We start from the raw sequence: 55959 nt of genomic DNA, 5'->3' as shown, positions 1-55959 counted from the left end.
GGATGTGATGCCGATCACCATGCCGAAGATCACCGCCCACACCATGCTGGTGATCGTCAGGTTGAGCGTCGGCCAGAAGCGTTCGCCAATCTCTTCGCTCACCGGGCGCTTGGTGCGGATGGAGTTGCCGAATTCACCGCGTGCGGCGTTGGCGAAGAAACGCACGAACTGCTCGTGCATCGGCTTGTCCAGGCCCAGGTCCTTGCGTACGAGATCGACCGTCGTCTCGTCCGCTTCGGGGCCGGCGGCCAAACGCGCCGGGTCGCCGGGCAACAGATGCACGAACAGGAACACCAGCACTGCCACGATCAGCAGCGTCGGGATCACGCCCAGCACACGTTTTACGAAGTAATTCAGCATGGCAAATCCACCGCAGGCGGAAATTCAGTGGCCCGCACAACGCCTGCGCGGGCCGGCACAACGTTGAGGCTTACTGCTTGATGTCGATGTCATCAAAGCTGAACGAGCCGTCCGGCGCCACGTAGGCCCCCGACAGACGCTTCGAACGTGCGTAGACGATCTTCTCCGTCACCAGGAAGGCCCACGGTGCGTCTTCCCAGATGCGCTTCTGCGCGTCGGTGTAGAGCTTCGACTTCTCTGCGCGATCGGTCGTGCGCAGCGCGCCCGCGATGTCGGCATCGACCTGCTCGTTCTTGTAGTACGCCGTGTTGAACGACTTGGGCGGCATGGCTTCCGATGCCAGCAGCGGACGCAGCGCCCAATCCGATTCACCCGTCGACGACGACCAGCCTGCGTAGTACATGCGCACGCCGGCGTCTTCCGGCTTCGGCACGCTTTCGACGCGCTCGACGCGCTGGCCGGCTTCCAGCGCCAGCACCGACGCCTTGATGCCGACCTGCGCCAGTTGCTGCTGCACGAACTGGATGATCTTCTGCGCCGTCGTGTGGTTGTAGGCCGACCACAGTTGCGTCTCGAAGCCGTTCGGGTAGCCCGCTTCCTTCAGGAGCTCTTTCGCCTTGGCCGGGTTGTACGGCCACGGACCCAGCTTGACGGCGTAGTCCACGCCCGGCGGCACCACACCTTCAGACGGCACGGCGTAGCCCGCAAACGCCACCTTGGTCAGCGCATCCTTGTTGATGGCGTAGTTGATTGCCTGACGCACCTTGGGGTTGTCGAACGGCTTCACGTTGGTGTTGAAGCTGACATAGCGCTGAATGATCGACGGCGCTGCAATCAGGTCAACCTTCGGGCTGCTCTTGAGCACCGCGGCCTGCTCGAACGGAATCGTGAACGCAAAGTCGGCTTCGCCCGTCTGCATGACGGTGGCGCGCGTGTTGTTGTCGACCACCGGCTTCCAGGTGATGGTGTCGATCTTCGGCAGGCCATGCTTCCAGTAGCCCTCGAATTTCTTGCCCTTCAGGTAGTCGGTCTGCTTCCATTCGACAAACTCGAACGGGCCGGTGCCGACCGGGTGGAAGGCGATGTCCTTGCCGTACTTCTTGAGCGCCGTGGGCGAAATCATGGCCGCCGACGGGTGCGCCAGCACGTTGATGAACGGCGAGAACGGCTCCTTGAGCGTCACGCGGGCGGTGTACGGATCCACCACTTCGGTCTTCGCCACGCGGTTGAACAGCACGAAACGCTTGAGCTTGTTGGCCGGGTCCGTCACGCGGTCCAGGTTGGCCTTGACGGCGGTGGCGTCAAACGTGGTGCCGTCGTGGAACTTCACGCCCTTGTGCAGCTTGAACGTGTAGACCAGGCCGTCCTTGCTGACGTCGTAGCTGTCGCACAGGACGTTGACCAGCTTCATGTCCTTGTCGAAGCCGAACAGGCCTTGATAGAACGACTTGGCGGCGCTGAACGACAGCGTGTCGTTGGCGTCGTACGGGTCCATCGTGGTGAAGGTCGAGTAGACCGCCATCACGGCGTCCTTGGCGGCAAAGGCCGGCATGGTGAATGCCGCCAGGGCCAGGCCGCTGGCAACCATGGCTGCGCGCGGGCCGAATGCGACTCGGTGGGCAAAGCGATTGAACATTTCCTTCCTCCTCATCAAAGATGACGTCTCACTGCGTTCTGTATTGCGATTAATACGCGCCGCCAATCGAATGGCGGGCAACAAAGTGGTCTGGCGCCACTTGCACCAACGGCTGCACCACCGGCAGGTCGCCAACGGCACGGATCGGGCTGGGAATTTCGTGCGTGGAAAGTTCACGCTTCAGGTGACGGCGCGCCGGGTCCGCAATCGGCACGGCCGACATCAGCTTCTTCGTATAGGGGTGCTGCGGGTTTTCGAAGATCGCGCGGCGCGGGCCGATCTCGACGATCTGGCCGAGATACATCACAGCCACGCGATGGCTGATGCGCTCCACCACCGCCATGTCATGCGAGATGAACAGGAACGCAACGCCAAACTCCTTCTGCAGGTCGAGCATCAGGTTGACGATCTGCGCCTGGATCGACACGTCCAGCGCGGACACCGACTCGTCGGCAATCACCACTTTCGGGTTCAATGCCAGCGCGCGCGCAATGCAGATGCGCTGGCGCTGCCCGCCCGAGAACTCGTGCGGATAGCGCGACGCATGCGCGGCCTGCAGGCCCACCTTGTCGAGCAGCCATTCCACGCGTTGCTGCGCCTCTTTGCCGGAAGCCACCTTGTGCACCAGCAGCGGCTCCATGATGGAGTAGCCGACCGGCACGCGCGGGTCCAGCGAGGCGAATGGGTCCTGGAAGATGAACTGGATGTTTCGGCAAAGCGTCTGGAGCGCGGGCCCCTTCAACTCGCCGATGTTCTGGCCGGCAAATTCGATGCTGCCGCTCTGGCAGTCCACCAGACGCAAGAGCGACCGTCCCGTCGTCGACTTGCCGCAGCCCGATTCGCCGACCAGCGCCAGCGTCTCACCAGGGTAGAGATCAAAACTGACCTGCTCCACCGCATGCACCCGGCGCGTGACGCGGCCGAAGATGCCCGTGGGCACGTCAAAGCGCGTGACGAGATCACGCACACGCAAAATGGGTTGCACATCGTGCGACGCCGCCGGTTGCGGTGTCGTATCGACCGCGGCGGCCGTGCCATCCACACGCAACAGCGGAAAGCGCGCCGGGCCATCGGTGCCCTGCATCGAGCCGAGGCGCGGCACCGCCGACAGCAGCGCACGCGTATACGGATGCGCCGGCTGTGCGAAGACCGTGGCCGACGGGCCCTCTTCCACGCGATCGCCCTTGTACATCACGAGCACGCGGTCGGCCACTTCCGCCACCACGCCCATGTCGTGCGTGATGAACACCACGGCCATGTGCAGCTCCTGCTGCAGCGCGCGGATCAGTTGCAGGATTTCGGCCTGGATGGTGACGTCCAGCGCGGTGGTCGGCTCATCCGCAATCAGCAGCGACGGTTTGCATGACAGCGCCATCGCAATCATCACGCGCTGGCGCATGCCGCCCGACAGCTGGTGCGGATAGCGCCCCAGCACATTGCGGGCTTCCGGAATGCGCACCAGCTCCAGCATGCGCAGCGCCTCGGCCTTGGCTTCACTGGCGGACTTCCCCTGGTGCAGGCGGATCGATTCGGCAATCTGCTCGCCCACGGTGAACACCGGGTTGAGCGAGGTCATGGGCTCCTGGAAGATCATCGCGATATCGGCGCCGCGCACGCCACGCATGGCCGCGGGGCTGGCGTTGGCCAGGTCCAGCACCTCGCCGTTGCGGCGGCGCAGATGCATCTGCCCGCCGACGATCTTGCCGCCGCCGTGCTCCACCAGCCGCATCAGCGCCAGCGACGTCACCGACTTGCCCGACCCCGATTCGCCCACCACGGCCAGCGTCTCGCCGCGGTCGACATGGAACGACAGGTTGCGCACCGCGTCGACCACACGTTCGGACGTGGCAAAGCGCACGCTCAGGTCCTGCACCTGCACGACGCGCTGATCGGGCATGGCAATGACGCTGCTGGCACTGGGCTGTTTGTTTGCTGTCACGACAAATCTCCTGCTGTCCTGCTCGCTTCTCTGCTGGGCTCGTGCTTACCGGTAGATCGACACGACGGGCGCTTCGGCCCCGCGCGCAAACCCGCGGTACATCCCTTCGGTGTTGAACGGCAACGCAACGTTGCCCTGCGCGTCGACGGCGATCATCCCGCCGCGGCCCTCGATGGCGACGAGCTTGCGCATCACCACATCGTCCGCCGCGTCGGCCAGCGACTTGCCGGCGTACTGCATCTGCGCGGCCACGTCGTAGGCCGCGACGGCGCGGATGAACATCTCGCCCGTGCCCGTGCACGACACCGCCGCCACGTTGTTGGCGAAACACCCTGCCCCGACGATCGGCGTATCGCCCACGCGGCCGACCTTCTTGTTGGTGACGCCGCCCGTGGACGTGGCCGCCGCCAGCCGGCCTTGCGCATCGCACGCCACGGCACCCACGGTGCCGAACTTGCTGTCCGGGTCGATGGGTTCGGCCGGCTTGGCCATGAGTGATGCGGCGTCGTGGTCGAGGAACATCGCCATGCCGTCTTTCTGGCGGGCACGCTGCCACTGGGCGTAGCGGGCCTCGGTGTAGTAATAGCCGGGCTCGACGAACTCCAGGCCCTGTGCCTTGGCGAATGCCTCGGCGCCCTCCGAGGTGAACAGCACGTGTTCGCTGTGCTCCATCACGGCACGGGCCGCCAGGATGGGGTTGCGCAGCCGTTTGACGCACGTCACCGCGCCGGCGGCCAGCGTGGTGCCATCCATGATCGACGCATCGAGTTCGTACGTGCCGGCGCTCGTGAGCACCGCACCCTTGCCGGCATTGAACAGCGGGCATTCTTCGAGCAGGCGCACGGCCTCGGTCACTGCATCGAGGGCGCTGCCGCCGTCCATCAGGATGCGCTGGCCGGCAGCCAGGATGTCGTTGAGCGCCTGCTGGTAGGCGGCTTCCTTGTCGGCGCTCATGTCCGAACGGGTGATGGTGCCGGCGCCGCCATGGATGGCGAGAATGGGCGTGGTCATGCGTGGCTCTATGAAAATCAGTTTTCAGCGGCGCGCTTGCGGCCGCGGCGAGAGGTGGTGGACGCGCCGGAAGCGTCGGCGCCCGATGTGCCTGGGCGCGATGCCTGGCCGGTATGCAGCCAGGGCAGCACGAAGGCAGTCAGGCGCTCGGCAGACTCGAGCGAATGCGCAGAGCGATGCGCCACCGCGCCGCACAGCGCCTCGAACAGCGCCACGGCGGCCGTGTCCGACGTCGCGGAGAACTGCCGCTCGGTGCGCGCATACAGCGCGATGCCGGCCAGCGGCGCGAGCGGCGAAGTCGGGCCATCGGTCAAGGCCAGCACCTGGCAGCCCTGCTCGCCGGCTTGCCTGGCCAGGGTGATGGTGTCGGCGGCATAGCGCGGAAACGCGATGGCGATCAGCAGGTCCTTCGGGCCGATCTTGCGCAGCTGGCGGGCCGCGTCCGATGCGCCGCCCGCCTGCGAGACGGAAATCACCGTGTTGCAGTACAGATCCAGCCCGTGGCGCAGCAGCCCGGCGAGGTAGCCGCTGGCGCCAAAGCCCATCACGTAGATGCGCTGCGCACCGAGGATGGCATCCACCGCGCGCTCGCAGGCGGCGGCATCGACCATGCGGCGGGTGGCATCGAGGTTGGCAATGTCTTCGTTGAGCGAGGCGGCGAAAATCTCGGCGCTGGTGGCCGGCCGGGCCAGCTCGTGACGCAGCTTCTCGACCGGGGCGAGCGTCGCCTCGAAGCCGCGCAGCAGCTCCGCGCGAAACTGCGGATAGCCGTCAAAGCCCAGCGCCAGCGCAAAACGGTTGGCCGTGGCAATCGACATGTCCACCGCGGCGGCAAACTCGTCGATGCGCATGGTGGCGGCGCGAAACGGGTTCGCCAGCACGTATTCGGCCATGCGCTGGTGCGCCGGCGTGAGCGTGGCAAGCGCCGCTCCGATGCGCTCGGAGACCGAGGCATCGGCCGCGAATGCGCCCTTGGACACATCCGTACGCTTGCTGGTGGGTTTCGCCATGTTCTTGGGCTGTGAAAATTTTGTGTAAATGTATTTTCACGAATGGCGCATGTAAAGAAAAAAACTTTCATGCAGACCTATGGTTTTCCCTAGGTCAAAAGCGTCCGCACAGATGCCGGGCGCGCGGCGCGCTTCAACGGTGCAATGCACCACATCGGCCGCTCCCGGCGCGCCAGGATCGTGCGCGGCGGCAGGCTACAATCGCACCCTTCTCCGATTGTCCAAAAGCGCAGTTCTTCGTGATCCGATTCGACGACCTCGTCCTCCAGCGCGGCACCAAGGTGCTGTTCGACCACGCCACCGCCACCCTCAACCCTGGTGAGCGCGTGGGCCTCGTCGGCGTGAACGGCAGCGGCAAATCCACGCTGTTTGCGCTGCTGCGCGGCGACTTGCATGCCGACGGCGGCGAGGTCGCCATCCCGCCCACCTGGCGGATTGCCCACGTGGCGCAGGAAACGCCCGCGGTTGACCGCAGCGCGCTGGACTACACGCTCGACGGCGACACCCGCCTGCGCGACATCGAACGCCGCCTGGCCGCCGCCGAAGCTGCGCACGACGGCCACGCCCAGGCCGAAGCCCACGCCGCCTTCGCCGATGCCGACGGCTACACCGCACCGGCGCGTGCGCAGGCGCTGCTGCTCGGTCTCGGTTTCACGATGGCGCAGACCACACAGCCGGTGGCGAGCTTCTCCGGCGGCTGGCGCATGCGGCTGAACCTCGCGCAGGCGCTGATGTGTCCGTCCGACCTGCTTCTGCTCGACGAACCGACGAACCACCTGGATCTGGACGCCGTGGTCTGGCTGGAAGACTGGCTTTCGCGGTATCCCGGCACGCTGGTGACGATCTCGCACGACCGGGAATTCCTCGACGCCGTGTGCAACGTCACGCTGCACATCGAGCAGCAGAAACTCAAGCGCTACGGCGGCAACTACACGCAGTTCGAGACGCAGCGCCTGCAGCAGATGGCGCAGCAGGAAGCCGCCTACGCACGGCAGCAGAAGCAGATCGCGCATCTCGAATCGTTCATCACCCGCTTCAAGGCCAAGGCCACCAAGGCCAAGCAGGCGCAGAGCCGCGTCAAGGCGCTCGAGCGCATGGAGCGCCTCGCGCCCGTGCATGCGGCGGCGGGCTTCTCGTTCGAATTCCGCGAACCCGATGCCGCGCCCAACCCGATGCTGACGTTCGAGGCGGTCGATTGCGGCTATCCCGGCCCGAGCGTTGATGAGCCCATCACCATCCTCAAACACCTGACGTTCTCGATCCAGACCGGCCAGCGCATCGGCCTGCTGGGCGCCAACGGCCAGGGCAAGTCGACGCTCGTGAAAACGCTGGCCGATACGCTCGCGCCGCTGTCGGGCACGATCCGTCGCGGCAAGGGCCTGCAGATTGGCTACTTTGCCCAGCACCAGCTTGAGACGCTGGACGACAACGCCTCGCCGCTGCTGCACCTGGCGCGCCTGGCCCCCGACGTGCGCGAGCAGGAGCTGCGCGACTTTCTCGGCAGCTTCAACTTCCGCGGCGACATGGCGACTGCGCCCATCGCCCCATTCTCCGGCGGCGAAAAGGCGCGCCTGGCGCTCGCGCTCATCGTCTGGCAGCGCCCCAACCTGCTGCTGCTCGACGAGCCGACAAACCACCTGGACCTCGACACGCGTGAAGCGCTGACGATGGCGCTCGCCCAGTTCGATGGCACGCTGATCCTCGTCTCGCACGACCGGCACCTGCTGCGCGCCACGACCGACCAGTTCCTGCTGGTCGGCCAGGGCACCGTCGCACCGTTCGACGGCGACCTGGACGACTACCGCGACTGGCTGCTCAAGCAGGCGGCCGCCAAACGCGCCGCGGCAAGCGCGCCGGCCACCGAGGCCGGCGCCGCGCCCGCAGCCAATCGCCGCGACCAGAAGCGCGAAGAAGCCGAGCAGCGCCAGCGCCTGGCCGCCCTGCGCAAGCCGCTGCAAAAGGACGTGGACGCCATCGAAAAGCGCATGGCCCCGCTGCAGAAGGAAAAGGCCGAGCTGGAGGCGTTCCTGGCCGACAGCGCCGCCTATGAGGAAGCCAACAAGGCACGCATGATGGAAAGCCTGCGCCGCCAGGCCGAGATCAACACCGAACTCGGCGCGCTGGAAGAACGCTGGCTCGAACTGCACGAACAACTCGAACAGATCGGATAACGCCGGCACGTCCGGCCAGGGAGACTTGCAGATGACCGTTTCCGCTTCGTCGCCGGACGCCCCCACCGCCACGCAGCACCCACTGGCCGGCGTGCGCGTGCTCGACCTCACGCGGCTCTTGCCGGGCCCGGCCGCCAGTCGCCATCTGGCCGACCTTGGCGCGGACGTCATCAAGATCGAAGACCCTGGTCCGGGCGATTACGCGCGCGACATGCTGCGCTCGTCCGCCGATCGCGAAACCGGCCGCCCCAGCCTGTTCTTCCGCTCGCTCAATCGCGGCAAGACCGAGGTGCGGCTCGACCTCAAGCCCCCCGAAGGCCGTGAAGCACTCATCGAGCACGTGCGCCATGCCGACGTGCTGATCGAGAGCTTCCGCCCCGGCGTGATGGCGCGCCTCGGCCTCGGCTGGGATACGCTGCGCGCCGCCAACCCGGCCCTCGTGATGTGCTCCATCACCGGTTACGGCCAGGACGGCCCGCTCGCGCACGCGGCCGGCCACGACATCAACTACGTGGGCTATGCGGGCATGCTCGATCAGCTCGCCGGCGCCGACGGCGCGCCCATCGTCCCCAACGTGCAGATCGGCGACTTGCTCGGCGGTGCCCTCACGGCGGTGGTCGGCATCCTGGCCGCGTTGGTGGATGCGCGCGCCACCGGCCGCGGCCGCTACATCGACGTATCGATGACCGACTCGGTCTTCGCGCACAACCTGATGGCGTTCTTTGCGGTGGGCACCCGTGGCAAGGCGAGCCCGGCCGGCACCGACCTGCTCAACGGCGGGGTTCCGTGCTACGGCGTGTACCGCACGGCAGACGATCGCTTCATGGCGGTGGGCGCGCTCGAATTGAAGTTCTGGCAGACGATGTGCGACGTCATCGGCAGGCCGGAGTGGAAAGACCGGCATTGGTCGCTCGGCCAGCCGATTGGCGGTGAAGACGCCCGCGGCATCCATGATGAACTGGCCACGCTGTTCCGCACCGCCACGCAAGCCGAGTGGACAGCGCGCTTTGCCCATGCCGACTGCTGCGTTACGCCCGTGCTGCGCATGGAAGAGGCCATGCGGCATCCGCTCTTTACCGAGCGCAACAGCGTGGTCAACGAGAACGGCGCGCCGGTACAGCTCGCCCTGCCGTTACGGTTTGCCGACTGAACCGTCGCGATCGAGTATGGCCAGCAGATGCGCCGCGTCTTCCAGCTGATGCTGGCTGAAGACGCGAATCCCGTGCTGGCGCAGTAGCGCCGCCGTCACGCCCTGGCCCGGCTGCAGCTGACCGGAGAATGTTCCGTCGTAAAGAAACGCCGAACCACAGGAGGGGCTGCGCTCGGTGAGCACGGCCACCTGCGCGCCGGCCTCCTGCGCTGCAGCCAGGGCGCGTTGCGCGCCCCGAACAAATGCGCCGGTGACATCGCGACCGTGGTGCTCGAACACGCGGGCGGCGCCGCGCAACACAGCGGCGCCGCCGCCTTCGCCATGGATTTCCGCCGGCGGGCGCGGCACCGGCAAGCCGCCTGCCATCTCCGGGCAGACCGGGATCACCCGGCCTTCCATCTGCCAGCGCGCGAGGATGCCGCCCTCCGTGACGACCGTTCCGCCGTCGTAGCGCACAGGCTGGCCCAGCAGGCAGGCGCTGACCAGTACGCGCTGCATGGCCCGCTTGGCTCTCTCAGCGGCGCTCGCGGCGGATCATCGCCACCACCAGTGTCAGCGCAAGGATGACCATCCAGATCAGCGACCATGCCGGGATTGACACGCCCAGAATGGGCGGCGTCGGCGCCGTGCACAGTCCATCGGACTCGAATACCTGCGGCAGCCATTTGGCTGTCGGCAGCGCGTTGACCCAGTTCTCGATCGGGTCGATACCGCACGTGGACTTCGGGTTCAGCAGCAGCGACACGTGATACCCCGCCACGCAAATGCCGGCCAGGCCCGACAGCATGCCAAGACCGTGCCACAACAGCCGCGTGGCGGACGACAGCGCCGCCAGCAGCGAAAACACCCCGATCCCGAGCAGCGCAAACCGCTGCAGAATGCACAGCGGACACGGCTGCAGCCCCTCGGCGTGCTGCAGATACAGCGCATAGCCGACGAGCCCGAAGGCGATCACGGCAATCAGCAGGAAAAAGGCGCGCGAATTGGCTTGCATGGCGGCGTCTGGACAGAAAGATTCAGCGGGAAAAGTTGGCGGATTATCGCATTGCAACGGCATCGGCATTTTCAGATCGCCCGCCGAGACCGTTGCAAGTTGTTGAACGATCAGGCCTCGAGCGCACGCACGCGGTCGATGGCCTGCTCGATGCGCTCGACCGCAATCACGTCCAGCCCGTCGATGGGCTGCTTCGGTGCGTTCGATTTGGGGATCACGGCGATCGAGAAACCCAGCTTGGCCGCTTCCTTCAGGCGCTCCTGCCCGCGCGGCGTCGGGCGGATTTCCCCGGCCAGGCCGATCTCGCCGAAGACCACGAGCCCGCGCGGCAGCGGCTTGTTGCGCATCGACGAATGAATGGCCAGCAGCACCGCCAGGTCCGCCGCCGGCTCGGTGATCTTCACCCCGCCCACGGCGTTGAGGAAGACGTCCTGGTCAAAGCAGGCGATGCCGGCATGGCGATGCAGCACCGCCAGCAGCATCGCCAGCCGGTTCTGCTCCAGGCCTACCGCCAGGCGGCGCGGGTTGGGCACATTGGCCGTGTCCACCAGCGCCTGGATCTCCACCAGCAGCGGCCGCGTCCCTTCCTGCGTGACCAGCACGCACGAGCCCGGCACCACCTGTTCATGCTGCGACAGGAACAGCGCCGACGGATTGGCCACGCCGCGCAGGCCGCGCTCCGTCATCGCGAACACGCCGAGCTCGTTCACGGCGCCGAAGCGGTTCTTGAAGGCGCGCACCAGCCGATAGGCTGAATGCGTATCGCCCTCGAAATACAGCACCGTGTCGACGATGTGCTCGAGCACGCGCGGCCCGGCCAGCGCGCCCTCCTTGGTGACATGGCCGACGAGGATCGTCGTCACATCCAGCCGCTTGGCGATGCGCGTCAGTTGCGCCGCACATTCGCGCACCTGCGCCACGGAGCCCGGCGCCGAGGTCAGCGCCTCCGAATACAGCGTCTGGATGGAATCGATGACGACGACCTCGGGTTTCTCCGCCTCGATGGTGGCCTGGATGCGCTCGAGCTGGATTTCCGCCAGCAGCGCGAGGTTCGGGCTTTCGATGCCCAGGCGCCGCGCCCGCAATGCGATCTGCGCGCCGGACTCTTCGCCGCTCACATACAGCACACGGCGGTCGGCCGACAGGTTCGACAGCGCCTGCAGCAGCAGCGTCGATTTGCCGATGCCCGGATCGCCGCCGATCAGCACCACGCCGCCGCTCACCAAGCCGCCGCCCAGCACGCGGTCGAACTCGTCGATACCGCTGGAGAAGCGCGGCACGTCCACCGCGTCGATGTCCGACAGCTTGCGTACCGTGGCACTGGACGCCAGCGACTGGAAACGCGCGCCGGCGCCGGTCGCCGGCTGCGCCACTGTCTCGACCAGCGTGTTCCACTGCTGGCAATTGGGGCACTGCCCCGCCCATTTCGGCGACGTGCCCCCGCACTCGGTGCACGTATAGACCGTCTTGCTCTTGGCCAAACAACCCCCCGCTGACGGCCGCTGCGCTCGGGCGGCGGCCGCTTGATCTTGATGTGATGTCGATGCCGACGATGACACCGGCGGGCAACCGCCCTCAGGCCGCCTTGCCGAGCGTGTCGCCCGTGTCCGCTGTGCCAACCGGCTCGACGAGCACCGGCACGCGGGGCGCCAGCGCGCACATCAGCTCATAGCCGACGGTGCCCGCGGCGTGCGCGACATCGTCGATCGGCAAGCCTTCGCCCCAAAGCGTCACCGGCGTGCCGACGCGCGCGTCCGGAACGCCGGTCAGGTCCACGGTGATCATGTCCATCGACACGCGGCCCACGAGCCGCGTGCGCACGCCGTCAACGAGCACCGGCGTGTGGTTGCCACCCCAGCCCGGCGCATGGCGCGGGTAGCCGTCGGCATAACCGCACGCCACGATGCCGATGCGCATCGGCTGCTCGGCGGTAAAGCGCGACCCGTAACCGACGGTCGCGCCGGGCTGCAGATCCTGGATGGCAATCAGCTCGCTCTTGAGCGACATGGCGGGCAGCAGGCCCGTACCCTCGATGTCGGCTGCCACGCCGGTGGGCGATGCGCCGTACATGATCACGCCGGGGCGCACCCAGTCGCGATGCGCCTTCGGGTGCCACAGCGTGGCGGCGGAGTTGGAGAGCGATGCCTCCCCAGGCAAGCCCTGCGTGGCCTGCTCGAACGCCGCGAGCTGGTGCTCGATCCCGCGCGGGCCGTCGGCATCGGAAAAATGCGTCATGTGCACGATGGTGCCGACACCCGAGATGGCGCGGGCGCGCTCCCATGCCGCCCGATACGCGGCCGGGGCAAAGCCGAGGCGGCTCATGCCCGTGTTGATCTTGAGCTGCACGCTGATCGGCCCCTTGGGGCGGGCCAGTTCCAGCATACGCAACTGCTCTTCGTTGTGGACGGTCGTCGTCAGGCGGTACTGCTCGACGATCGCCAGATCCTCCGGTTTGAAGAAGCCCTCGAGCAGCAGCACGGGTCCCTGCCAGCCCAGCTCCCGCAGGCGGATCGCCTCGTTCAGGTCGAGCAGGCCAAAGCCGTCGGTCTGTCGCAACCCCTCGTACACGCGCTCGATACCGTGCCCGTAGGCGTTGGCCTTGACGACGGCCCACACGCGCGAGTTGGGCGCGTGTCGACGGGCAACCTGGAGATTATTGGCGAGTGCGGGACCGTGAATGACGGCGTGGATGGGTCTAGGCATGACGGCAAACCTGCAAAACGTTGGGACGATGGGCGCTCGTGGCGCGGCGTCGGTGTTGCACTGCAATATGTCTGTATAGCAGACCGGACCGATGTACCCGGCCCTGCATGATGAGCGTTCTATTTGACCACAGGACGCCCACTGGTTCGCCCCCACCGGCCGAGCGGGAGAAAAGAAAGTGCCCGATCGTCACCGGAAGCCCGCAAGTTTCGTGATATAAAGCCGTTCAATTTAGGCATGGGAAAACAGTCGTGATGCGCTCGCTGCATACGGAAAGTTGGGCAATAGCCACTTCTTTTTGCGCGATGGCGCCACATTCGGTTTGACCATGCACGCAGGCGAGAAGAAAACCCGCACCGGGCGGAACACACGCCCCGGACGCCTGTCTGTGAAGATTCCCGCGGCAACCCGGCGATGCGTGCCGGCCATGCCCAAGGGAGCCACGATCTGGGGAGCCCGCGCGCGTGACGACACCCGTGCCGCAAGCGCGCAGCTGCACGTTGCTCTGGCCGGTCAGCCGGAGCACCGCCTGGCCGGTCACCCCCGGGAACACTTCGGCCTGCCGGCACGCTGCCGGCAAGTCGTGAAGACCGGAATGCCACCGCGCTCTACGGGGACGAATTCGAAGGTATGAAGAAGGGTTTTTACACCATCATGGCGGCGCAGTTCTTCTCGTCGCTGGCTGACAATGCGCTGCTCATCGCGGCCATCGCCCTTCTGACGGAGATGCATGCACCGCAGTGGATGACCCCGCTGCTCAAGCTGTTCTTCGTGCTCTCTTACGTTCTGCTTGCCGCCTTCGTGGGTGCGTTCGCAGACTCCATGCCCAAGGGCAAGGTGATGCTCATCACCAATGCGATCAAACTCGTGGGCTGCGGCGTCATGCTCACCGGCATCCATCCTTTGCTCGCGTACGGCGTGGTCGGCTTTGGGGCGGCGGCCTACTCGCCTGCCAAGTACGGCATCCTCACCGAGCTGCTCCCCGCCGAGAAGCTCGTCGCCGCCAACGGCTGGATCGAAGGGCTGACGGTGGGTTCCATCATCCTGGGGACGGTGCTTGGCGGGGCGTTGATCTCCAAGCATGTGTCGTCGTGGCTGCTGTCGTTCGATATTCCCGGGCTGGAAGCCATCGACACCCCCGCTGAGGCGGCCATGCTGGTGATCATGGTGATCTACCTCGTTGCGGCCCTGTTCAATACGCGCATTCCCGACACCGGGGCACGGTATCCGCAGCAGGAAAAGAACCCGGTCCGCCTGATCTCCGAATTTGCCGACTGCTTCAACGCCCTGTGGCGCGACAAGCTCGGGCAGATCTCGCTGGCCGTGACGACGCTGTTCTGGGGCGCGGGCGCCACGCTGCAGTTCATCGTGCTCAAGTGGGCGGAGCAATCGCTGGAACTGAACCTCTCGCAGGGCGCCATCCTGCAGGCCGTGGTGGCCGTGGGCGTGGCCGCTGGCGCGATGGCCGCCGCCGTGAAGATCCCGCTGCGCCGCTCGCTCGACGTGCTGCCGGTGGGTGTGGCGATGGGCGTGGTCGTCATGCTCATGGCCTTCTACACCAAGCACACGATTCCGGAAGTCACCTTCCAGATCGGCACGATGAAGCTGCCGCTGTACATGCTGATCGCCTACCTGTTCCTGATGCTGGTGGGCGCCATGTCGGGCTTCTTCGTGGTGCCGATGAATGCGCTGCTGCAGCATCGGGGGCACGTGCTGCTCTCGGCCGGCCACTCCATCGCGGTGCAGAACTTCAACGAGAACGTTTCGGTACTGCTGATGCTGTGCCTCTACGCCCTGCTCATCAAGCTGAACGTCTCGGTGGGCGTGGTGATCGTCTCGTTTGGCCTGTTTGTCTGCGCGACGATGGCCCTGGTCATGCGCCGGCATCGCCTCAACGAAAAGCTGTACCACTCCGCCGCCCTCATCGGCGAGGACAAGCACCACTGAAGCCACACGCCGCGGCGGTCCATCAGTGGCCGCCGTGCTCCGCGTAGACCTTGCGCGCCAGGCACAGGTCTTCCCACGCGCGGGCCTTGTCGCCCAGGGTGCGCAACAGATACGCCGGGTGGTAGGTCACGACCACCGGCACGCCTTCCACCTCGTGCACCTTGCCCCGCAGCTTGCTTACAGGCGTCTGCGTCTGCAGCAGGTTCTGTGCGGCCACGCGCCCCAACACGACGATGATGCGTGGCTTGACCAAGGCAATCTGGCGCTTGAGATACGGGTCGCACATCGCGACCTCGTCCGGCTCCGGGTCGCGGTTGCCCGGCGGGCGACACTTGAGAACGTTGGCGATGAACACGCCTTTGCCCTCACCCGGCTGACGCGACAGGCCGACGGCGCGCAGCATGCTGTCCAGCAGCTTGCCGGCCTGGCCGACGAACGGTTCGCCCTGCTTGTCTTCGTTTTCGCCGGGCGCCTCGCCGATCAGCATCCAGTCGGCCTGACGGTCGCCCACGCCGAATACCGTATTCGTGCGCCGTTCGCACAGCTTGCAGGACGTGCAATTCGAGACAGCGGCCTCAAGCTCGGCCCAGCCGAATGCCGCGATGCGCTGCGCGCGCGGAATCGCCGCCTCTGCCCCGCCCCCGCCCACCGGAATCCCGATCTCGGCCGGCGGCATTTCGACTCGCCCGGGTGCGGGCTCGGCAGCCACCGCAGCGGCAAAGGCTTCGGCCTCGAGCGGCGGCTCGACGACGGCAATGTCCTCGACCTGCTCGGCGGGCGGCTGCGCACCGCGCAAGGTCCATTCCGTGGAAACGCCCAGCGCTTCCAGCATCCGGGATCGACGATTCATGCTGCCTCCACGCCGCTTGCCTCGCAGCTGATGCGCATGACGAGGGCATCCTCCCGCGTGTTGTTCTCTGCCGGGTAATAGCGCTTGCGACGACCAATCTCGGCAAACCCGGCGCGGCGATACAGCGCAATGGCCCCCGTGTTGGACGGACGCACCTCCAGCAGCAGGCTGCCGAAACCGTGCGCGAGTGTGAGCGCCACCGCCAGCCGAAGCAGCCAGCGGCCCAGGCCCTGGCGCTGCCACACCGGCGCCACTGTCACGTTGAGCAGGTGCATCTCGTCGACCACCGGCATGAGGATCAGGTAGCCCGCGACCTCGTTGCCCCCGTCGCGCAGCACGATGCCAAGGTGGCCAGACTTGAGCGAATCCTCGAAATTGCCGCGCGACCAGGGGAACGCAAACGCGGTCTGTTCGACGGCGGCAACGCCTGCCACATCGAGCGCAGTCATGCGCTCGGCGCGCCACCCGGCGGGCAGCGGCGTCTGTGCGGCAACGCCTGCGAGCGCGGTGTCGATGAGGCTCATGCGCCGGCACCTGCTGCCGCAGCCTTGGCCAACTGCACAGCCTGGCGTTCTTCAATGGTGAGCGCGACCTTGTCACGCACATAGAGCGGCGCCGCCTCTTCGGGCCGGACCGTATGCCCAGCCGCCAGGAGGCGCAAGCCGACCGCAACAACCTCACGCGCGTGTGGCGCAACCTCAGGCAGCACCGCAGCAGCCCCTGAGGCCACGGCCAACCGGTCGCCGAACACCGTCACGGCGTTGCCGGCCAGCCAGTACGGCTGCGATGGCGCCACCACGCTGTCCGGGCTGCTCACCTGGATGGCGGAAAGCGCGTGCCACCCGGAGGCCTCCTGCGCCGTGTCGGCGGGCATGAAGCTGGCCCAGTAGCACTCGTCCATGCGGGCATCCAGCGCCACCGTCACAGCGGTGCCAGCGGGCAGGGACGCCCGCGTCTGTTCTGCGCAGGCCACCAGCGAGTTGACCGGCACGACCGGCAGGTCCGCGCCGAAGGCCAGGCCCTGCGCGACCCCGCACGAAGTACGCAGGCCGGTAAAGGAACCCGGCCCCGCGCCGAACGCGATGGCCGCACAATCGGCCAGGGCGATACCGGCCTCGGCCAGCAACTCGGCGGCGGCGGGCAGCACGCGACTGCTCGATCGCGCCCCCGTGTGTTCGTGGCGGAACAGTGTGCGCGTGCCGTCACCGAGGGCGACGGAACAGAACTCGGTGGAAGTGTCGAAAGCGAGAATCCAGGGCATCCCGGCATTGTAACGGCTGGTGTGTCGCATGAACGCGCGAACCGGCGGCGGCGCACGCCGGAAACCGAAGCCATCCTCGAATTCAAACGGCATGGGAGCGCCCCCCCGGACGCTATCATCGCCAGACCATTGTCTTTCAGCCGGGAATCATCATGAGCGACCTGCAAGCCCGTTTCGAGCAAGCCCAGATCGACGTCAAGGGCCTCTCCGAGCGCCCCAGCAACATGACGCTGCTGCGCCTGTATGTCCTCTACAAGCAAGGCGCCGAAGGCGACGCGCACGGCGACAAGCCTGGCTTCACCGACATCGTCGGCCGCTACAAGTTTGAGGCGTGGGAAGGCCTGAAAGGCACGTCGCAGGATGAGGCCAAGCAGAAGTACATCGACCTCGTCGAAGAACTGAAGAGCGGCGCGACGACGTGATCGGCACTGCGCCATGCACGGACCGGGCCCCGCGCCCGGTTTTTCATTGCGCAGACGACATGGCGACCGCCGGCCCGCTGCGGCGCATGCGCCACGCCGCCGCCACCGCAAGTGCGCACAGCGCACCGAGGAGGACGAAGGTCTCGTCGAAAGCGACGAGCCGCGCCTGTGGGTCGACTGCGGCGCCGTGCACGGTCTCGATGCCGCGCGTGGCGAGCCGCCATTGCAGGAAGATGCCCGTGGCCGACACGCCGATTGCCCCGCCGAGTTGACGCAGAAAGTTGACCGCACTCGAACCTTGGGCGATCAATGTGAAATCGACGCCGCGCATCGCGCCCAGGCTCAGCGACGGCAGCACGAAACCGAGCCCGACGCGCCCGACGACGGCAATGGCGATCAGCAGCAGATAACTGGTGTCGCGCGTGTTCGTCGCCATGAGAAAGAACGACAGCGCCAGCGCTGCCAGCCCGAACGACACCAGCCGGAACGGCTCGATGCGGTTGGTCAGCCGCCCCGCCAGCATGATCGTCACGGCCAGCACCAGCCCGGCGGGCAGCAGCACGAGGCCCGCGCGCGACGGCGCATACGCGAGCGCCACCTGCATGTACACGGGCACCAGGTATGTCGATCCATACAGCCCGGCGCCGTAGATGAACGCCACCACCGCGCCCATCGCAAACTGCCGGTAGCTGAAGAGGCGCAGGTCCAGCAACGGCGACTCCACCCGCCGCTGCCAGGACACGAAGCCCGCCACGCACACGCCCGACACGAGCATCAGCACCGCGCCGTGCACCACATCGCCGTGCAGTGCCACCAGCCCGTTCAGCAGCGAGACCGTCGCCGCGCCAATCAGCAGCAGGCCGCGCCAGTCCAGCGGCTTCGGGTCGCCCGCCATGGATGAATTGACGGCCATGAAGCGACGCGCCATCGCCCAGCCGAGCAGCGTGAACGGCACCACCACGAAGAAGATCGAGCGCCAGCCAAACAGCTCCACCAGAAAGCCGCCCACGCTGGGGCCGACCGCAGGCGCCAGCACCACGCCAAAACCGAACAGGCCGAACGCCTTGCCCTGCTCCCGCTCCGGAAACACGCGCAGGATCAGGATGTTGGGCAGCGGCTGCATGATGCCGGCGGCAACCCCCTCGACGACACGCATGGCGATCATCACGCCGTAGTTCGGCGACAGCCCGCCAGCCAGCCCGCCCACACCGAGCAGCACCAGCGCGCCGATGAACGTGCGCCGCAACCCGAAGCGCAGCAGCAGCCAGGGCGTCAGCAGCATCGACAAGGTCATCGCAACCATGAAGCTCGCCGACACCCACTGCGCCCGCTCCTGCCCGAGCACGAAATGACGGCTCAGGTCGGGAATGGCCACGTTGACGATGGTGGCCGAGATGACCGACGACACCGCACCCACCATCAGCGTGAACAGCACGAGCCACTTGAAGCGCTCCCCGTGGCGCGCGCGCAGGGCCTCGAGCGTGGGCGTGAATGTCGTCATGGTCTCGTTCTGATGCTGTATGAGACGACCAGGAAGGGATCAGCCCGACCTGCACATCCTCCATGCAGGGCCGGGGTGGCAGGTCAGCCGAGGCGGCCGGTGGCGGCGATCTCGCGGATGCGGCGTACGGTGTCGATATCGGATTCGCGGTAGGCCGACTTGACGATCTCGGCATAGCGCGTATCGCCGCTCTCGTCCGCGTTGGGCAGCGTGGTGTCGTAGACGAACCGGATGAACGCCGCGTTGTTGTCGCCGGTTTCGATGGTCATGGTCAGGGAGCCGCCGGCGTGCTCGCCCGTGGCAGCCGTGGTGTACGTCACGCGGGTATGCGGCTCCAGGGTCACACGATCCTGGATGCGCGCGCGGCCGTACACCAGTTCGCGCTCGACCCAGCCGTCGCCTTCGGCCGTGATGATGCATTCGTCCAGGCTTTCGACGAATTCCTTTTGCTCGCGCACCCGCAGCACCAGGCCTTGCCAGATCTGGTTGGGGGTCAGCGCGTCGATGAGGGGGTTCAGTGGATCGTTGACTTCCACCAGGTGTTCAAAGCGCAAAGCAGCCTCCGCAAGATTTCGTGACATTATCGCGCGGCTTGGCCCGCGCTGCGCCAAATGAAAAACGCCGGCGGGTTGCCCCGGCCGGCGTTTTTCATCGCGATGCCTGAAGCGTCGCCTGGCTTCAGATTTCTTCGTAGAGCGGCAGCGTCAGGAATTCTGCAAAGTCTTCCGAGGTCGACATCTGTTCGAAGATTTCTGCCGCGCGGTCAAAATGCCCCACCGCGCCCGTCTCCTTCACCTTGGCCAACTCTTCGGGGATCAGCTTGCGGACGAGTTCGGCCGTGACCTTCGTGCCGTCTTCGAGCTTGCCCTTGGGCGAGCGGATCCACTGCCACACCTGCGAGCGCGAAATCTCGGCCGTGGCGGCGTCTTCCATCAGGTTGTGGATCGGCACGCAACCGTTGCCGGCCAGCCAGGCACCCAGGTAGTGGATGCCGACGTTGATGTTCATGCGCAGGCCGGCTTCGGTGATCGGCGTTTCGGGCTGGAAGTTCAGCAGGTCGGCGGCCTTCACGTCCACGTCCGGACGCTGCTTGTCGAACTGGTTCGGCTTGTCGCCCAGCACCGCCACGAACTCCTTCATGGCCGGCTCGACCAGGCCTGGGTGAGCCACCCAGCCGCCGTCGTAGCCGTCGGTCGCGTCGCGCTTCTTGTCGTTGATGATGCCCTGCATGGCGATGGCGTTCTTCTCCGGATCGTTCTTGATCGGGATCAGCGCGCTCATGCCGCCGATGGCCGGTGCACCGCGCTTGTGACAGGTCTTGAGCAGCAGCAGCGCGTAGGCACGCATGAACGGCGAGGTCATCGTCACCTTGGCGCGGTCGGCCAGGCAGAAGTTCTTGTCGACCTTGAACTTCTTGATGCACGAGAAGATGTAGTCCCAGCGGCCGGCGTTCAGGCCAGCGCTGTGCTCGCGCAGTTCGTACAGGATTTCCTCCATCTCGAAGGCGGCGAGGATCGTCTCGATCAGCACGGTGGCCTTGATTGTGCCTTGCGGCAGGCCGATCTCGTTCTGCGCCATCACGAAGATGTCGTTCCACAGGCGCGCTTCCAGATGGCTCTCCATCTTCGGCAGGTAGAAGAACGGACCGGCGCCGCGGGCGATCTGCTCCTTGGCGTTGTGGAAGAAGAACAGCGCAAAGTCGAAGATGCCGCCGGAGACGCGCTCGCCGTCGACGGTCACGTGCTTCTCGTCGAGGTGCCAGCCGCGCGGACGCACCTGCAGCGTGGCGATCTTGTCGTTCAGTTTGTACGTCTTGCCGTTCGATTCCAGCGTAAGCGTGCGACGCACGGCAGCCTTCAGGTTGACCTGGCCTTGCAGCTGGTTGTGCCAGTTCGGGGTGTTGGAATCCTCGAAGTCGGTCATGTAGCTGTCCGCGCCCGAGTTGAACGCGTTGATGACCATCTTGGCATCGACCGGGCCGGTGATCTCCACCCGGCGGCAGTGCAGCGCGGGCGGGATCGGCGCAACCTTCCAGTCGCCCTCGCGGATGGCCTTCGTCTCGGGCAGGAAGTCCGGGCGCTCGCCGGCGTCCAGGCGCTTGGCGCGCTCGACACGCGCAGCCAGCAGCTCTTTGCGGCGCGGCTGGAAGGCACGGTGCAGCTTGGCGACCAGCGCCAGTGCTTCAGGGGTCAGAATGTCTTCGTAGGCCGGAAGGATCTCGGCCTTGATCTCCATGCCTTGGGGCAGCGTGAGCGCCATGGTTCTTCTCCAGAGGATGATGTGAGGGTTGAACGGGTTCGGTCCTATGGCTGGACCGATGAAATGCAATGCCTTACGTCGCTTGTGTTGCCTGCACGAACTGCAGCAGATCGCGCATGTCGTGGCCCGCCGCAGTGGGCGCCACGTCGAGCGCCTCGGGCGGATGCCCCAGGCGATTGATCCAGAACGTCTTGAAGCCGTACCACGTCGCGCCGCAGGCATCCCAGCCATTGGACGAGACAAACAGAATCTGTTCCGCCGGCACACCAAACGCTTGTGGCGCCAGCGCGTAGGCTTGCGGCGCGGTCTTGTAGAGCTTGACCGCATCGACCGACAGCACGTGATCGAACAGCCCGGACATGCCGGCACTCTTCACGGCAATGTCAAGCATCTGGGGGTTGCCGTTGGAGAGGATGCCCAGCGGCAAGCCCATCTCGCGCAGGCGGCGCAGCGCAGGCACGTTCTCGGGAAATGCCGACAGGCACGCATATTCGCGCATCAGCGTGGCCTCGTCGTGGGCGGAAAGCTCGACGCCCAGGCGGGCCGCGGCGTAGCGCAGCGCGTCGACGGTGATGTCCCAGAACGGCTTGTAATGCTCGCCCGAGGGGCCGGCCAGCGAGCGGATGCGGGTGTAGTCGATCTGCTTGTCGCGCCAGAGGACCGACAGCGCCTCGCCCTTGCCGGCAAAGAGCTGCTCGGCGCGTGCCGCCACCGAATACACGTCGAACAACGTGCCATAGGCGTCGAAGACCACCGCGCGAATCGAACTCATGCCTCAGCTCCACGGACCCGAAGGCCGGTACTCCGCGCGTTCCGCTCTGCAGAACGCTTCTCCGACCTTCGCAACGAGGGCCATTCTAGAAAAGGTGACGCGCTGCACAAAGACGCCAACGGTCACTTGATCTTTAACTTTTACCCGACGAATGGCGAGTGATAACCTTTATATTCGTCACAATCCCGCAGCACGCGGTATAAGCATCGGCCATGGATCATTTCAAGCAGCTCGAAACGTTTGTCGCCGTGGCCACGCGCGGCAGCCTGTCTGCCGCGGCCGCCGCCGAGGGCGTCGCGCCCGCCATCATCGGGCGCCGCATCGACGCGCTCGAAGAGCGCCTGGGCGTGAAGCTCCTCGTACGCACGACGCGGCGCATCACCCTCACTTTCGAGGGCTCGGCGTTCCTGGAAGACTGCCAGCGCATCCTCAATGACCTGCACAACGCCGAGGCCAGCGTGTCGGCGGGCGGCGTGAAGGCGAGCGGCCATCTGCGCGTGACGGCTCCGGCGGGCTTCGGCCGCCGCCATGTCGCGCCGATGGTGCCCGACTTCATTGCGTCGCATCCGGACGTGTCGATGACGCTGGACCTGGGCGACCGCGTGGTGGATCTCGTCAACGAGGGCTTCGATTGCGCCATCCGCCTCGGGGACCTGCCGGACTCCAGCCTCGTTTCGATCCGCCTGTGGGAAAACCGCCGCGTGGTGGTGGCCGCGCCGAGCTACCTCGAGCGCCGCGGTGTACCGACGCAGGTCGAGCAGCTTTCCGCCCACAACTGCCTGGCCTTCGGGGCCAGCGCCAACGTGCAGCGCGGCTGGGTGTTCCAGCAAGGCGGCAAGGCCATCACCGTGAAAGTCTCGGGCACCATGGAATGCACCGACGGCGCGGTGCTGCGCGAGTGGTGCCTGCAGGGCCACGGGCTGGCCTGGCGCTCGTGGTGGGAGGTCGGGCACGACATCGCCACGGGCAAGCTGGTGACGGTGCTCGATGCCTTCGAGGCGCCGCCGATCGGCATCCACGCGGTGTTTCCGCAGCGCAAGCACCTGCCGTTGCGGGTGCGGCTCTTCATCGATTTCCTCAAGAACACGTACGGCAACCCGGCCTACTGGCGCCGCGCCGACGCGCTGATCGGCATGGATTAGCGATCACCCTGAGTGGGTGGAACCGCACGTGCGGCCTACAATCAAGACAAGACCCTCTTTCGCACCCTCACTCCGGAGGCCGCATGTTCCAGCACATCCTCATCCCGACCGATGGTTCTGAGCTGTCGCGCAAGGCGGTGGCGGGCGCGCTCGACTTTGCCAAGACCCTGGGCGCGCGCCTGACGGCATACACGTGCCTCGAGGAGTATCCGTACACGCCCTTCTCCGAGATCGTCGTGGAGACGCCGCAGGCGTTCAAGGAGCGGGTCGAAGCGCAGGCGCGCGTGGTCCTCAAGGACGTCGAGGACGCCGCCCGCAGCGCCGGCATCGAGTGCGACACCGACATGAGCTGCTTCCCGGTGCCCTACATGGGCATCATCGACGCGGCCGAACGCCATGGCTGCGACGTCATCTTCATGGCCTCGCACGGGCGGCGCGGGCTGGCCGGCCTGCTGCTCGGCAGCGAGACGCAGAAGGTGCTGACCCATACCGAAATCCCGGTGATCGTGTACCGCTGAGAGCCGCTCGGGCCCATGCCGCACAGCCGTCCTTGGGGACGGCTTTTTTTCTCCACGCGCGAGGCGGTCTCACGCACGTGCCTGATCATCACGCTCTACGACCGCCCCGGCCCGCCTGCATGCCCCGAACATGAGCACGACACGCTCACAGAAGCCATCGCGACCCGCAACGTCGAGCGCGCACACGACCTGATGCGCGAGCATTTCCAGCACATCGAGCAGTCGCTGGAGCTGCATGCGACGCCCACGTCGGCACTCGACCTCGAATCGATTTTCAAGCGCACATAAAAAAAACCGCGCCACTCACTGGGGCGCGGTCCGAGCGGCCGGCGTGTGGTCAGCACACCGGCCCAGGTGACCTGGATGCCGGATGCGTCGGCAACCTCAAGCGACCTTTTTGGCTTCCGCCTTTTCTTCGAAGAATTGCTCGTCTTCGGTCGAACCCTTGAGCGCCGTGGTCGACGCTTCGCGCTCGATGGTCTGCGTCACGGCATCGAAGTAGCCCGTGCCGACTTCGCGCTGGTGCTTCACCGCGGTGAAGCCACGCTCGGCGGCCTTGAACTCGGCCTCCTGCAGCTCGACGAAGGCGCTCATCTGGTTGCGGGCGTAGCCGTAGGCCAGGTTGAACATCGAGTAGTTCAGCGCGTGGAAGCCGGCCAGCGTGATGAACTGGAACTTGTAGCCCATCGCACCGAGTTCCTTCTGGAACTTGGCGATCGTGGCGTCGTCCAGGTTCTTCTTCCAGTTGAACGACGGCGAGCAGTTGTAGGCCAGCATCTTGCCGGGGAACCTGGCGTGGATGGCCTCGGCAAACTTCTTGGCGTACTCGAGATCCGGCTTGCCGGTTTCGCACCACACCAGGTCGGCGTATTCGGCATAGGCCAGGCCGCGCGAGATGGCCTGCTCCAGGCCCGGCTTCGTGCGGTAGAAGCCTTCGACGGTGCGCTCGCCGGTGCAGAACGGCTTGTCGTTGTCATCCACGTCGGTGGTCAGCAGGTCAGCGGCTTCCGCGTCGGTACGGGCGATCAGCACGGTCGGCACGCCCATCACGTCGGCGGCCAGGCGTGCGGCCACCAGCTTGCTCACGGCTTCACGCGTGGGCACCAGCACCTTGCCGCCCATGTGGCCGCACTTCTTCACAGCGGCCAGCTGGTCTTCGAAGTGCACGCCAGCGGCGCCCGCTTCGATCATGGCCTTCATCAGTTCGAACGCGTTCAGCACGCCGCCGAAACCGGCTTCCGCATCCGCCACGATGGGCGCGAAGAAGTCGATGTCGTCCTTGCCTTCCGACCACTGGATCTGATCGGCGCGCTGGAACGTGTTGTTGATCTTCTTGACGACCTTGGGCACCGAATCCACCGAGTACAGCGACTGGTCCGGATACATCTCGCCGTTGCTGTTGGCATCACCGGCCACCTGCCAGCCCGACAGGTAGATCGCTTTCAGGCCCGCCTTGACCTGCTGCATGGCCTGGTTGCCCGTCAGCGCGCCCAGGGCGTTCACGAACGGCTCGTTGTTGATGAGCGTCCACAGCTTCTCGGCACCACGCTTGGCCAGCGTGTGCTCGATCTGCAGCGAGCCGCGCAGGCGCACCACGTCTTCCGCGGTGTAGCCGCGCTTGATGCCCTTCCAACGCGGGTTGGTTTCCCATTCCTTCTGCAGCTTTTGCACTTCGAGTTCGCGCGACATCACACTCTCCTTTTTGATCGCATCCATCAAATAAAAACTGGGGTAACTCTCACTCGTCGCCTAGAGCCGCCGGCGCCTTTTTGGGGTGCCGCTGGGTGGCTCAAGTCATATGTCTTATATAAGAGTGTAGGGAAGCCCGGTGCAGCGCAACAAGGAGAACTTTGTCTTGTGTAAAAGTTTTTATTCGTTATTTTTCATATAGTTATGTGCCATATTTCGGGATGCGGAAAGATTTTTCCTATCATGAAAGACAGCGATGGTGCTGTGCGGCGCGCAATTTTTGCGGACCAAAACGACTTTCCGCATTATGAAAAACCTCGACTTGCGCCCGACGCATCGCCGCCCCAAAAAAAACGCCGCAACAGCGGCGTTTCCTGGGCACAAGGAGGGGGATCACCCGCGGGCCAGCCGATGCGCCACCCAATCCCCGCCTGTAATGACGGGCCGCCCAGCGACATGCTGCGCGCTCACCGGATACACGATGCAGTCGACGGTGCTGCCTCCAAGCACGACCGCATGGTTCTCGCGCACAAACAGCGCATCGCCGCCGGGGTAGACCTCTTCGATCTCGTCCAGCACGGGGACGAGCGCGGCATCGATGCGATAGATATCGCCGCGCACGGCGGTGCCGGTCGGGTCGAGCACCAGGCCGGGGTACGCGCCGAAATCGTACAGACGGCCGTGCAAGCTGGCGGACCCCAGCAGTTCAGGCTCGGGGATGCCGCGTGCGGCGGCGGCCACGCGCAGGTCGTTGGCCTCGCCGGCGCGCAACGTGCCGTAGACGAAGACATGGATGAGGCCGGGGTTGGACACCGGAAGGTTCATTGGCTGGCTCATGCGAGTTTGTCCTGCGAAACCAGCACGCCGTCTTCATCGGCATAGATCCACTCGCCCGACTGGATGTACGCGCCGGGCATCTGCACGCCCACCTCGCGCTGGCCAGCGTTCTTCTTGATACTCTTGCGCGGGTGCACGGCCAGGGCGTGGATGCCGACGTTGCACTCCGCCAGCTCGCGGGTATCGCGCACGCAGCCGTTGACGAGAATGCCTTCCCAGCCGTTCTCCTCGGCCAGCTTGCCGAGGTTGCCACCCACCAGCGCGCAGCGCAGCGAGCCGCCGCCGTCGATCACCAGCACGCGGCCGGCCCCCTGCTCTTCAAGCGCGGCACGCACCAGGCCGTTGTCTTCAAACACCTTGAGCGTGGAAGCAGGGCCCGCAAACGCGGCGCGCTTGCCAAAGCTGCGGAACACCGGCGTGAGCACGCGCAGGCTTCCGTAGATGAGCTTGTCTTCGTGCAGGTCGCACAGGTCGGTCACTGGGATCATCGTCATGGCAAATGGGATGTGAAAGGCGTTGGCGAATGCGGGTTCAGGGGCGGGCGCGGCTTGGTGACTGGGCGCGCAGCGAATCGATGGTCGCACGCGGGCTGATGATGTTCGGGTCGGTCTGTACCTCGATGAGCGTGGCAACCGGCGAGGCCAGCGCGGCCTCCACGGCCGACTGGAACGCTTCGAGCGTGCGCACGGTATGGCCTGCGGCGCCATACGCTCGGGCCAGCGCGGCAAAGTCCGGGTTGCGCAACTCGGTACCGCTCACGTGCTCGGGGTATTCGCGCTCCTGGTGCATGCGGATGGTGCCGTACATGCCGTTGTTGACCACGATGAAGATCACCGGCGCGTTGTACTGCATGGCAGTCGCCAGCTCCTGGCCGTTCATCAGGAAGCAGCCGTCACCGGCCATGCAGATGACGGGCGTATCGGGGCAGACGATCTTGGCCGCCACCGCAGCCGGGGCGCCGTAGCCCATCGCACCGCTGGTCGGCGCGAGTTGCGTGCGCGAACCGGCGGCCAACGCACCGTATTGATAGAAACGATGCAGCCACGTCGCGTAATTGCCCGCGCCGTTCGTCAGGATGCTGTTGTGCGGCAGGCGCTCACGCAGCCACTGCATGGCGCGGGCCATGTCGATGCCGTGGCCGCTGAACGGCGGCGGCGTGATGTTGGCGAGGTAGTCGGCGTGCGCGGCTTGCGTCCACGCGGACCAGCGGGGCGCGGCATCGGGCGAGACGCCGTCCAATGCCTCGGCCATCGCCGGCATTGAGGCATGGATCATCAGCTCCGCCTGATAGACGCGCCCCAGTTCTTCGGCGCCGGCATGCACGTGGATGAGCGTCTGCTTCGGGCGCGGCACATCGAACAGCGTATAGCCGGACGTGGTCATCTCGCCCAGGCGCGGTCCGATGGCGAGCACCACGTCCGCCTCTTTCACACGCGCGGCCAGCTTCGGGTTGATGGCGATGCCGACATCGCCGGCGTAATTCGGGTGGCGGTTGTCGAACAGGTCTTGCCGGCGGAACACGCAGGCGGCAGGCAGATTCCAGCGCTCGGCAAACACCTGGATCCGGGCGGCAGCGGCCGGCGTCCAGCCCGAGCCGCCCAGCAGCAGCATCGGGCGCTCGGCGCTCTGCAGCAGCGTCTTCAGCTGCGCCAGGTCGCGCGGGCCGGGCCACGCCATCGCGCGGGGCATCGGCGGTACGTCCGCCACAGCGGCAACGTGCGTGAGCATGTCTTCGGGCAGCGCCAGGACCACGGGGCCCGGCCGGCCCGCGGTGGCCGTCTGGAATGCACGTGCGACGTATTCGGGAATGCGCTCCACGCTGTCGATCTGCGCGACCCATTTGGCCATCTGGCCGAACATGCGGCGGTAGTCGATTTCCTGGAATGCTTCACGGTCGACAAAGTCGCGGCCGACCTGGCCGATGAAGAGGATCATCGGCGTGGAATCCTGGAACGCGGTGTGCACGCCGATGCTGGCGTTGGTTGCGCCCGGGCCGCGCGTGCAGAAGACAATGCCGGGCCGGCCCGTGAGCTTGCCGTACGCATCGGCCATGTTGGCCGCGCCGCCTTCCTGCCGGCAGACGATGAAGCGTGCGCGGTCGCGCCGCTGGTAGAACCCTTCGAGCACCGACAGGTAGCTCTCGCCCGGCACGCCAAAGGCAATGTCGACGCCATGCGCAACCAGCGCATCGACAAGGATCTGGCCGCCGTGACGCGGTTCGATGAGGGGGCTCGCGGCGCGTGCTGCGGTCTGCATGGCGGGTGGTCTCGCTCTCGATTCGTTGACGACACAACGGATCATAGCGGAACGCACCCCGCACGCGCACGCGTTCGCTACATCTGCCGGAACAGGTGCGCGTACTGGCGCGCCACGGGCAGCGTCTCGGTGCGCCCGCGCATCTTCAGGCCGAGGCGGCCGAGCGACAGGTGCACGGCGCTGGCCACATGCGCCACGTTGACCACGGTACCGCGATGCACCTGCCAGAAGTGCTCCGGGTCCAGCTGCGTCAGCAATTCGCGCAGGCTCATGCGGATGAGCGATTCGCCGCTGCTGGCCACGACGTTGACGTACTTGTCGGTGGCTTCCAGGTACAGCACCTCCTCCACGGGGATGAAACGCACCTCCTGCCCGACCAGCGCCTTGATGAAGCGCAGATACCCCCCCTGCGGCGCAACGCGCGTCTGCGCGGCGCTCTGCAGCCCAGCCAGCCGCTCGACGAGTTCTGCGAGCGTCTGCGCGGGGTCGGCCGCCGTCGTACTGTCTGCGCGTGTGCCCAGGCGCGCCTTCAGGCGCTTGACGGTCTCGGCCAGGCGCTCCGTCTGCACGGGCTTGAGCACGTAGTCGACCGCCGCCTGCTCAAACGCATCGAGCGCGAACTGGTCGTAGGCCGTGACGAACACCACGAGCGGACGGACCTCACGTTTCGACAGCTCCCGCGCCACGTCAATGCCGGACAGGCCCGGCATGCGGATATCCAGAAAGACGACGTCCGGCCCCTGCCCCGCGGCCGTATCGTCGATCACGTCGAGCACCGACTGCCCGTCGTACACGGCGGGCAGCAACGTGGCTTCAGGCCAGAGGGCTGTCAGTTCCGCGAGCAGGCTATCGGCCAATGCGGGTTCATCGTCGGCAATGAGCAAACGCGGGGAGGCGGGCATCGATCAGGTTCCGGCAGACGCGCGCGAAGACAGCGCGGAGTTGGCAGGCGAACGCGAGGGTTGTGAAAAGCGGCAGCGCCATTCGGGCGCATCGGCGTGCACCGGCGTGTCGGCACTTTCACGCGCGAGCGGCAGCTCGACGATGATCGTCACGCCGTGCGGCACGGTCTCCGTAATCGTCAGGCGCGCATCGCCGTCGAACAACCGCGACAGGCGCTCGCGCACGTGGGTGAGCCCCAGGCCCGAGCCCTTGCTGCCGTCGTTGCCGAAACCGACGCCGGTATCGCGCACCTCCAGCACGAGGCGCTCGCCTTCTTCGCGGGTCACGCGGCGGGCCGACAGCGCGATCTCGCCGCCTTCACGCGCGGGTTCGATGCCATGCACGACGGCGTTCTCGACGAGCGGCTGGATCAGCATGGGCGGAATGACGATGTTGGCGATGGCATCGTCCAGCGCCAATGAGAAACGCAGCCGATTGCCGAAGCGCAGCGCCTGGATATCGAGATACGCACGCAGCAGCGCAAACTCCTGCGCCAGCGTGCATTGCTCGGCGCGCGCATGCGAGAGCGACGCCCGCAGGAAGCCGATCAGATGCTGCAGCAGACGCCGCGCGCCGCCGGGGTCTTTCGCAATGAGCGCATCCACGTGGGCCAGCACGTTGAACAGGAAGTGCGGCTCGATCTGGGCCTGCAGCGCCATCAGCTGCGCGCGCACGACCTGCTTCTCGGCCTCTTCGCGGTCGAGCGCATCGAGCGCAGCCCGGCGCTCGAGGGCCGCGAGCTTGCCGCGCGACCAGTAGTAATACGTTGCGCCCAGCGCCGCCAGCATCGCGATGATGAAGCTCATGCGCAGGCTGTCGGCGCGCCACGGCTCGGCGGTGCTTCCGTTCAGGCACAGAATCGTGCGCGCGATCCACTGCCCCAGCGGCACGCCGATCACCACGGCGCCCACCACGATCCACGGAAACAGCTTCTTGTTGGGCGGGCCGTCGCCCCAGAACACGTGGCGCGGAATGCCGATCAGCGAGAACATCGACAGCCCGATCGCCTGGCTGAACACGAAGCTTTTCCAGAACGACTCCTCGGGCCGGATGCCGAACGCCAGCACGGCCGCGATCAGCGTATTGATGACGATGATGACGGCATAGCGGATGACCCAGCGCCGCACGAGGCGCAGGCACTCCGCAAGAGAAGGGAACGACACATTGGCGAACATGCCGGCGATCTTACCGGAGGCAACTTCGGCGTTGAAGCTTGGGATTTCCCGCATCAGCGGCCCGCCTGCGCGCGCAAGCGGGCGAGTTCCTGGTCAACCAGGCGCTGATAGCCGTTGCCCATGCTCCACGCCAGGCTCAGGCCATGCGCGGCCAGGCCCATCCCCCAGCCGAGCAGCGGCCAGACAAACCAGAATTGCCCGCGCGACAGCGCCATCGCTGCCAGCACGGCATTCACGGCCAGAAACGACAGGAGGTGGATGCGGAACCCCATGCGTGCGCCGGCGCGGTGGCGGGCGCGTCGCAACAGGGCTTGATCGGATTCGGCGGGCTGCGGGTAAGAGATGGCGGACATGGTGGTCTCCGGGGCAACCGAGGATGTCCGCAGTATAGGAATGGCGCCCGGGCAGGCACCACGTCGGTGCGACGAACCGCGCAATCGCGGGGCTGAACGGTCGCCATCCCGCGCCGGATCGGCCGTGCGGGGCTAGGCGGCCAACGCCTCCACGCGCGCCGACTGCGTCACCACGGAAGACGCCACCGCTTCGGCCACCGTTTCGCGCGACAGGTGCGGCGCGAACATCCCGATGAAGTCATGTGCGTAGCCACGCAGGTACGCGCCACGGCGCACCGCCACACGCGTGGTGTTCGGCTCGAACAGGTGATCCGCCCCGATGCAGACGAGGTTGTCGTCCTTGCGCCCGTCATACGCCATCGACGCGATGATGCCCACGCCGACGTCCAGCGCCACGTACGTCTTGATCACGTCGGCGTCCATGGCGGTCAGCACGATCTCGGGGTGCAGGCCGGCGCCGGCAAATGCCGCGTCGATGTTGCGTCGGCCCGTGAAGCCCGCGTCGTACGTGATGAGCGGATACTGCGCCACGTCTTCCAACGTCGGAAGCGGATTCTTCGTCAGCGGATGCTCCGGGCTGACCACCAGCACGTGACGCCAGCGGTACGCCTCGAACGACGTCAGCCCCGGCTCGTTGGCCACGGCTTCGGTGGCGATACCGATATCGGCCTGCCCCGTCAGCAGCAGCTCGACGATGTGCGAGGGCGATGCCTCCTGCAGCGCCAGCGTGACGTGCGGGTATTCCTTGCGGAACGACTGCACGACCTTCGGCAGCGCATAGCGCGCCTGGGTGTGCGTGGTCGCCACGGTCAGGCGGCCGGATTGTCGGCCGGAGAATTCCTCGCCGGCCTGGCGCAGGTTTTCGGCTTCGAGCAGCAGCCGTTCGACAATGCGGACGATCTCGCGGCCCGGTTCGGTCAGGCCCGTCAGGCGCTTGCCGTACCGCTCGAAAATCTCCACGCCAAGCTCATCCTCCAGCTCGCGAATCTGCCGCGACACGCCAGGCTGCGACGTGTACAGCGCGTTGGCGACTTCGGTCAGGTTGAACTGGCGGCGCACCGCCTCGCGGATGGAACGCAGTTGCTGGAAGTTCATGGCTCGTGTCCTCTCGTATTGGTTGTCGTCGGAGCGTCGTGTTACACGGCGGCTTGCGCGACGGGCCGTGCATTGCCTTGCGCGAACACACGGATCGCGCGCGGGCGCACCACCAGCGTTTCGCCTTCACGGAAGCCCTCGGCGCGGAAGCGCTCGATGGGCAGGGAGACTTCGATGATGTCGTCGGTGTCTTCGCGCTCCAGCTCCAGCTGCGCGATGGCGCCCAGCGTGAGCGCGCGGCGCAGCGTCACGGGAATGCCCTCGGCGCCGGGCGCATAGCGCTCGAGGTCGATTTCATGCGGGCGCACGAAGGCCACCGCCTGATCGGCGCGGGACGAATCCACACCGCCCGACGGCACGGCGATGGCCGAATCGCCCACGTGCAGCACGCTGCCGCCCTCGCCCTCTTCCAGGCGGCCGTGGAACAGGTTCACGTTGCCGAGGAAGCCGTAGACGAACGGCGTGGCCGGCGTGTTGTAGACCGCATCGGGGCTGCCGACCTGCTCCACCTGGCCGCGGTTCATCAGCACCACGTTGTCGGCCACTTCCAGCGCCTCTTCCTGGTCATGCGTAACGAACAGGCTCGTGACATGCAGATCGTCGTGCAGGCGGCGCAGCCAGCGGCGCAGCTCCTTGCGCACCTTGGCATCGAGCGCGCCGAAGGGCTCGTCGAGCAGCAGCACGCGCGGCTCCACCGCCAGCGCGCGCGCCAGGGCAATCCGCTGACGCTGCCCGCCAGACAGCTGCGGCGGGTAACGATCGGCCAGCCAATCCAGCTGCACGAGTTCCAGCAGCTCTTTCACCTTGGCGCGGATCTGCGCTTCGCTCGGCCGCTGCGCGCGCGGTTTCACGCGCAGGCCGAACGCCACGTTCTCGAACACCGTCATGTGCTTGAACAGCGCGTAATGCTGGAACACGAAGCCGACCTGGCGCTCGCGCACATGCTGGTCCGATGCGTCTTCGCCGTTGAGGTGAATCGTGCCCGAATCGGCATGCTCCAACCCCGCGATGATGCGCAGCAGCGTGGTCTTTCCGCAGCCCGACGGGCCCAGCAGCGCAGTCAGCTCGCCCTGCTTGAAGTCGAGCGAAACATCGTTGAGGGCAACGAAGTTGCCAAAGCGCTTGGTGATGTGTTGAACCTGGATGCTCATGCGGCACTCCCTTCGAGCGGAGATTGCACAGAGATGTGCGAATTCGAAATCGACGATGACGGTGCGACGCGTGCGCCCGGACCTTCGCCCACGCCGGCATCAGCATCAGCCAGCTCACGACGGCTGCGCCATTCGACCAGCGTCTTCAGCGCCAGCGTGACAAGCGCCAGCAATGTCAGCAGCGACGCCACGGCAAACGCGGCCGCAAAGTTGTATTCGTTGTAGAGAATTTCCACGTGCAGCGGCATCGTGTTGGTCAGCCCACGAATGTGGCCCGACACCACCGATACCGCGCCAAACTCGCCCATCGCCCGCGCGTTGCAGAGGATGACGCCATACAACAGGCCCCACTTGATGTTCGGCAGCGTCACGCGAAAGAACGTCTGCCAGCCCGAGGCGCCGAGCACGATGGCGGCCTCTTCCTCTTCGCTGCCTTGCGCCTGCATGAGCGGAATCAGCTCGCGCGCCACGAACGGAAACGTGACGAACACCGTCGCCAGCACAATGCCCGGCACCGCAAAAATGATCTTGAAATCGTGATCGGAGAGATACGGCCCGAACCAGCCCTGCGCGCCGAACAGCAGCACGTAGATCAGGCCGGCAATGACGGGCGACACGGAAAATGGCAAGTCGATCAGCGTCAGCAGCAGGTTCTTGCCGCGAAACTCGAACTTGGCAATCGCCCATGCCGCCGCCACGCCAAACACCACGTTCAGCGGCACGGCAATCGCTGCGGTGGTCAGCGTCAGGTAGATCGCCGAAAGCGCATCGGGCTCGATCAGCGCCTCGAGATACACGTCAACGCCCTTCTTGAACGCCTCGACAAACACGCTCGCCAGCGGCACGAACAGGAACAACGCCAGGAACACGAACGAAACGAGGATCAGCGTTGCACGCACCCAGGCGGATTCTGCGGTGGCCCCTCGGCGGCCACCAGCGGGCGCCTGACCAAGTTGACGGGAAACAGTACCGGCCATGTCAGGCTCCAGCTGCCGCGTTGGCGGTCGGGGGTTCGGGGGCACGCTCGATGGCGTCATTGCGATTGCCGCGGCGGCGCGTCCACGCTTGCAGCAGATTGATGACCAGCAGCAGCGTGAACGAGATACCGAGCATGACGACGGCAATGGCCGTGGCCCCCGCGTAATCGAATTGCTCCAGCTTGGAATAGATCATCAGCGGCGTGATCTCGGAAACCATCGGCATGTTGCCGGCGATGAAGATGACCGAGCCGTATTCGCCGGTCGCACGCGCAAAGGCCAACGCGAAACCGGTCAGCAATGCGGGCAGCAAGGTCGGCAGGATCACGCGAGTGAAGGTCTGCCAGCGCGTGGCGCCCAGGCTGGCCGCCGCCTCCTCCAGTTCGGACTCCAGATCTTCGAGCACCGGCTGCACCGTGCGCACGACAAACGGCAGGCCGATGAACGTGAGCGCCACCACGATGCCCAGCGGCGTGAACGCGACCTTCAGCCCCAGCGGTTCCAGCCGCGAGCCGATCCAGCCATTCGGCGCGTACAACGCGGTGAGCGCAATGCCGGCCACCGCAGTCGGCAGCGCAAACGGCAGGTCGACCAGCGCATCGATCAACCGCTTGCCCGGAAAGCGATAGCGCACCAGCACCCACGCCACGATCAGCCCGAACACGAGGTTGATTGCCGCCGCAATCAGCGACGCGCCGAACGTCAGCTTGTACGACGCCACCACGCGGGGCGCGGTGACGGTGGTCCAGAACGCGTCCCACGTCATGGTGAACGTCTTGAGGACGGTGGCCGACAGCGGGATCAGGACGATCAGCGCGAGATACAGCAGCGAAAAACCCAGCGCCAGCCCGAAACCAGGCAGGACGTTGGCGGGCTTTCGCCGCTGGGCAGGAGAAAACGCAGAAGACAGGCTCATCAGCGCAACCAAGAAAAAGGCCGCAAACCCTGCGACCTATTGCAGATGCACCGATTGTGGCGAGCTGCCCTTATGAAGAAAACGAATATTTGCGCATGTGCATCATCGTTTTAGATATAAGGGGTGCTGGGCAAGACATCCCATTGCGCTTGCCAGTCGGCGCCATCTCGGGTGGTGCCTTCAGCACTTGCGCGGCTAATGAGGCGCTCCAGCAGGGTCAGACCGGCGTCCCAGTCGCCGAGGTTGGAATCGGCGTTGATGTGCCCGGCGTCGCCCGCATCGATGAATTCGGCGCCCCAGCGGGCCGCCCAGTCGAGGGCGCTGGCCTGCGTCATCCACGGGTCGTTGCGGCTGGCGATAACCGCGGCGGGAAACGGCAGCGCGCGCTGCGGCAGCAGGTCGCGCACGCCGAACTTGTCCGGATCGGCCGGTGCGACGAGCAACACAGCGGCCACGGCGTCCTTGGGCTCCTTTCCGCGGGTTGCCCAATGCAGCGACGCCAAGCAGCCAAAGCTGTGTGCCACCAGGATCACGCGGCGGGCGCGCGCTTGGCCAGCCAGAGCGGTGCGCACGGTTTCACCCACGCGGGCAGACCAGCGCGGCAGGTCGGGCGTCGACCAGTCCGTCTGTTCCACACGGTGCCAGTCCGGAAAGCGGGCCTCCCAGCGCGTCTGCCAATGGCCCGGGCCGCTGCCATGCAGCCCAGGGACGGTCAGGACGACGGCGTCGGCAGGCCAGTGCCAGTCTAAAGCCTTCGATGCGGTTGAGGGTGCGCTACGTGCCATGGAATGGGGCTCAGTCCGTCAGAGAAAAGCCGGCGCACTGCTGCTGTTGCAACAGCGGTGCCTGCGCCATCGGCGCGATGACGGCCGGCGTGGGGATGGCCTCGGGCTCAGGTTCTGCGCCCGGCAGGATGGTGCCCTGCACGTACGTGATGCCGGCTGCCCGGGCAAGCTGCAGGTCGCCCGGACGTTCGCAGCGGCGCAGGGCCAGCGTCACGCCAAGTTCGTGCGCCGATTCGGCCAGCGACAACAGGTGCCGGACGTTCCAGTCACGCCGCGCGTCGAGCTTGAGGAACGCGGGCCTGGCGTGTACGAGCAACGCGCCCGCCTCGGCCGGGTCCGATGCCTGCACGGCCACGGCAAAGCCGTTGCGCCGGTAGTTGTCCACCACGAACAGCAGCAGGCCCAGGTCGTCATTGGCGGTGGACGGCACCTGGATGACGAACTGCTCGGGCCGCAACCCCAGCGCCGTCACTGCACGATGGAATGCCTTGCCGTGGTCGGCCGCCACCGCGGCCAGCAAGCGGCCGTGGATATTCACCACCAGCCGCCGCGCATCCGAGCGCGCAAAGTAGTTCAGCGTATGCACGAGCCGGCACAGGCGGTCGAGTTCCACCAGCGTGCTGTCGTCCGACGCCAGCGAGAACACCTTCCACGGGTTCAGGCCCAGATCGCCGTCGCGCGTCCAGGTGCGCATCAGCGCTTCATGGCCGGCGGGTGCGAGCGAGCCGTCGGCGGCAAGCTGCCAGATGGGCTCAAACAGGCTCGTGAGCGCGCAGTGGAAGAACTGGCCCTGCACGCGGCCGCTGGCGTCGCGCCACAACTGGCGATCCGGCGTTGGCGCGTTCGGCAGCGTGCCGAGAAACTGTGCGAGTGCGGTGGTGTGCATGAGACTCATCGAGATGGGGGCTCCCAAGGAAAGTCACCCCTCCTCCAAGGGCGGATGGCGCTTACAGCTTGGCGATCGAAACTTCAGTCGCCTTCACCAGCGCAACCACTTCACTGCCGATCTTCAGCCCGAGGTTGTCGACCGAGCGCGTGGTGATGACCGAGGTCACGATGCCGGCCGCCGTCTCCACGTCGATCTCCGAGAGCACGTCGCCCCGGATGATCTCCTTGATCTGGCCGCGAAACTGGTTGCGTACGTTAATCGCTTGAATGGTCATGATGTTCCTTCGTAGTAGATGACAACAGCGTGTTGTTCAATCGGATGCCGACGAATGTTCTCGGGAGAACGGCTTGCGCCGGCTTACACGGCCCAGCGCACCGCCGTGGCCGCGACGTCAAAGGGTGATGCCCACCCCGTGCGCGCGCGCACATCGGTCACTTCATTCGGATCGACCTTGCGCTGCATCACGCGGTTGAGAATGGCCTCCTCGAGTCGCGCAAACGCGGGCGAACCGCGATGGCGCGGGCGCGGCAGGTCGATGCGCTCGTCCAGCGCGATGCGGCCGTCTTCGATCAGCACCACGCGGTCGGCCAGCGCCACTGCTTCGGCCACGTCGTGCGTGACGAGCACGGCGGTAAAGCCCAGGCGCTGCCAGAGGCCTTCGATCAGGTTCTGCATGTCGATGCGGGTCAGTGCATCGAGCGCGCCGAGCGGCTCGTCGAGCAGCAACAGGCGTGGGCGATGCACCAGGGCACGGGCCAGCGCCACACGCTGGCGCTGGCCGCCGGACAGGCGCGCGGGCCACTCCCCTGCCCGCTCGGCCAGCCCGACTTGCGCGAGCACTTCGGCGGCCTGCGCGCGCTGCGTTTTTGGCAGGCCCAGCGCCACGTTGTCGAGCACCCGCTTCCACGGCAGCAGGCGTGCGTCCTGGAACATCACGCGCGCATCGTCATGCAGGCCGTCTTCGGCCTCGCCGTCGCGGCGCAGGTGGCCGCCGTCGATGCCCTCCAGCCCCGCGATCAGCCGCAACAGCGTGCTCTTGCCGCAACCGCTGCGCCCGACGATGACGACAAACTCGCCCGGCGTGATCTCCAGGTCGATGCCATGCAGGACTTCACGGTCGCCGTAGCGCTTGACGACGTGCTCGATGTGCAGTGCGGTGCCGGCCAGCGCGGCGTGCTCGGTAGCGTTGCTTTGCATGGGTTTCTCCATTGCGCTCAGGCGGCCGCCTGATAACCGGGGTGCCAGCGCAGCCAGTAGCGCTCCAGCCCTCGCGACAGCCAATCCGCCACCTTGCCCAGCAGCGCATACAGCAGGATGCCGAGCAGCACCACATCGGTCTGCAGGAACTCGCGCGCGTTCATCGTCATGTAGCCGATGCCGGCCTGGGCCGAGACGGTCTCGGCAACGATCAGCGTCACCCACATCAGCCCCAGCGAGAAGCGCACGCCAACCAGGATCTGCGGCAGCGCGCCGGGCAGGATCACCTCGCGATACAGCTGCGCACGCGACAGGCCGTAGCTGCGCGCCATCTCCACCAGCGCCGGATCGACCGAGCGGATGCCGTGGTACGTGTTCAGGTAGATCGGGAAGAACACGCCCAGCGACACAAGGAACAGCTTGGCCGACTCATCGATGCCGAACCACAGGATGACCAGCGGAATGAGCGCCAGCACCGGGATGTTGCGCACCATCTGGAACGTCGTATCGAGCAGCGTCTCGGCCGTGCGGAAGGTGCCCGTGAGCAGCCCCAGCACCAGCCCGAGCGAGCCGCCGATCGCAAAGCCCACCAGCGCACGCCACGTGCTGACCGCCACGTGCGTCCACAGCTCGCCCGAGCGCGCCAGTGCGATGGCGGACTTGGCCACGTCCAGCGGCGCCGGCAGGATGCGGTTCGACAGCCAGCCCCATTGCGCAGACGCCTGCCACAGCACCAGCAAGACGATCGGCACGATCCAGGGGGCAATGCGTTGGCGTGCCGCGCGCAGGAACGTGCTGGCTGTGCGTTTCGATTCGGAAGCCATGGCGTGCTCCTTCAGCTTGCGGCCACTTTGGGCACGATGCCGGTGGCGATCACCTCGCCAAATGGGCCGTTGAGCACGTTGCCCGGCAGCTTGTCGCGCACCGAGCGCGGCAGCAGCGGGAACACCAGTTCGGCAAAGCGGTACGCCTCTTCGAGGTGCGGATAGCCGGAGAGGATGAACGTATCGATGCCCAGCTCGGCGTATTCCTGCATGCGGGCGGCCACGGTCTGCGGGTCGCCCACCAGGGCCGTGCCGGCACCGCCGCGCACCAGCCCCACCCCGGCCCACAGGTTCGGGCTGATCTCCAGATCGGCACGCGTGCGCTTGACGCCGTTGGCATGCAGGGCGGCCATGCGTTGCTGGCCGGCCGAATCCATCTTGCGGAAGGCCTCCTGCGCGCGGGCGACGGTGTCGTCGTCGAGCTTGCTGATGAGCTTGTCGGCGGCCGCCCATGCCTCGTCTTCCGTCTCACGCACGATCACGTGCAGGCGGATGCCGAACTTGACCGTGCGGCCATGCCTGGCGGCGCGCTTGCGCACGTCGGCCAGCTTGTCGGCCACGGCCGCAGGCGGTTCTCCCCAGGTCAGGTACGTGTCGACCTGCTCGGCGGCGAGCTCATGCGCCGCCTCCGACGAACCGCCGAAATACACCGGCGGATACGGCTTCTGCACCGGCGGGTACAACACCTTCGCGCCCTTCACGCTGAGGTGCTTGCCGCTGTAATCGAGCGCGGCGCCTTCGTGGCTCGCGGCCAGGGTTTCACGCCAGATGCGGATGAACTCTTCCGATGCCTCGTAGCGCTGCGCGTGGTCCAGGAACAGGCCATCGCCGGCCAGCTCGGCCGGATCGCCACCGGTGACGAGGTTCACCAGCAGGCGGCCGTTCGACAGGCGGTCATACGTCGCCGCCATGCGCGCAGCAAGGGTCGGCGCCATCAGGCCCGGGCGCACCGCCACCAGGAAGCGCAGGCGCTTCGTCACGGGAATCAGGCTCGCTGCAACGATCCACGGGTCTTCGCACGAACGCCCCGTCGGGATCAGCACGCCCTCGTAGCCGAGCGTATCGGCGGCCACGGCCACCTGCTGCAGATAAGTGTGATCGACCTGGCGTGCGCCCTCGGCCGTGCCGAGGTAACGGCTGTCGCCGTGGGTCGGGATGAACCAGAAGACTTGCATGACAGCTCCTTGGATGGTGTTGTTCTCGCCGTTCTCGGCCGGCCCCTCACGCGCGGGCAATCGCCAGCTGCGCCGGGCTCGGATGCCAGACCAGCTCGATCGGCTTGACCGCGCGCGGAATCAGCCCCAGTCCGTGGAACGCATCGGCCACGCGCTGCTGCTCGGCAATGGCCTCGGGCGTGACGGGCCGCACCGGAGACTGCGGCCGCCGCGACAGGAACAGATGCACCGTCGCGAGCGACAGGCCCGAGAAATCGGCAATGCGCTGCGCGGCTTCCTTGCGGTTCTCCTGCACGAGCCGGTCTGCGCGCGAGAGTTCGGCAAAGATCGCGGCGATGGTGTCGCCGTGCTGCTCGGTAAAGGCGCGCGGCGCGAAATAGAACGAGTTGTTGGACGACAGCGTGCGCCCCGTCGCCAGCACGCGCGGCTTGATGGCCAGCTCCGTGGCGGCGTAGTAAGGGTCCCAGATGCCCCAGGCGTCCACGGCGCCACGCTCGAAGGCGGCGCGCGCGTCGGCGGGCGTCAGGTACACGGGCTGGATATCGGCAAAGCCGAGCCCCGCTTTCTGCAGGGCGCGCACGATCAGGAAGTGCGAGCTCGATCCTTTCTGAAACGCCACGCGCTTGCCCTTCAGATCGGCCAGCGTCTTCAGTGGCGAGGCTTGCGGCACCAGAATCGCCGAGCTGTCCGGCTTGGGCGGCTCCACGCCCACGTAGCGCAAGTCCTTGCCGGCGGCCTGTGCAAACACCGGCGGGGTATCGCCAGTGAAGGCCAGGTCAAGGCTGCCTGCGGACAGCGCCTCCAGCTGCTGCGGCCCGGCCGGAAACTCCAGCCAGCTCACCTTCGATTCGGGAAAACGCTGCTCCAGCGCGCGGCTTTCCTTGACGATGACGAGGTTGACCGCGCTCTTCTGGAAACCGATGCGCAGTTGCGCAGGCGGGGTGATCTTCGGCAGGTTGGCCGGCACGCCCGTAGCGTTGGCCGCCTGCGACACCGGCGCCAGCGTTGCCAGCGACGCACCGGCCACGGAAGCGCCCAGCAGACGACGACGTTGGATATCGATGGTCATGGCAGTCAGCGAGCGGCTTGTTGCGTGGCGGCCGGCGCGACCGGCTTCCAGGCGGAATCGGCCACCTTCACCTGACGCGGAATCAGCTTGAGCGCGTGGAACGTATCGGCAATGCGCTGCTGGTCGGCCAGCGCCTCGGCCCCGACCGGCTGGATGCCGTACGCAATGCGCGACACCGAACGCGCCACCACCGCCGGCTCCAGGCCAAGCTGCGGGCCCAGAATGGTCGTCACCTCCTTCGGGTTAGCCGCGGCCCAGGTGTCGGTCTTCTTCAGTTCATCCAGCACGATGTTCAGCACATCGGGCCGCGCGCCCGCATAGCCCTTCGAGGCCAGGAAGTACTGCGAGTTGTTGACCACGCCCGTGCCGTCGGCCAGCACGCGCGCGCCCAGCTGCTGTTCAGCCGCGGCAAAGAACGGATCCCAGATGACCCAGGCGTCGACGGCGCCGCGCTCGAAGGCAGCGCGCGCATCGGCGGGCGTGAGGTACACGGGCTGGATATCGCTGTACGGCACGTTGGCCTTTTCCAGCAGCTTCACCAGCAGGTAATGCACGTTCGAACCCTTGTTGAAGGCGACGCGCTTGCCTTTCAGATCAGCCACGCTCTTGAGCGGCGAGTTCTTCGGCACGATGATCGCCTCGCCGGTGGGCGCAGGTGGCTGGTTGCCGACATAGACGAGATTCGCGCCGGCAGCCAGCGCGAAGATCGGCGGCGCTTCACCCGTGGTGCCGAAATCGATGGCGCCCACGTTCAGGCCTTCCAGCAGCTGCGGGCCCGCGGGAAACTCGGTCCACTTCACTTCGATGCCCTGCGCGGCAAGGCGCTTTTCCAGCGTGCCGCGCGCCTTGAGCACGGTCAGCGTGCCGTACTTCTGGTAGCCGATGCGCAGTTGCTTGGCAGCGGTTGGCGGCGGGGCATCGCTGTTGGCAGACACGGCCGGTGCACCGAGCGTGGCGAGCAGCGCTGCGAGCGTCAGGGAAGCGCGGGTCAAGGTCCTGCGCAGTTGTGAGTGGTTCTTCATGGCAAGTTCGGTCGATGCGAAATGTTGGGGCGGCACGATCCGCGCGCAGGCGCTGCGCGGGCATGACAACAACGGGAAACTCAGGAACAGGCGTGCGCGATCAGCGCATCACGCCAGACATCGCATTCGTTCTTCGTCGGCGGCCTGGAACGTGGCACGCACCGCGCTGCGGCTGGAGACGATGACCTGCGCCACGGCCGGATGCCGTGCCAGCGCCAGTGCCTGATGCACGCGCTCCACGCCGTCATCCAGGCGCTGCTGCAGCGCCGGGTCGACGCTCACGCCGTCATCTGCCACGACGATCTGCGAGTCGACTGCAAAGATGCCCGGCAGGATCGAACGCGCCGCCAGCGCCGTCAGCACGGGGCGCAGCGCGTAGTCGATCGCCAGCGTATGGGCAAGGCTGCCGCCGGTGGCAATCGGCAGCACGACCTTGTCGCGCAGCCCGCTCTGCGGCAGCAGATCGAGAAATGTCTTGAGCAGCCCGCTGTAGGCCGCCTTGTAGACCGGCGTGGCCAGAATCACCACGCCCGCCGCTTCCACCCGCGCCACCGCATCGGCGATGGCGGGGTCCGACACCTGCGCGCCGAGCAGCGCGTCGGCCGGAAGGCTGCGCAGGTCCAGGTGGTCCGCCTGCTCGCCGGCGCGTTCGAGCTGCGCACGCACGTGCCCCAGCAGGCGCGCAGATCGCGATTGCGCCGAAGGGCTGCCGGAAATCGTCAGGATTTGCATGATGCGGATCACCCGATGTCGTTACGTCATGTGGGCCTTACTTGCCCGGTTGGTAGAGCTGGTCAAACTGCCCGCCGTCGGCAAAGTGCGTCTTCTGCGCCTTCTGCCAGCCGCCGAACGTGTCGTCGATGGTCACAAGCTTCACCTTCGGGAATTCGCTCTCGTGCTTCTTCGCCACGGCCGGGTCGGTCGGACGATAGAAATTCTTCGCACCGATCTCCTGCCCTTGCGGCGTGTACAGGAACTTGAGATACGCCTCCGCGGCCTTGCGCGTGCCCTTCTTGTCGGCCACCTTGTCCACCACCGCCACCGGCGGCTCGGCCAGGATGGAAATCGACGGCACCACCACGTCAAACTTGTCCTTGCCTTCCACGCGTGCCGCCAGCAGCGCCTCGTCTTCCCACGCGATCAGCACGTCGCCGATACCGCGCTCGGTAAAGGTGGTGGTCGCACCGCGCGCGCCCGAATCGAGCACCGGCACGTTCTTGTAGAGCTTCTGCACGAAATCCTTGGCGGTGGCGTCCGAACCGCCCGGCTGCTTCAGCGCATAGGCCCAGGCGGCCAGGTAATTCCAGCGTGCACCGCCGGAGGTCTTCGGGTTCGGCGTGATGACGGCGATGCCCGGCTTGACCAGGTCATTCCAGTCCTTGATGCCCTTCGGGTTGCCCTTGCGCACCAGGAAGACGATGGTCGACGTGTACGGCGAGGCGTTGTGCGGCAGGCGCTTCTGCCAGTCCTTGCCGGTCAGCCCCTTCTCGGCGATCGCGTCGATGTCGTAGCCGAGCGCCAGCGTCACCACATCGGCCTCCAGCCCGTCGATCACGGAGCGGGCCTGCTTGCCCGAACCGCCATGCGAAGCGCGCAGGGTGATGTCCTCACCCGTTTCGGCCTTCCACTTCTTGGCGAATTCGGTGTTGATTTCCTTGTACAGCTCGCGCGTCGGGTCGTACGACACGTTCAGCAGTGTCGTTGCCGCATGCGCACCCACGGTTCCCCCCGCCACGATGGCAGCCGCGATGGTGTTGAAGACAAACTTGCGAATCATCTTGCAGCTCCGTTTCTGATCTCTGATGGATTTGGAATAGGAGCAAGACTACCGAGCGGGTCTTGTACGGGGAACGAATGGTTTCAGGGAATGTTCATCGTTTTTTGCATAAGGTGGAGGTGGGGGCTGCGCGGAGGGGGGCGGTCTGTGCGTGGGGGGTGTTTGTGGTGCATCCCTTGTTTCGCCCCCGGCAGGGGGTGAAACAAGGGATGCACCACCAACAAAAAAAGCCGCTCCAGAACCCTCCGGAGCGGCTTTTCAACGCACCAAACCACAGCCTCAGTGCACAACCCTCTCAAACGTAAACTGACCATCCCGATAATCCACCGGCACCACATCCTTGGGCGCGAACTTGCCCTCCAGGATCATCCGTGCCACCGGATTCTCAAGCTGCTGCTGGATCGCCCGCTTCAACGGCCGTGCCCCAAACACCGGGTCGTAACCCGCAGAGGCCAGCTTGGCCACCGCTTCGTCGCTGATCTCCAGCGTCAGGTCCATCTGCGCGAGACGTGCCGCCAGGCGCTTGAGCTGGATCCGCGCGATCGATTCGATGTTGCGTTGGTCCAGTGCGTGGAACACCACCACCTCGTCGATCCGGTTCAGGAATTCGGGCCGGAAATGCGTCTTCACTTCCTGCCACACGGCACCCTTGATCACATCCGCGGGTTCGGTCGCCATCTGCTGGATGAGCTGCGAGCCGAGGTTCGACGTCATCACGATCACCGTGTTCTTGAAGTCGACCGTGCGGCCCTGGCCGTCGGTCAGACGGCCATCGTCCAGCACCTGCAGCAGCACGTTGAAGACGTCCGGGTGCGCCTTCTCCACTTCATCGAGCAGCACCACGCTGTACGGCTTGCGGCGCACGGCTTCGGTCAGGTAGCCGCCTTCCTCGTAGCCGACATAGCCCGGCGGCGCGCCGATCAGTCGGCTCACGGAATGCTTCTCCATGAACTCGCTCATGTCGATGCGGATGAGGTGGTCTTCCGAATCGAACAGGAAACTGGCCAGCGCCTTGCACAGCTCGGTCTTGCCGACACCCGTGGGGCCGAGGAACAGGAACGAGCCGTAGGGCTTGTTCTCGTCCGCGATGCCGGCGCGTGAGCGGCGGATGGCATCCGCCACCAGGCGCACGGCCTCGTCCTGGCCGACCACGCGCTCGTGCAGGCGGTCTTCCATCTTTAGCAGCTTCTCGCGCTCGCCGGTCATCATCTTCGACACGGGGATGCCCGTGGCGCGGCTGACGACTTCGGCAATCTCTTCGGCACCCACCTGCGTGCGCAGCAGCTTGTTCGGCTGCTTCTGGCCGGCCGACTCGGCGGCGGTCGCGGCCTTCAGCTTACCTTCCAGCTCGGGCAGCTTGCCGTATTGCAGTTCGGCTACCTTGTCGAGCTTGCCTTCGCGCTGCAGCTTGGTGATCTCCAGCTTGATCTTGTCGATCTCCTCCTTGAGCGCGGCCGCACCTTGCGCGGCGCCTTTCTCGGCCTTCCAGATTTCGTCCAGATCGGCGTATTCCTTCTGCAGGCGTTCGATCTCCTGCTCGATCAGCTCCAGGCGCTTCTGCGAGGCTTCGTCGGTTTCCTTCTTCACCGCCTCGCGCTCGATCTTGAGCTGGATCAGGCGGCGGTCGAGCTTGTCCATCGCCTCCGGCTTCGAGTCGATTTCCATCTTGATGCGCGCCGCAGCCTCGTCGATCAGGTCGATGGCCTTGTCCGGCAGGAAGCGGTCGGTGATGTAGCGGTGGCTGAGTTCAGCCGCGGCCACGATCGCCGGGTCGGTGATCTCCACGCCATGGTGCAGTTCGTACTTCTCCTGCAGACCACGCAGGATGGCGATGGTCGCCTCCACGCTGGGCTCATCAACGAGCACCTTCTGGAAGCGGCGCTCCAGCGCAGCATCCTTCTCGATGTACTTGCGGTATTCGTCCAGCGTGGTCGCGCCGATGCAATGCAGCTCGCCACGTGCCAGCGCCGGCTTGAGCATGTTGCCGGCGTCCATCGCGCCCTCGGCCTTGCCCGCGCCCACCATGGTGTGGATCTCGTCAATGAAGAGGATGGTCTGGCCCTCTTCCTTGGCGATGTCGTTCAGCACGGCCTTCAGGCGCTCTTCGAACTCGCCGCGGTACTTGGCGCCGGCCAGCAGGCCCGCCATGTCGAGCACCAGCACACGCTTGTTCTTCAGGCTCTCGGGCACTTCGCCGTTGACGATGCGCTGCGCCAGGCCTTCGACGATGGCCGTCTTGCCGACGCCCGGCTCGCCGATCAGCACCGGGTTGTTCTTGGTGCGGCGCTGCAGGATCTGGATGGCACGGCGGATCTCGTCATCGCGGCCGATGACGGGGTCGAGCTTGCCGATGCGTGCACGCTCGGTGAGGTCGATGGTGTACTTCTTGAGCGCTTCACGCTGGCTCTCGGCCTCGGCGCTGCCGACGGTCTGGCCGCCGCGCACGGCGTCGATGGCGGCTTCGAGCGGCTTGCGCGAGAGGCCGTGTTCGCGCGCAATGCGGCCGGCCTCGCCCTTGTCGTCAGCCACGGCCAGCAGGAACAGCTCGCTGGCGATGAACTGGTCGCCGCGCTTGATGCCTTCTTTCTCGGTCTGCTGCAGCAGGCTGCCGAGGTCTCGGCCGACCTGGACTTGCTCACCGCCCTGCACCTGCGGCAGGTGCTTGATGGCGCGGTCCAGCGCCGTGTCGAGCGCGCTCGTATTGACGCCCGCCCGAGCGAGCAGGTTGTTGGTCGCCCCATCCGGCTGGCGCAGCATGGCCAGCAGCAGGTGGACCGGTTCGATGTACGGATTGTCGTTGCCCAGCGCCAGGCTCTGCGCGTCCGCCAGCGCTTCCTGGAAGCGGGTGGTCAGTTTGTCCAAACGCATTAAAAAACCCCTTGCGGAAAATGTTTCACTGACCCGAAAGATAGGGAGCTTCGGTGCCATTTCAAGCACAGAAGCGCCGGTTTTCATGCAGTTTTTGCGCAAGAACAAGCGGCGGCACGCCTGCCGACGCGCCGCCGCCCGAAGTGCCTCAAAGCCGTCCCGGCTACGGCATCAGTTCGGCACCGACACCGTCACCACCCCGCCCGACACGTTCACCGAAATGCGGTCGCCCGCGGCTGGCGTGTTGGTGAAGTTCGGCACGTTCGTCGCGCTGATGGCCGGCGCAGCACCGGGCGTGCCGCCGCGCGGCGTGGTGCGCACCACCTGGGAAGGCGGCAGCGGCGTGCCGTTCTTCAGGTACGCATACATCGCGTCCAGCGCGCGCTGCTCGTACAGCACCAGCGGCACGAACAGCGAGTCGTAACCCGGGACGAGGTCGATGAAGCCGTCGAAATGCTGCGCGTTCATCACCTCGATGTACGACAGCTTGCTGGAGCCGCCTTCCACCTTGGCATTGAGGCCCAGATACGGCCGCGCGCCGTGGTTGACGGGCAGCAGCGCATCGTTGCGGCCCTGCACGATCAACGCAGGCTTGCCCTGCAGGTTGCCGGTGCGCAGCGTCTGGCTGATGCCGGTCTGCAGCGATTGCGACGCCGCGTCGCTGCCGGTCAGCAGATTGCGCAGGCACAGCGCGCCATCGAGGTTGGCCGCCTGCGTGCCGCTGGAATCGATGGACTGGTTGCTGCGCATGGGACCGCCCTGCGCGTTGTTGTTGACGAGCTGCACGCCGGAGGTGGGCGGAATGCCGTTGCCCAGCGCCGCCATCTGCGCCAGCGATGTGGCGTTCACGGCGGTCGGGTGGAACGCGGCATCCGTGGCGGCAAAGCTAAAGCCACACAGGTTGTCGGCCACGCTTGCGCGCGAGAGCGCATTGCCGAAGGTCGTCGCCACGGACGGATCGATCTCGTAGAACGACATCGATGCGTGCACGAGGTCAGACTCGGGCTCCCAGCCGTAGGCGCGCATCTTCTGCAGGGCTTCGTCGGCCTGGGCGGCAGGCGTGGCCGCCGTCAGCAATCCCGCCGCCTTGAGCGCGGCGCAACGGTTGGCCTGCACGCCGGCCGGGAACGTCGTCAGGCTCGTAAAGAAGGCCTGTGCCGGCGCCGCCCCCACGCTCGCGGACGAGGCTGCGCACAAGCGGAAGACGTTGGCATAGCTCACGTAGTCGAAGAGCGGTTTGCCCGTGGTCGGCAAGGTTGCGCCGCCGCGCACCACCTGCACGCCGGTGTTGGGCGGCAGGTTCAGGCCCGGCTCGCCGACGGCCACACCGTCGATCCAGCCGCCGGTGTCCTGCTCGGCCGCCGCAATCGCGGCCCCGCCCCCGTTGGAGATGCTCGACGCGATGACGATGGTGTTGTCGGGCCGTACCGGTAGCGCGCTGCCGACGAGCACGCCATTGGTCGGCGTGATCTTGTCGTTGATGGCCCAGAACGCGAACTGCACGGCTTGCAGCGTGAACTGGCCCCAGTCTTTCTCCGGGTTGCGCTGCGAATGCGCGTGCTTGAACGCCAGCCGGTTCGGCGTGGCCGCATTGAAGGCCGCGAGCTGGCTGCTCGTGAGCGGCGCGGCAAAGTGCGCATTGGTGCCGGCGGCGTTGCGCGTGGTGCACGTGCCGTCCTGCAGGGCGACGGTATCGGTGGCAAGGTCATGCGGGCCGGCGCCGGTGCCCTTGTCGGTGTAGGCGACGGCGCACTTGCGCTTGAGCCCCCATTCGCCGGTCGAAATCGCACCGTAGACGCCGCGCGAGCCCGACGAGGTGGCGGTGATGATGCAGGGGTTGTTGACGTCGAAGCTGTCCGGAATCTGCACAAGCAGCACGACGTTCTGCTGCCCGGTGCCGTCATCGGAGTACGCCACGTATTCGGTGCCGGCGATCATGCCGGAGCCGCCGGTCGGGTTGCCGTTGACGTCGACACTCGGGCCGTACAGCGTGCCGTAGCCGCCCTTGGCCGCGGTGTCGACCAGCGCGCGGTAGTTGGCCCAGATGGCGAGACGGCGCAGCTCGGCTGCCGTGGGCGATGTTGCATTGGCAACGGCGGGCGCGGTGGCCGACGCCAGCCCATTGGCGCCCAGGCCCGCGGTCAGCAGGTCATCGGAGGTACCGTCGTAATGGGTGATGGTCACCTTACCGACGAAGGCCGGCTTGGTGTTGCCCGGCACGTTGTTGCCGTCGTTGCCGCCGCCGCAGGCACTCAGCACGCCGCAGCCGGCCAGCAGCATCGCGGTGGCCGTGACGAGGTTGCCGGCCGAGACGTGCCGTCGCAGGCGCGCGGTTCGGGTTGGTTTCATTGCGTCTCCTTCTCGTTATGGATGGAACAACACAAGACACCCCGCGGCAGCCTCCGGGACTGCCCGTCCTACGCCGCCGCGGGCGCTACCAGTATGTGAACCGTACGTATCATGCGCAAGGACAAAAAACCCGTAAGCCCAACGGGCGGCCTGCCATCAACTGAACGTACGCACCGTCCAGAGACCGAGCAGTGTGAGGAACAGAGAACCGCCCAGATGCACTGCCACGTGCAGCGCGCCAACCACGTAGTCGCCGGCCAGGATATTGGCGACCACCTCGCTCGAAAAGGTCGAGAACGTCGTCAGCCCACCAAGGAAGCCCGTCACAGCCAGCAAACGCCATTCCGGCGGCAGCCCGGCATGTGTATCAAAGAAGCCGACCGCCACGCCGATCAGGTAGCCGCCGAGCAGATTGGCGGCCAACGTGCCATACGGCAACGCCGGATTGATCGCATTCCACAGCACGGCAAACAGCCAGCGCAGCCACGCCCCCAGCGCAGCCCCCACCCCGACGGCCACAAACCCCATCCCGCTCATGCGGTTGCTCCTTGTTATTCGTCATCGTTCGGCTGCGCGGGGGCGTCCGGGCTGCCGGCAGCGTTGTTCGTGGTGATGCCCCAGCGGGCGAGCGCCTTGTCGTCGGTCACGCGGGCGTCCACCCAGCGCGCGCCTTCGGGTGTCTGCTCCCTCTTCCAGAACGGCGCCTCGCTCTTGAGGTAATCCATGATGAATTCGCACGCCGCGAAGGCTTCGCCGCGGTGCTTCGATGCCACCGCCACCAGCACGATCTGGTCTTCGGGCTTGAGCTTGCCGACGCGGTGGATGACGAGCGCGTCGATCAGGTCCCAGCGCTGCATTGCCGCATCGACGATGTTGGCGAGCGCCTTCTCGGTCATGCCGGGATAGTGCTCCAGCTCCAACTCGGACACGCCGCTGCCATCGTTGACGTCGCGCACGGTGCCGATGAAGCTCGCCACCGCGCCGATGCTCGGACGGCCGGCACGCAGGGCTGCGATTTCAGCGCCAAGGTCGAAGTCGGCTTCTTGTACGCGGACGGTCATGTCGATCCCCGGCTCAGCCGCCCGTGACTGGCGGAAAGAATGCGACTTCGCAGCCATCGTGCACGGCCGTATCGGCGGACACGATCTGGTGGTCCACCGCCATGCGCAGCGCGCGGCCCTCGGCCAGTGCTTCACCCCACACGGAACCACGCTGCGCCAGCCAGCGGCGCACATCGCCGACGGTGCGCACGGTGTCCGGCACGGTGGCCGTCTGCTGCGAGAGCCCCAGCTGCTCTCGCACACTGGCAAAGAAGCGGAGTTCGATCTGCATGCTCATCGCTCTTTCACTCCTTACACCAGACCCGCGAACGGCAGGAAGCTGACGACATCGCCCTGCGCGATCGGCTGGTTGGGCGGGTTGTCGATCAGGCCATCGCCCCACACGGTGGAGGTCAGCACGCCCGAGCTCTGGTTCGGGAACAGGTCCAGCCCACCGTTGGCATTGATGCGTGCGCGCAGGAACTCGTTGCGGCGATCGCCCTTGGGCAAGGCAAAGTCGGCGCGCATCGGGATGCGCTTGGGCGCCACGTCCTGCACGCCCTGCAGGCGCAGGATGAACGGCCGCACGAACAGCAGGAAGGTGACGAAGCTCGACACCGGATTGCCCGGCAAGCCAATGAAGAACGCCGTCGGGCCGCCCACCATGCCTTCCGGCCGACGCACCTCGCCAAAGGCGAGCGGCTTGCCCGGCTTGATGGCGATCTGCCACAGGTTCAGGCGCCCTTCGGCTTCCACGGCGGGCTTGATGTGGTCTTCCTCGCCGACGGACACGCCGCCCGACGTGATGATCAGGTCGTGCGCCTCGGCAGCTTCGCGCAACGTCTCGCGCGTGGCTTGCAGCGTATCGGGCACGATGCCGAAATCGGTGATCTCGCAGCCCAGGTTTTCGAGCAGCGCACGCAGCGTGAAGCGGTTGGAGTTGTAGATGGCGCCGGGCTTGAGCGGTTCGCCCGGCATGGCGAGCTCGTCGCCGGTAAAGAAGACGGCCACGCGCGGGCGGCGCACAACCTGCAGATGGGCGCAGCCCACAGACGCCGCCAGCCCCAGTTGCTGCGCGCCAAGGCGCGTGCCACGCGGCAGGATCTCCGCACCCGCGGCAATGTCCTCGCCGGCACGGCGGATCCACTCGCCCGACTCCGGCACATGTTCGATGACGACGGTGCCGGTGTCCGGGTCGGCCTTGCATTGCTCCTGCATGACCACCGCATCGGCGCCCGGCGGAATCAGCGCGCCGGTAAAGATGCGTGCGGCCTCGCCGGCATTCAGCGGCTGGCCGACGTGGCCTGCAGGAATGCGCTGCGCCACCGTCAGCCGCGTGCCCGGTGCGCCAATGTCCGCCGTGCGCACGGCGTAGCCGTCCATCGACGTGTTGTCGGCCGGCGGCACGTTCAGGCTGCTGTGCACCGGTTGCGCGAGGATGCGGCCATTGGCGTGCAGCGTCGGCACGGTTTCGATGTCATGCAGAGGGCGCGCAGCAGCAAGCAGTTGCGACAGTGCCGCATCGAGCGTCAGCAGAGACGGTTTGACGGCGGGAGCATCGTTGGCGGACATGCGAGGCGGGAACACGAAATCGGAAGAGATTTCGATTGTATCGGTTCCACGCGGGCGCCATGCATCAGCGCAGGCGTATCACGCGAATGCGTTGGCCAGCGCGGCCCGCAGCGCGGGCACGATGTGCGCGTCAAACCACGGGTTGTGTTTGAACCAGGCGAGATTGCGCGGGCTCGGATGCGGCAGCGGAAACAGCACGCGGCGCCGGGCGTCGTGCACGGGCCCGTTGCGCACCACGTCGCTGAGCGACCAGTCGCGCGGCACGTCGAGGTAATAACGCTGCGCGTAGGCGCCCACCAGAAGGGCGAGCTTCACGTCGGGCATGGCCGTCAGCAGCGGACGATGCCAGCGCGGCGCGCATTCGCGGCGCGGAGGCAGGTCGCCATTCGCGCCGGCGCCGGGAAAGCAGAAGCCCATCGGCACGACGGCGATGCGCTTGTCGGCGTAAAAGTCGTCGTACGGGATCTGCAGCCACTGGCGCAGGCGATCGCCGGAGCGGTCATTCCACGGGATGCCCGTTTCATGCACCATGCGCCCGGGCGCCTGCCCGACGATCAGCACGCGGGCGCGGCGGTCCGCCACGACCACGGGGCGAGGCGTGTGTGCGAGCGCCCCGCTGCACGTGCGGCACGCGCGGATGTCGCGCAGGCAGCGTTCGAACGCTGCCGCGGTCGCGCCATCCGGCACCACCATCACCGCGTCAAAGACCCGTGTGTTGCGCGATGTAGGCCTTCACGCGATCCACATCGGCGGGCATGACTTCGAAGCGCTGCGGCAGCGATTCGATATCAGCGTAGCCGGCCGGGCGCTCCGGCTCGCGGTCCAGCGCTTCGCGGATCGTGTCGCCAAACTTGGCCGGCAGCGCGGTTTCCAGCACCACCATCGGCACGCCTGGCGTCAGGTTTTCGCGCGCGACCTTTACGCCGTCTGCGGTGTGCGTGTCGATCATCGTGCCGTAACGGGCAAACACGTCGCGGATCGTATTGACGCGATCTTCGTGCGTGCTACGGCCCGAGACAAAGCCGAACTCGGCGATGCGGTCGAACTCCGGCTTGCCGGTCATCGAGAAGCCCCCCTTCTCGTCCACGTCGCGGAAGAGTTGTGCCAGGCGTGCCGGATCGCGATCCAGCAGGTCGAACACGAAGCGCTCGAAGTTCGAGGCCTTGCTGATGTCCATGCTCGGGCTGGACGTGTGGTATGTCTGGGCGGCCGAGCGCACGCGGTACGTGCCGGTGCGGAAGAACTCGTCCAGCACGTCGTTCTCGTTGGTCGCCACGACGAGCTTGTCGATCGGCAAACCCATCATGCGCGCGATGTGGCCCGCGCAGACGTTACCGAAGTTGCCCGACGGCACGCAGAACGACACCTTCTCGCCAATCGACGGGGCAGCCAGCAGGTAACCTTTGAAGTAGTAGACGACCTGCGCCACGACGCGCGCCCAGTTGATGGAGTTGACCGTGCCGATCTTCTGGCGCGCCTTGTACTCGTGATCGTTCGACACCGCCTTGACGATGTCCTGCGCGTCGTCGAACACGCCTTCGATGGCGATGTTGAAGATGTTCGCGTCCTGCAGGCTGAACATCTGCGCGGTCTGGAACGCGCTCATCTTGCGGTGCGGGCTCAGCATGAACACGCGCACGCCGCGCTTGCCGCGCATGGCGTATTCGGCCGCGCTGCCGGTGTCGCCGGAGGTGGCGCCGAGGATGTTCAGTTCGGCGTGCTCACGGTCGAGCGCGTATTCGAACAGGTTGCCCAACAACTGCATTGCCATGTCCTTGAAGGCCAGCGTCGGGCCGTTGGACAGGCACAGCAGCGACAGCGAGGTGCCGCCCTCGTCGCCAAGCTTGTGCAGCGGCGTGATGTCGGCGGTGTTGTCGCCGGCGCGTGCGTTGCAGTAGACCTCGGGCGTGTAGGTGCGGCGAGTCAGCGCACGCAGGTCATCCTCGGGGATGTCGGTGGCGAACTTGCGCAGGATCTCGAACGCGAGGTCCGCGTACGGCAGGTCGCGCCAGCGGGTCAGTTCGTCAACGCTGACCTGCGGGTATTGCTCGGGCAGGTACAGGCCGCCGTCCGGCGCGAGGCCGCCGAGCAGGATGCGGGAGAAGCTCTGCGGCTCTGCGTGGCCGCGGGTCGATCGGTATTGCATGCTCATCTCTTACGCGTGCTCAGTTCAGTTCTTCCATGCGGATGCGCGTGACCTTCGACAGCACGGTCGGCAGCGCCTCGATGGCGGCGATGGCACCGTTGACGTGCTTCTCGACGGCCGTGTGCGTCAGCATGATGATGTCGGTCTGCGGCTCGCCTTCGCGCGATTCCTTCTGCAGCATCGCGTCGATCGAGATACCGGTCTTGGCGAGAATCTGCGTGATGTCGGCCAGCACGCCCGTCTGGTCGGCCACGCGCATGCGCAGGTAGTAGCTCGAGCGCACCTCGTCGATCGGCAACACCGGCGTGTCGGACAGCGCGTCGGGCTGGAACGCCAGGTGCGGCACGCGGTGCTCCGGGTCGGCCGTGTGCAGGCGCGTCACGTCCACCAGGTCTGCGACGACGGCCGAGGCGGTCGGCTCGGCGCCCGCCCCTTTGCCGTAGTACAGCGTCGGGCCGACGGCGTCGCCGTTGACGACCACGGCGTTCATCGCGCCTTCCACGTTGGCGATCAGGCGCTTGGCCGGCACGAGCGTCGGGTGCACGCGCAGCTCGATGCCCGCGTCGACCCGGCGCGTGATGCCCAGCAGCTTGATGCGGTAGCCGAGTTCTTCGGCATAGCGGATGTCGACGGCTTCCAGCTTGGTGATGCCCTCCACGTACGCGCGCTCGAACTGCACCGGCACGCCAAACGCGATCGCGCTCATGAGCGTGAGCTTGTGCGCGGCGTCAAAGCCCTCGATGTCGAAGGTCGGATCGGCTTCGGCATAGCCCAGGCGCTGGGCTTCCTTCAACACGGTGTCGAAGTCCAGGCCCTTGTCGCGCATCTCGGACAGGATGAAGTTCGTGGTGCCGTTGATGATGCCGGCGATCCACTCGATGCGGTTGGCCGTCAGGCCTTCGCGCAGTGCCTTGATGATGGGGATGCCACCGGCCACGGCGGCTTCGAATGCCACCATCACGCCCTTGTCCTGCGCGGCCTTGAAGATCTCGTTGCCGTGCACGGCCAGTAGCGCCTTGTTGGCGGTGACGACGTGCTTGCCGTTGGCGATGGCACGCAGCACGAGGTCGCGCGTCAGGTCATAGCCGCCGATCAGTTCCACGACGATGTCGATCTCGGGCGAATCCACGACGGCAAACGGGTCGTTCACCACCGGCACGGTCGCGCCGGCTTCCTGCACGATGGCGCGCGCGCGCTCGAGATTGCGCACCGCAATCATGGCGACTTCAATGCCGCGCCCCGCACGACGGCGGATTTCTTCCTGGTTCCGTTGCAGAACCTTGAGGGTACCGCCACCGACGGTACCGAGCCCGAGCAGGCCGATCTTGATGGGATTCATGAGACGTATCGTTGAAACGGAAGGGCAAAAAACAGACAGGGCAGACACTTCGGTCTGCCCCGCAACAACAACTGATCTGGCGGATGACCGAGTCTAGGCTGCCCGGATGCCAGTACCGTGACGCTGACGGTACCGCTCCAGGAAGCGCGCAATTCGGCCGATCGCTTCACGCAGATCGTCTTCGTGCGGCAGGAAGACGATGCGGAAGTGGTCCGGCGAGTGCCAGTTGAAGCCGGTGCCCTGCACCAGCAGCACGCGCTCTTCTTCCAGCAACTGGCGGATGAAGGTCTGGTCGTCCTCGATCGGGTACACGGCCGGATCGAGGCGCGGGAACATGTACAGCGCCGCTTTGGGCTTCACGCACGTCACGCCGGGAATGGCCGTGATCAGCTCGTGCGCCAGGTCGCGCTGACGGCGCATGCGGCCGCCCGGTGCCACCAGGTCTTTGATGCTCTGGTAGCCGCCCAGCGCCGTCTGGATGGCCCACTGGCCCGGCACATTGGCGCACAGGCGCATCGACGACAGCATGTTCAGGCCTTCGATGTAGTCCTTGGCCGGGCGCTTGTCACCCGAGACGACCATCCAGCCCGCGCGGTAGCCGCACGAGCGGTAGCTTTTCGACAGGCTGTTGAACGTGACAGTCAGCACGTCTTCCGACAGCGACCCGATGGCAGTGTGCTTGTTGTCGTCAAACAGGACCTTGTCGTACACCTCGTCGGCGAAGAGCACAAGGCCGTGCTCGCGCGCGATGGCGACGATGCCGCGCAGGAGTTCGTCCGAATACAGTGCGCCGGTCGGGTTGTTGGGGTTGATGACGACGATGCCCTTGGTGTTGGGCGTGATCTTGGCGCGGATGTCGTCCAGATCGGG

At 66.2% G+C, this 55959-nt stretch carries 54 protein-coding genes (2 of these 54 running past the window's edge); 7 read left to right on the top strand and 47 right to left on the bottom strand.

The window, feature by feature from the left end; genetic code table 11:
• From gsiC to TK49_RS11020, 5 genes are all read right to left on the bottom strand, one after another.
• Positions 1-360: the 5' portion of a glutathione ABC transporter permease GsiC gene (gene gsiC / locus TK49_RS11040; protein ID WP_045786729.1), read on the bottom strand. The gene continues 564 nt to the left of window position 1, outside the view; only the first 360 of its 924 coding nucleotides appear in the window; the start codon lies at positions 358-360; its stop codon lies beyond the left edge, outside the window.
• Positions 361-430: 70 nt separating this feature from the next.
• Positions 431-1996, bottom strand: a complete 1566-nt coding sequence (gene gsiB, locus TK49_RS11035) for a glutathione ABC transporter substrate-binding protein GsiB (RefSeq protein WP_045786728.1) — start codon at positions 1994-1996, stop codon at positions 431-433.
• 49 nt (positions 1997-2045) lie between these two features.
• Positions 2046-3893 (bottom strand): dipeptide ABC transporter ATP-binding protein, encoded by a 1848-nt coding sequence (locus tag TK49_RS11030; protein ID WP_394372263.1) that lies wholly within the window; start codon positions 3891-3893, stop codon positions 2046-2048.
• An 87-nt stretch (positions 3894-3980) separates the two neighbouring features.
• Positions 3981-4946, bottom strand: a complete 966-nt coding sequence (locus tag TK49_RS11025) for an isoaspartyl peptidase/L-asparaginase family protein (RefSeq protein WP_045786726.1) — start codon at positions 4944-4946, stop codon at positions 3981-3983.
• Between the two features lie 17 nt (positions 4947-4963).
• A complete protein-coding gene (locus tag TK49_RS11020; RefSeq protein ID WP_045786725.1) occupies positions 4964-5956 on the bottom strand; it encodes a MurR/RpiR family transcriptional regulator in 993 nt (330 codons plus the stop codon).
• A 239-nt stretch (positions 5957-6195) separates the two neighbouring features.
• Between TK49_RS11020 and TK49_RS11015 the strand changes: the two genes are divergently transcribed.
• Both TK49_RS11015 and TK49_RS11010 read left to right on the top strand, forming a co-directional pair.
• Positions 6196-8127, top strand: a complete 1932-nt coding sequence (locus TK49_RS11015) for an ATP-binding cassette domain-containing protein (protein ID WP_045786724.1) — start codon at positions 6196-6198, stop codon at positions 8125-8127.
• A gap of 31 nt (positions 8128-8158) precedes the next feature.
• Positions 8159-9277 carry a CaiB/BaiF CoA transferase family protein gene (locus TK49_RS11010; RefSeq protein WP_045786723.1) on the top strand — a complete coding sequence of 373 codons (1119 nt, stop codon included), beginning with the start codon at positions 8159-8161 and terminating at the stop codon, positions 9275-9277.
• Here the strand turns inward: TK49_RS11010 and TK49_RS11005 are convergent.
• The 4 genes from TK49_RS11005 to alr all read right to left on the bottom strand — a co-directional run bounded on the left by TK49_RS11005 (position 9260) and on the right by alr (position 12974).
• Positions 9260-9775 (bottom strand): 2-thiouracil desulfurase family protein, encoded by a 516-nt coding sequence (locus tag TK49_RS11005; RefSeq protein ID WP_045786722.1) that lies wholly within the window; start codon positions 9773-9775, stop codon positions 9260-9262. The genes TK49_RS11010 and TK49_RS11005 overlap by 18 nt on opposite strands.
• A gap of 16 nt (positions 9776-9791) precedes the next feature.
• Positions 9792-10271, bottom strand: coding sequence for a disulfide bond formation protein B (locus TK49_RS11000; protein ID WP_045786721.1), 480 nt, complete (start codon positions 10269-10271; stop codon positions 9792-9794).
• Positions 10272-10381: 110 nt separating this feature from the next.
• Positions 10382-11752 carry a DNA repair protein RadA gene (gene radA, locus TK49_RS10995; RefSeq protein WP_045786720.1) on the bottom strand — a complete coding sequence of 457 codons (1371 nt, stop codon included), beginning with the start codon at positions 11750-11752 and terminating at the stop codon, positions 10382-10384.
• 94 nt (positions 11753-11846) lie between these two features.
• The gene (gene alr / locus TK49_RS10990) at positions 11847-12974 is read right to left on the bottom strand and encodes an alanine racemase (RefSeq protein WP_045786719.1); all 1128 of its coding nucleotides are present in this window, start codon (positions 12972-12974) and stop codon (positions 11847-11849) included.
• Between the two features lie 630 nt (positions 12975-13604).
• Between alr and lplT the strand changes: the two genes are divergently transcribed.
• Positions 13605-14921: a lysophospholipid transporter LplT gene (lplT, locus tag TK49_RS10985; protein WP_045786718.1), complete on the top strand. Its 1317-nt coding sequence runs from the start codon at positions 13605-13607 to the stop codon at positions 14919-14921.
• A 22-nt stretch (positions 14922-14943) separates the two neighbouring features.
• Here lplT and TK49_RS10980 read toward each other — a convergent pair whose 3' ends face one another.
• Genes TK49_RS10980 through tsaB form a run of 3 tightly spaced genes read right to left on the bottom strand, consistent with a single transcriptional unit; the run spans position 14944 to position 17032 of the window.
• Complete coding sequence (locus TK49_RS10980) at positions 14944-15771, bottom strand: uracil-DNA glycosylase (protein WP_045786717.1); 828 nt, start codon at positions 15769-15771, stop codon at positions 14944-14946.
• Positions 15768-16295, bottom strand: a complete 528-nt coding sequence (gene rimI, locus TK49_RS10975; protein WP_045786716.1) for a ribosomal protein S18-alanine N-acetyltransferase — start codon at positions 16293-16295, stop codon at positions 15768-15770. The genes TK49_RS10980 and rimI overlap by 4 nt, the downstream gene beginning before the upstream one ends.
• Positions 16292-17032, bottom strand: coding sequence for a tRNA (adenosine(37)-N6)-threonylcarbamoyltransferase complex dimerization subunit type 1 TsaB (tsaB, locus tag TK49_RS10970; protein ID WP_045787854.1), 741 nt, complete (start codon positions 17030-17032; stop codon positions 16292-16294). Before tsaB ends, rimI begins: the two co-directional genes overlap by 4 nt.
• Positions 17033-17184: 152 nt before the next feature.
• Between tsaB and TK49_RS10965 the strand changes: the two genes are divergently transcribed.
• Positions 17185-17454 carry an acyl-CoA-binding protein gene (locus TK49_RS10965; protein ID WP_045786715.1) on the top strand — a complete coding sequence of 90 codons (270 nt, stop codon included), beginning with the start codon at positions 17185-17187 and terminating at the stop codon, positions 17452-17454.
• Between the two features lie 43 nt (positions 17455-17497).
• Here TK49_RS10965 and TK49_RS10960 read toward each other — a convergent pair whose 3' ends face one another.
• The 4 genes from TK49_RS10960 to TK49_RS10945 all read right to left on the bottom strand — a co-directional run bounded on the left by TK49_RS10960 (position 17498) and on the right by TK49_RS10945 (position 21986).
• Positions 17498-18955, bottom strand: coding sequence for a DHA2 family efflux MFS transporter permease subunit (locus TK49_RS10960; protein WP_045786714.1), 1458 nt, complete (start codon positions 18953-18955; stop codon positions 17498-17500).
• A gap of 83 nt (positions 18956-19038) precedes the next feature.
• Positions 19039-19509, bottom strand: coding sequence for an SRPBCC family protein (locus tag TK49_RS10955; protein ID WP_045786713.1), 471 nt, complete (start codon positions 19507-19509; stop codon positions 19039-19041).
• Positions 19510-19633: 124 nt separating this feature from the next.
• Positions 19634-21214 (bottom strand): malate synthase A, encoded by a 1581-nt coding sequence (aceB, locus tag TK49_RS10950; RefSeq protein ID WP_045786712.1) that lies wholly within the window; start codon positions 21212-21214, stop codon positions 19634-19636.
• 73 nt (positions 21215-21287) lie between these two features.
• Complete coding sequence (locus tag TK49_RS10945) at positions 21288-21986, bottom strand: haloacid dehalogenase type II (RefSeq protein ID WP_045786711.1); 699 nt, start codon at positions 21984-21986, stop codon at positions 21288-21290.
• A 212-nt stretch (positions 21987-22198) separates the two neighbouring features.
• Between TK49_RS10945 and TK49_RS10940 the strand changes: the two genes are divergently transcribed.
• From TK49_RS10940 to TK49_RS10930, 3 genes are all read left to right on the top strand, one after another.
• Positions 22199-23128 (top strand): LysR family transcriptional regulator, encoded by a 930-nt coding sequence (locus TK49_RS10940; RefSeq protein ID WP_045786710.1) that lies wholly within the window; start codon positions 22199-22201, stop codon positions 23126-23128.
• Positions 23129-23211: 83 nt separating this feature from the next.
• Positions 23212-23646, top strand: a complete 435-nt coding sequence (locus tag TK49_RS10935) for a universal stress protein (protein WP_045786709.1) — start codon at positions 23212-23214, stop codon at positions 23644-23646.
• 15 nt (positions 23647-23661) lie between these two features.
• Positions 23662-23934, top strand: a complete 273-nt coding sequence (locus tag TK49_RS10930) for an FCD domain-containing protein (RefSeq protein WP_052698605.1) — start codon at positions 23662-23664, stop codon at positions 23932-23934.
• Between the two features lie 96 nt (positions 23935-24030).
• On the opposite strand, the gene aceA is transcribed toward TK49_RS10930, so the two are convergent.
• From aceA to TK49_RS10775, 31 genes are all read right to left on the bottom strand, one after another.
• Positions 24031-25335 carry an isocitrate lyase gene (gene aceA / locus TK49_RS10925; RefSeq protein WP_045787852.1) on the bottom strand — a complete coding sequence of 435 codons (1305 nt, stop codon included), beginning with the start codon at positions 25333-25335 and terminating at the stop codon, positions 24031-24033.
• A 393-nt stretch (positions 25336-25728) separates the two neighbouring features.
• Positions 25729-26172, bottom strand: coding sequence for a gamma-glutamylcyclotransferase family protein (locus tag TK49_RS10920; protein WP_240479874.1), 444 nt, complete (start codon positions 26170-26172; stop codon positions 25729-25731).
• Positions 26169-26666 carry a ribonuclease E activity regulator RraA gene (rraA, locus tag TK49_RS10915; protein WP_045786707.1) on the bottom strand — a complete coding sequence of 166 codons (498 nt, stop codon included), beginning with the start codon at positions 26664-26666 and terminating at the stop codon, positions 26169-26171. The genes TK49_RS10920 and rraA overlap by 4 nt, the downstream gene beginning before the upstream one ends.
• 37 nt (positions 26667-26703) lie before the next feature.
• Positions 26704-28428 (bottom strand): thiamine pyrophosphate-binding protein, encoded by a 1725-nt coding sequence (locus tag TK49_RS10910; RefSeq protein ID WP_045786706.1) that lies wholly within the window; start codon positions 28426-28428, stop codon positions 26704-26706.
• A 77-nt stretch (positions 28429-28505) separates the two neighbouring features.
• On the bottom strand, positions 28506-29330 hold the full coding sequence (locus TK49_RS10905) for a LytR/AlgR family response regulator transcription factor (protein WP_045786705.1): 825 nt from the start codon (positions 29328-29330) through the stop codon (positions 28506-28508).
• A 3-nt stretch (positions 29331-29333) separates the two neighbouring features.
• Positions 29334-30599 carry a sensor histidine kinase gene (locus tag TK49_RS10900; protein WP_045786704.1) on the bottom strand — a complete coding sequence of 422 codons (1266 nt, stop codon included), beginning with the start codon at positions 30597-30599 and terminating at the stop codon, positions 29334-29336.
• Positions 30599-30898: a 2TM domain-containing protein gene (locus TK49_RS10895; RefSeq protein WP_045786703.1), complete on the bottom strand. Its 300-nt coding sequence runs from the start codon at positions 30896-30898 to the stop codon at positions 30599-30601. Before TK49_RS10895 ends, TK49_RS10900 begins: the two co-directional genes overlap by 1 nt.
• A gap of 132 nt (positions 30899-31030) precedes the next feature.
• Complete coding sequence (locus TK49_RS10890) at positions 31031-31993, bottom strand: CysB family HTH-type transcriptional regulator (RefSeq protein WP_045786702.1); 963 nt, start codon at positions 31991-31993, stop codon at positions 31031-31033.
• A 41-nt stretch (positions 31994-32034) separates the two neighbouring features.
• Positions 32035-33144 carry a sulfate/molybdate ABC transporter ATP-binding protein gene (locus TK49_RS10885; RefSeq protein ID WP_027677520.1) on the bottom strand — a complete coding sequence of 370 codons (1110 nt, stop codon included), beginning with the start codon at positions 33142-33144 and terminating at the stop codon, positions 32035-32037.
• Entirely contained in the window at positions 33141-34121 is a 981-nt protein-coding gene (gene cysW, locus TK49_RS10880; RefSeq protein ID WP_045786701.1) for a sulfate ABC transporter permease subunit CysW, read from the bottom strand. The genes TK49_RS10885 and cysW overlap by 4 nt, the downstream gene beginning before the upstream one ends.
• Before the next feature lies 1 nt (position 34122).
• Positions 34123-35037, bottom strand: coding sequence for a sulfate ABC transporter permease subunit CysT (gene cysT / locus TK49_RS10875; protein WP_045786700.1), 915 nt, complete (start codon positions 35035-35037; stop codon positions 34123-34125).
• Positions 35038-35147: 110 nt separating this feature from the next.
• Positions 35148-35822 carry an RBBP9/YdeN family alpha/beta hydrolase gene (locus TK49_RS10870; RefSeq protein WP_045786699.1) on the bottom strand — a complete coding sequence of 225 codons (675 nt, stop codon included), beginning with the start codon at positions 35820-35822 and terminating at the stop codon, positions 35148-35150.
• A gap of 10 nt (positions 35823-35832) precedes the next feature.
• Entirely contained in the window at positions 35833-36717 is an 885-nt protein-coding gene (locus tag TK49_RS10865) for an EAL domain-containing protein (protein WP_045786698.1), read from the bottom strand.
• A gap of 52 nt (positions 36718-36769) precedes the next feature.
• Positions 36770-36985 (bottom strand): TOBE domain-containing protein, encoded by a 216-nt coding sequence (locus TK49_RS10860; RefSeq protein WP_045786697.1) that lies wholly within the window; start codon positions 36983-36985, stop codon positions 36770-36772.
• A gap of 83 nt (positions 36986-37068) precedes the next feature.
• The gene (locus TK49_RS10855) at positions 37069-37908 is read right to left on the bottom strand and encodes an ATP-binding cassette domain-containing protein (protein WP_045786696.1); all 840 of its coding nucleotides are present in this window, start codon (positions 37906-37908) and stop codon (positions 37069-37071) included.
• Between the two features lie 17 nt (positions 37909-37925).
• Positions 37926-38732: an aliphatic sulfonate ABC transporter permease SsuC gene (ssuC, locus tag TK49_RS10850; RefSeq protein ID WP_045786695.1), complete on the bottom strand. Its 807-nt coding sequence runs from the start codon at positions 38730-38732 to the stop codon at positions 37926-37928.
• Positions 38733-38743: 11 nt separating this feature from the next.
• On the bottom strand, positions 38744-39907 hold the full coding sequence (gene ssuD / locus TK49_RS10845; protein WP_045787851.1) for an FMNH2-dependent alkanesulfonate monooxygenase: 1164 nt from the start codon (positions 39905-39907) through the stop codon (positions 38744-38746).
• 46 nt (positions 39908-39953) lie between these two features.
• On the bottom strand, positions 39954-40976 hold the full coding sequence (locus TK49_RS10840; protein ID WP_045786694.1) for a sulfonate ABC transporter substrate-binding protein: 1023 nt from the start codon (positions 40974-40976) through the stop codon (positions 39954-39956).
• Positions 40977-40981: 5 nt separating this feature from the next.
• On the bottom strand, positions 40982-41998 hold the full coding sequence (locus TK49_RS10835) for a sulfonate ABC transporter substrate-binding protein (protein ID WP_045787850.1): 1017 nt from the start codon (positions 41996-41998) through the stop codon (positions 40982-40984).
• Between the two features lie 108 nt (positions 41999-42106).
• Positions 42107-42730 carry an NADPH-dependent FMN reductase gene (gene ssuE / locus TK49_RS10830; RefSeq protein ID WP_045787849.1) on the bottom strand — a complete coding sequence of 208 codons (624 nt, stop codon included), beginning with the start codon at positions 42728-42730 and terminating at the stop codon, positions 42107-42109.
• A 37-nt stretch (positions 42731-42767) separates the two neighbouring features.
• Positions 42768-43775, bottom strand: coding sequence for a sulfate ABC transporter substrate-binding protein (locus TK49_RS10825; protein WP_045786693.1), 1008 nt, complete (start codon positions 43773-43775; stop codon positions 42768-42770).
• 279 nt (positions 43776-44054) lie between these two features.
• Positions 44055-46643, bottom strand: coding sequence for an ATP-dependent chaperone ClpB (gene clpB, locus TK49_RS10820; protein ID WP_045786692.1), 2589 nt, complete (start codon positions 46641-46643; stop codon positions 44055-44057).
• A gap of 171 nt (positions 46644-46814) precedes the next feature.
• Complete coding sequence (locus TK49_RS10815; protein ID WP_045786691.1) at positions 46815-48992, bottom strand: 3-hydroxybutyrate oligomer hydrolase family protein; 2178 nt, start codon at positions 48990-48992, stop codon at positions 46815-46817.
• Positions 48993-49148: 156 nt separating this feature from the next.
• Entirely contained in the window at positions 49149-49529 is a 381-nt protein-coding gene (gene crcB / locus TK49_RS10810) for a fluoride efflux transporter CrcB (RefSeq protein ID WP_045786690.1), read from the bottom strand.
• A 14-nt stretch (positions 49530-49543) separates the two neighbouring features.
• Positions 49544-50053 carry a molybdopterin synthase catalytic subunit MoaE gene (gene moaE / locus TK49_RS10805; protein WP_045786689.1) on the bottom strand — a complete coding sequence of 170 codons (510 nt, stop codon included), beginning with the start codon at positions 50051-50053 and terminating at the stop codon, positions 49544-49546.
• Positions 50054-50066: 13 nt separating this feature from the next.
• Entirely contained in the window at positions 50067-50324 is a 258-nt protein-coding gene (gene moaD, locus TK49_RS10800) for a molybdopterin converting factor subunit 1 (RefSeq protein WP_045787848.1), read from the bottom strand.
• Positions 50325-50344: 20 nt separating this feature from the next.
• Positions 50345-51604 carry a molybdopterin molybdotransferase MoeA gene (locus TK49_RS10795; RefSeq protein ID WP_045786688.1) on the bottom strand — a complete coding sequence of 420 codons (1260 nt, stop codon included), beginning with the start codon at positions 51602-51604 and terminating at the stop codon, positions 50345-50347.
• A gap of 78 nt (positions 51605-51682) precedes the next feature.
• A complete protein-coding gene (locus TK49_RS10790) occupies positions 51683-52300 on the bottom strand; it encodes a uracil-DNA glycosylase family protein (protein WP_394372272.1) in 618 nt (205 codons plus the stop codon).
• 4 nt (positions 52301-52304) lie between these two features.
• Complete coding sequence (gene thrC, locus TK49_RS10785) at positions 52305-53750, bottom strand: threonine synthase (RefSeq protein WP_045787847.1); 1446 nt, start codon at positions 53748-53750, stop codon at positions 52305-52307.
• A gap of 19 nt (positions 53751-53769) precedes the next feature.
• Positions 53770-55089, bottom strand: coding sequence for a homoserine dehydrogenase (locus TK49_RS10780; RefSeq protein WP_045786686.1), 1320 nt, complete (start codon positions 55087-55089; stop codon positions 53770-53772).
• A 93-nt stretch (positions 55090-55182) separates the two neighbouring features.
• Positions 55183-55959, bottom strand: the 3' portion of a protein-coding gene (locus TK49_RS10775; RefSeq protein ID WP_045787846.1) for a pyridoxal phosphate-dependent aminotransferase. Its footprint extends 465 nt past the window's final position; 777 of the gene's 1242 nt are visible here — the last part of the coding sequence; its start codon lies beyond the right edge, outside the window — the gene reads right to left on this strand; the stop codon is at positions 55183-55185.

Source organism: Ralstonia mannitolilytica (genome assembly GCF_000954135.1).
In the GTDB taxonomy this organism is placed as follows: Bacteria; Pseudomonadota; Gammaproteobacteria; order Burkholderiales; family Burkholderiaceae; genus Ralstonia; species Ralstonia mannitolilytica.
Note: the sequence above shows the minus strand (reverse complement) of the source record. Positions and strands in the feature narration are given on the sequence as shown.

What these genes read in the sequence shown, in the direction of transcription:
- TK49_RS11005 (WP_045786722.1), bottom strand. Translation starts at nt 9,775, where the DNA reads ATGCAGCGCGTACTGGTCAGCGCCTGCCTGCTGGGCCAGCCTGTGCGC.
- clpB (WP_045786692.1), bottom strand. Translation starts at nt 46,643, where the DNA reads ATGCGTTTGGACAAACTGACCACCCGCTTCCAGGAAGCGCTGGCGGAC.
- TK49_RS10905 (WP_045786705.1), bottom strand. Translation starts at nt 29,330, where the DNA reads ATGCCCGCCTCCCCGCGTTTGCTCATTGCCGACGATGAACCCGCATTG.
- TK49_RS10920 (WP_240479874.1), bottom strand. Translation starts at nt 26,172, where the DNA reads ATGAGCCAGCCAATGAACCTTCCGGTGTCCAACCCCGGCCTCATCCAT.
- TK49_RS10935 (WP_045786709.1), top strand. Translation starts at nt 23,212, where the DNA reads ATGTTCCAGCACATCCTCATCCCGACCGATGGTTCTGAGCTGTCGCGC.
- rimI (WP_045786716.1), bottom strand. Translation starts at nt 16,295, where the DNA reads ATGAGCCTCATCGACACCGCGCTCGCAGGCGTTGCCGCACAGACGCCG.
- TK49_RS11020 (WP_045786725.1), bottom strand. Translation starts at nt 5,956, where the DNA reads ATGGCGAAACCCACCAGCAAGCGTACGGATGTGTCCAAGGGCGCATTC.
- TK49_RS10895 (WP_045786703.1), bottom strand. Translation starts at nt 30,898, where the DNA reads ATGTCCGCCATCTCTTACCCGCAGCCCGCCGAATCCGATCAAGCCCTG.
- TK49_RS10815 (WP_045786691.1), bottom strand. Translation starts at nt 48,992, where the DNA reads ATGAAACCAACCCGAACCGCGCGCCTGCGACGGCACGTCTCGGCCGGC.
- gsiB (WP_045786728.1), bottom strand. Translation starts at nt 1,996, where the DNA reads ATGTTCAATCGCTTTGCCCACCGAGTCGCATTCGGCCCGCGCGCAGCC.
- cysT (WP_045786700.1), bottom strand. Translation starts at nt 35,037, where the DNA reads ATGAGCCTGTCTTCTGCGTTTTCTCCTGCCCAGCGGCGAAAGCCCGCC.
- thrC (WP_045787847.1), bottom strand. Translation starts at nt 53,750, where the DNA reads ATGCAATACCGATCGACCCGCGGCCACGCAGAGCCGCAGAGCTTCTCC.
- TK49_RS10835 (WP_045787850.1), bottom strand. Translation starts at nt 41,998, where the DNA reads ATGAAGAACCACTCACAACTGCGCAGGACCTTGACCCGCGCTTCCCTG.
- TK49_RS10795 (WP_045786688.1), bottom strand. Translation starts at nt 51,604, where the DNA reads ATGTCCGCCAACGATGCTCCCGCCGTCAAACCGTCTCTGCTGACGCTC.
- TK49_RS10865 (WP_045786698.1), bottom strand. Translation starts at nt 36,717, where the DNA reads ATGAGTCTCATGCACACCACCGCACTCGCACAGTTTCTCGGCACGCTG.
- TK49_RS10910 (WP_045786706.1), bottom strand. Translation starts at nt 28,428, where the DNA reads ATGCAGACCGCAGCACGCGCCGCGAGCCCCCTCATCGAACCGCGTCAC.
- TK49_RS10945 (WP_045786711.1), bottom strand. Translation starts at nt 21,986, where the DNA reads ATGAGTTCGATTCGCGCGGTGGTCTTCGACGCCTATGGCACGTTGTTC.
- TK49_RS10885 (WP_027677520.1), bottom strand. Translation starts at nt 33,144, where the DNA reads ATGAGCATCCAGGTTCAACACATCACCAAGCGCTTTGGCAACTTCGTT.
- TK49_RS11030 (WP_394372263.1), bottom strand. Translation starts at nt 3,893, where the DNA reads ATGCCCGATCAGCGCGTCGTGCAGGTGCAGGACCTGAGCGTGCGCTTT.
- TK49_RS11010 (WP_045786723.1), top strand. Translation starts at nt 8,159, where the DNA reads ATGACCGTTTCCGCTTCGTCGCCGGACGCCCCCACCGCCACGCAGCAC.
- TK49_RS10940 (WP_045786710.1), top strand. Translation starts at nt 22,199, where the DNA reads ATGGATCATTTCAAGCAGCTCGAAACGTTTGTCGCCGTGGCCACGCGC.
- TK49_RS11025 (WP_045786726.1), bottom strand. Translation starts at nt 4,946, where the DNA reads ATGACCACGCCCATTCTCGCCATCCATGGCGGCGCCGGCACCATCACC.
- TK49_RS10890 (WP_045786702.1), bottom strand. Translation starts at nt 31,993, where the DNA reads ATGAACTTCCAGCAACTGCGTTCCATCCGCGAGGCGGTGCGCCGCCAG.
- aceB (WP_045786712.1), bottom strand. Translation starts at nt 21,214, where the DNA reads ATGGCGCTCACGCTGCCCCAAGGCATGGAGATCAAGGCCGAGATCCTT.
- TK49_RS10860 (WP_045786697.1), bottom strand. Translation starts at nt 36,985, where the DNA reads ATGACCATTCAAGCGATTAACGTACGCAACCAGTTTCGCGGCCAGATC.
- TK49_RS10825 (WP_045786693.1), bottom strand. Translation starts at nt 43,775, where the DNA reads ATGATTCGCAAGTTTGTCTTCAACACCATCGCGGCTGCCATCGTGGCG.
- TK49_RS10900 (WP_045786704.1), bottom strand. Translation starts at nt 30,599, where the DNA reads ATGCGGGAAATCCCAAGCTTCAACGCCGAAGTTGCCTCCGGTAAGATC.
- rraA (WP_045786707.1), bottom strand. Translation starts at nt 26,666, where the DNA reads ATGACGATGATCCCAGTGACCGACCTGTGCGACCTGCACGAAGACAAG.
- moaD (WP_045787848.1), bottom strand. Translation starts at nt 50,324, where the DNA reads ATGCAGATCGAACTCCGCTTCTTTGCCAGTGTGCGAGAGCAGCTGGGG.
- TK49_RS10930 (WP_052698605.1), top strand. Translation starts at nt 23,662, where the DNA reads ATGCCGCACAGCCGTCCTTGGGGACGGCTTTTTTTCTCCACGCGCGAG.
- ssuE (WP_045787849.1), bottom strand. Translation starts at nt 42,730, where the DNA reads ATGCAAATCCTGACGATTTCCGGCAGCCCTTCGGCGCAATCGCGATCT.
- TK49_RS10965 (WP_045786715.1), top strand. Translation starts at nt 17,185, where the DNA reads ATGAGCGACCTGCAAGCCCGTTTCGAGCAAGCCCAGATCGACGTCAAG.
- TK49_RS10980 (WP_045786717.1), bottom strand. Translation starts at nt 15,771, where the DNA reads ATGAATCGTCGATCCCGGATGCTGGAAGCGCTGGGCGTTTCCACGGAA.
- TK49_RS10840 (WP_045786694.1), bottom strand. Translation starts at nt 40,976, where the DNA reads ATGACCATCGATATCCAACGTCGTCGTCTGCTGGGCGCTTCCGTGGCC.
- TK49_RS11000 (WP_045786721.1), bottom strand. Translation starts at nt 10,271, where the DNA reads ATGCAAGCCAATTCGCGCGCCTTTTTCCTGCTGATTGCCGTGATCGCC.
- crcB (WP_045786690.1), bottom strand. Translation starts at nt 49,529, where the DNA reads ATGAGCGGGATGGGGTTTGTGGCCGTCGGGGTGGGGGCTGCGCTGGGG.
- cysW (WP_045786701.1), bottom strand. Translation starts at nt 34,121, where the DNA reads ATGGCCGGTACTGTTTCCCGTCAACTTGGTCAGGCGCCCGCTGGTGGC.
- tsaB (WP_045787854.1), bottom strand. Translation starts at nt 17,032, where the DNA reads ATGCCCTGGATTCTCGCTTTCGACACTTCCACCGAGTTCTGTTCCGTC.
- TK49_RS10780 (WP_045786686.1), bottom strand. Translation starts at nt 55,089, where the DNA reads ATGAATCCCATCAAGATCGGCCTGCTCGGGCTCGGTACCGTCGGTGGC.
- ssuC (WP_045786695.1), bottom strand. Translation starts at nt 38,732, where the DNA reads ATGGCTTCCGAATCGAAACGCACAGCCAGCACGTTCCTGCGCGCGGCA.
- TK49_RS10960 (WP_045786714.1), bottom strand. Translation starts at nt 18,955, where the DNA reads ATGACGACATTCACGCCCACGCTCGAGGCCCTGCGCGCGCGCCACGGG.
- lplT (WP_045786718.1), top strand. Translation starts at nt 13,605, where the DNA reads ATGAAGAAGGGTTTTTACACCATCATGGCGGCGCAGTTCTTCTCGTCG.
- alr (WP_045786719.1), bottom strand. Translation starts at nt 12,974, where the DNA reads ATGCCTAGACCCATCCACGCCGTCATTCACGGTCCCGCACTCGCCAAT.
- ssuD (WP_045787851.1), bottom strand. Translation starts at nt 39,907, where the DNA reads ATGCAAGTCTTCTGGTTCATCCCGACCCACGGCGACAGCCGTTACCTC.
- aceA (WP_045787852.1), bottom strand. Translation starts at nt 25,335, where the DNA reads ATGTCGCGCGAACTCGAAGTGCAAAAGCTGCAGAAGGAATGGGAAACC.
- moaE (WP_045786689.1), bottom strand. Translation starts at nt 50,053, where the DNA reads ATGACCGTCCGCGTACAAGAAGCCGACTTCGACCTTGGCGCTGAAATC.
- TK49_RS10855 (WP_045786696.1), bottom strand. Translation starts at nt 37,908, where the DNA reads ATGCAAAGCAACGCTACCGAGCACGCCGCGCTGGCCGGCACCGCACTG.
- TK49_RS10870 (WP_045786699.1), bottom strand. Translation starts at nt 35,822, where the DNA reads ATGGCACGTAGCGCACCCTCAACCGCATCGAAGGCTTTAGACTGGCAC.